Below are 55,368 nucleotides of genomic sequence, written 5' to 3'. Positions count from 1 at the left end.
GCGACGGCGTCTGTGCCTTCTCGGCAACGGGCGGCGAGTGTGCGCCGCGGTTGGGATGGGCGGTGCGGCTGAGTGTGCGGGAATGCTCGGTCAAAGGGGGCCAGGCGTGACCGGGGTGGTCTCGGCGTGCTGATCCGCCGTGTGGCAGGTGCCCGTCCGTACTTGGAGAGCACCGGGGCGGCAGGACGCTGGTCGCGTCGCTGACAACCCAAGGTTTACCGGCCTGAGCAGTTCGACTCAGTCAGGGCATCGTGAGTGCGTCGGGCGGACCGTCGGGTCAGCTGCTGAGACCGGTGCTACCCGGATCGGGCACGCTGTCGCGAGCTGTGTTGTCGATACGCGCAGTCCTGACAGCCGCTGCGAGCGGGCGGCAGCATGCCCGTGCACCGGAGTGGGCAGCTCGATCCATGTCACGTCCCCCCCATCGCACCGGGTTGCAGAAGTACCGGGAAAAGCAATTCCCGCAGAATGAGTGCTCGGTCGCTCAATAGAGCACCCTGGCTCGGCAATGGAGTTTACCGTAAGACTAACGGTGCATTGGGATCTTTTTACCTACATACCAGTAGTAACCGGCGTACGGGTCGCGGTGATTCGGCGCTTCGACGTCCGCCCAGCGCTGAACGTGTGGGGCTGACTGAGGGTGACGACGGTCGGGGGCGGCAGCCGTAGGGACCGCGCCACGCAGGCCGGCCCAGGAGATGAACGCCTGCTTACCCTACGAGATCCCGCGGATGGGCAACAGGCAGGCACCGACCGAAACGGGACGAGCAGGCGGCAGCCGGAGAACGCGTGCTCCTCGTCGGTCACCCCGATGAGCAGCATCACGACCGCGCCGTCCAGGACGGCGGCGCCCCGGTGCACCCACTCCGTCGCGATCAGCACGTACACGGCAGCGAACACCGCCACCGTCAGCCACGCCGTCACACTCACGGAGCCGCCTCCCTTTCGCCGCACCCGCCTGGGCCCGGGCACGGTGACGTTCTTGACGCCTGGGGCACTGATTTGACCCTGATGCACCGTCAGGACTACGGCCTGTCCAGCGGATCAAGTGACTACTAGGCTGCGACGATGGACCGAGTCACGGATGTGCCCGAGGGTCTCGCCCAGTCTGCAGATCCGGCCCGGGTGAATGACTATGACAGTTTCGCCGAGGCGTACTCGGCGGAGAACGAGAACAACCTTGTGAACGCGTACTACGAGCGGCCCGCGATGTTGGCCCTGGCCGGAAACGTGAGCGGCCGTCGGATCCTGGACGCGGGTTGCGGCTCCGGGCCCCTGTCCGCTGCACTGCGCGACCGCGGCGCGGTCGTCACCGGCATCGACGCCAGCGCCGGAATGCTGGCGCTGGCGAGGCGGCGGCTCGGTGACGATGTAGCCCTGCACGTAGCCGACCTGAGTGGCCCTCTCCCGTTCGGCGACGGCACGTTCGACGACGTGGTCGCGTCGCTGGTGCTGCACTACCTGGAGGACTGGGGGCCGACGCTGACCGAGTTGCGGCGCGTGCTCAGGCCCGGCGGCCGGCTGATCGCGTCGGTGGACCACCCTTTCGTGGCCTACGCGATCCAGGATCCTCGGCCCGACTACTTTGCGACCACCAGCTATACCTTCGACTGGACGTTCAACGGGCAGTCCGCCCCAATGAGGTTCTGGCGCAAGCCACTGCACGCGATGATTGAAGCCTTCACCACCGCCGGCTTCCGTCTCTCCGTCATCAGCGAGCCCCAGCCCGACCCTGCCGCCCGTGAGCTGTTCCCCGACGGCTTCCATGACCTCTCCACCAAGACCTGCTTCCTGTTCTTCGTCGTTGAGGTACCGCCGTCGGCTACCGGTTCGGACGACTAGCCAGTCGCGGACCAAGAGCGGAGCCAGAGTCGGATCGAGGCGACGATTACGGTGCCGTGGAACAAGTAGGCGCGTTTGTCGAACCTCGTGGCCACAGCCCGGAAGTTCTGCAGGGCGTTGATTGTCCGCTCCACTTCGTTCCTGCACTTGTAGATCCTCTTGTCGAAGCCGACGGGTCGGCCGCCCTTGCTGGCACGGGCTTGTTGCGCTGGGACGAGTACGCGTTATCGCCGCCGAGGTGGTCGGGCTGTGTGCGCGGTGCCCGCCGCCTGGCTTGTCCCGAAAGAACTGCGCGACCGCCTGCTGTAGGCGCTCGGTCGCGGGGGCATGGGCGAGGTGTGGGCCGCGCGCGATCGCACACTACGCCGCGACGTCACCCTGATGCTCCTGAGAATCAGCCACGCCGCGCACCCGGGACGGGACCAACACGCCAGCAGACGTCGGCTGTTACCTAGCCTGGACGTGCGCACCGCGCGCAGCGGTCTCAAAGCCCGGTGCACGAGCGCCTTCCGTTTCTCTGACAACGCGGCATGCGGCAAGCGGACGTTCGCCGAGCACCTGAGGATGCCGAACTCCGACCCGTGCTACTTCGTTTACTCGCGTCCGGTACAGGCTCGTGGCTGCGGCGGTACGGTCGCAGCACCGGAGGTCTACTTGAGGGGCCGGGATGCTGGAAGCGGCTTTGGCGGCACTGGCTGCGGCGGGCGGCACCGCAGTGGTTCAGTCGGCCGGGACCGACGCGTGGCGGGCGTTCCGGTCGCGGGCGGCGCGGCTGCTCAGCCGGGGCGATCAGACGCGCGAAACCGCGGAGCTGCAACGGTTGGACCGGTCCGCGGCGGCCCTCGAAGTAGCGTCCACTGACGACCCGCAGGCCGCGGAACACACCAGGATCGCCCAAGAAGCGTCGTGGCAGACCCGGTTCGAGGCTCTCCTGGAAAGCGCGAGCGATCCGCAGGAGCGCACTCGACTCGTTGAAAGCCTGCGGGAGTTGATCGCCGACCACTCCGCACCGTCGAGCGACCGCTCGTTTTCGGGCAACACCTTCCACGGGCCGACCGCGATCCAGGTGGGCGACAACAACCAGCAGGACAACCGCTTCGGACCACTGGAGTGACCACTCCCAGCGACCCGGACGACCAACAGCCGGGAGGCACCAAGAACACCTTCCACGGGCCGGCGGCCGTCCAAAGCGGCGACCACAACGTCCAGCACAACTACTTCGGGCCGGACGAGGGACCCCTGCGGACGCGGTGGCTGGAGAGGTACCTTGCGGCGGCCCGGCTCTCCGTCCCAAATCGTGGGTACCCCGGGCTGGACCCCGGGACGGCCAGGCTGCACGGGCGTACGTATGTGCGCCAACGGGCCACGCGGATCCCACAAGGCGTCGTCCTGGGCGAGGGGGGCGCCCCCGAATCGGCCCAGGCATCGCAACTCGAAGCGGGGACAGGCTTCGTCCGGGGAGATCCGATCTCGCCGGGCATGATGGAGGCCGTGGCCGCGGTCGCAGGCAATACGGTCTACCCCGGCGAGAAGCCCGATGCACAACGCCGCCCGGCCGTCGCGGGCTCGCGGGAGGTCCGTGAGACGGTCCCCGCCGAGGACGCCCTGGCCGGGGAGCCACTCTGCATCCTCTTCGCCGGCCCGGGAGGCGGGAAGTCCAGCCTGCTGCAAGCCTGTCTCGCCGACGGGGTGGAGCGGTGGCTCGCCGACCGGACCCGCGACACGGTCCCGGTGCTGGTGCCCGCCGGGGCACTGACAACGGCGCCACTGGCGGACGCCCTCGCCGACTTCCTCAACAAGGACCTGACCGGGCTGACGCAGGCTCTTCCCCCTGAACTGTTCAGCGCGCCGCCATGCCCCGGAGCCCGATGGCTCGTGCTGGTCGACGCGTTGGACGAGGTCTCCGACCCGAATGCCCGGCACGTCGTCCTGGACCGCCTACGATCGATCACGCAAGCGAACGGTGACGTCTACCGGTTCGTCATTGCCACGCGCCCCCTTGCGCACGGCGAACTCGGCGCAATGGGCACCGAGACATCGTGCTTCAGACTGGAGCCGTTCACCGCCGAAGACCTGCACCAAGTGGCCCGGGGGTGGTTTGCGGACCTGCCGGACCCGGACGCCGTAGCGGACCGGTTCGTGCGAGCCGCCGACCGCACCCGGCTGGCCGAGTTGACCCGAATCCCGCTGATGGCCTCGCTGTTGTGCCAGCTCCATCGCGAGGCCCCGGACGACTACCTGCCCACCAGCCGCGGTGAAATCTACGCGTCGTTCGTCGCCCTGCTCCACAAGCGCCAGCACTCTCCGCACAGTGCGGACGACCCCGGCCGGCTGCACGCGGGCCTCGACACCTTCGGCCCCGACGCCGGCCGGCGCGCCGACGAGTTCCTGGACCGGTTGCAGGATGCGATCGCCTGGATCGCGTCAGAGCGCCGTCGAGGTGACGGACGCCCGGCCCTCGACATGCTGGAGTCGCTGCCGTACGGCCGGCGGCCGGCACGCGTGCCGCAGAGCGAGTGGCGCACCTTCCTGGACGGCTGCCTCCAACAGAGCGGACTGATGACCGTGCGGGCAGGTGACCACGTCTTCCTCCACCACACCTTCCTGGAGCATCTGGCCGCCCGGCACGCCGTCCGCGCCGCGCCCGCGGACGCCCTCGACAGCGTGTTCGCCGCGACACGTTCGCTCAGATTCTGGCGTTGGGGACACACACCGCAGGACGCGTCCTACGCGGGCTTCGTCCTGGACGCGCTCGACCTCGATGCCCCTGAGACGGTGAAGGTCCTGCGCCGTGCCGTCCGGCGGGGAAAAAGCAGCGGCTGCTTGTTCCTCGCCCGGCTGGCCTGGCTGGGAACACGGCTCCCCAAGGAGATCACGGATTCCGCTGCTGATCGGCTGCGCCGGGAGACGGCCAGGATCATGATCAGCCCTGACCGCAGTCTGATCACCCCGGCCAACGCAGTCGCCTGGCTGACCGCGGCCAGGCCCACCGACCTGCTGTACTCCCGGGCGATGGACCCCGGCCTTGACCCCGGCTTCCGGACGTCGGCAGCCCTTGAACTGATCGAGGCGGGCGACGAACGCGGCGCCGGCGTACTCGCCGATATCGCCGGCGACACCCGGTTCTTTCCGGACGACCGCGCCGCTGCGGCCAAGGAACTCCTCTGGCGCGACGACGCGAGGGGTTGGAACCTGCTCGCCGACATCGAATGCACACGCCAGGACTGGTGGCGCCGCCGCGAGACAAGCCAGACCGCAATCCTGGTGCGCATGTGGCGGTGGGTGAAACCGTCCCGGGGCCGCGCACGGCGAGCGGCCCCCGAAGACCCTTTGCCGCTCCGGGCTTCGGACTACCCCCACGTCCTGGTCTACCGCAGCGCGGTCGCCGCGCATCTGGGGGAGGCCGGAGACCCGGACGGTGCCGCGCGGGCCCTCGTACTCCTGCTGCCAGACCTGACGGACGCTCTGGGCCCGGACCACACCGAAACCTTGGCCGCACGCAACAACCGCGCCATCTTCCTCAGCAGGGCCGGCGATCTGCATGCCGCGGTCGCCGCTTTGGCCGACCTCGTGGCAGACGAAGTCCGCGTGTACGGCCAAGACAGCGCCCGCACCTTCGTCGCCCGCTGCAACCTCCCGAACGTCCGTGGACGGTCGGGAGACCCGGAAACCGCGGCCACCGAACTCGCCCGGCTCCTCGACGACCAAATCAGAGTGCTCGGTGAACACCACCCGGACACGGCCGACATCCGACACGACCTCGCACACTGGAGGAACGAGTCCCGACAGCCACCCCCCTTACCGGAAGGCCCGGCACCGCCCCAGACCTAGAGAAGGGCTGGTCGCGTCGACTTGCCGCCTCAACGCCGCACGTTTGATTCGGCGCAGACCGTATTCGGCTGCCCGAGTGGGAGGGATGGCATAGGGGCAGGCGCTACGAGAACCGAAGGCCCCGCGGGTCGGCCTTCTTGGTGTGCTTGCACTGCAGCACGAATGGCCCATGCGGAATGTCCAGGCCTATCGCCGGGCTTGGTCGGCGGCTGCCGGGTGCCGTAGAACGCGCCGTCCCGTGGACGTCTGGGCGGCGCCTGGGCAGGCCACGTTCGCCGCGCGCCTCTCCCGCAGAGAGGTGGTGATGCTCTCCCAGTGCAGCAGCACGACCTCCGGCGGAAACTGTGCCTGCCGTACCTCCGAGACGAACCCCAGGACTGCACCTGTCACGAGCAGGGGAATTGGTGGGGCGATCCCGAGGCGTTGTCCTGCAGCCGAGGCAGCTCAGTGGTGGGTCACACTGTGAGGGTGGACAAGGAAGTCAGGGACTACATCGACGCCATTCCCGCCGAGCACCGCCCGCTGTTCGACCGGCTGCACCGGCTGATCTTGGAGGCCCAGCCTGAAGCGGTCGTGATCATCTCCTACAAGATGCCGACCTATCAGGTCGGCAAACGCAGGCTCCACGTCGGCGCGTGGAAACACGGTGTGTCGCTCTACGGGCAACACGGTCGCGACGCCGGCTTCGCTGCACGCCACCCCGCGCTCATCTCGGGCAAGTCGACCATCCGGCTACGGCCAGAGGACGCCGCTTCCATCCCGGATGATGAGTTCCGCGACCTGGCGCGAGCCGCCTTTGAACCCTGAATCAGCGCCCGCTCAGCAACTCGTACCGACACACCCGCCCTCTCGCTGTGCCGTGAAGGTCCTGTTCAGACCCCGCGCCAGGCTTTCCCTTCCCTCATCGGCGTGTGAGGCGCCATCGGGCTCCACGGCATTCTGGGCACGCCTGGCGCGCTGCCTCGCATCTTCTTGGTCCTCCTTGCCGCCCCAGGAGGGGGACGGTGTGACGGTGCCGGACTCGAGGAGGCCATGTCGTCCCAGGCGCCGTTGGCAGCCTGCGCAGTTTGGACTCGCCGCCCAGGCCCCGGGTGCCGACGTCCTGATAGGTGGTCAGTTCACCATCCGACCAGTTCACGAACAGGTCGTAGTGGGGCTCGCTGGTGGAGCCGTCGAAGTCGCCCCGGTGATGAGGTCGGCGTGCTCGGCCCACAGCTTGTTCAGCGTTGATGGGCGGGCATAGCCTGAAGTCATGGCGACGGTGCAGGTGGGCGAGCTGGGGGTCGCTTACGATCGCGTGGGTGAGGGGCCGCCCGTGGTGCTCCTGCACGGTGCGGCGGACGACGCCCGCCTCTGGCGGCCGCAACTCGACGCGCTGGCGGACGAGTTCACGGTCGTGACCTGGGACGAGCCAGGAGTGGGCCGCTCCTCCGACGTACCCGAGGCCTTCGAGCTCGCGGACTACGCCCATTGTCTGGCCGCGGTCGTGGAGTCGCTGCGGCTCGGCCCGGCGCACATCGCGGGTCTGTCCTGGGGCGGCACTCTCGCCCTGGAGTTCTACCGCCACCACGCGCACCTCGTGAGGACGCTGATCCTCGTCGACACCTACGCGGGCTGGAAGGGCTCTCTGCCGGCGGAGGAAGTGCGGGCTCGGGTCGAGGGCGTGCGCCGGATGCTGGCTGCGCCGCGCGGTGGGTTCGACCCGGCCCTGCCCGGACTGTTCGCCGGCGAGCCGCCCGCTGAGTACGTACCCCTGTTGGACGCCATGGCGGCCTCCGTACGCCCGGAGACCATGCGGACGCAGCTGCCCCTCATGGCCGAGGCAGACCAGCGGGATCTCCTGCCCACCGTCTCGGTGCCGACCCTCCTGCTCTGGGGAGAGAAGGATGTGCGCTCGCCACTGGCCGTCGCACGGCAGTTCCAGGAAGCGATCCCGGATGCCGAGCTGGTCGTGATCCCGGGCGCGGGGCACGTCAGCAACCTGGAACGGCCCGAGGAGTTCAACCGGGCCGTGCGCGACTTCTGCCACGCCCACTCCTGAGCCGACGCCGAAGCCGACGCCGATTCCTCACTGCTTGGCCGACGGATGCACAGGCCGCCGTGGAACGCCGTCCGAGGTGCCCGACGGGCGGAGTGATCGTGGCGAAAGCTGGGGCACGCCGACTCGTTGGTCAAGTGGCCGAAAGAAGCTGTCAGCTACCTAGCAGTAACAAGCTCGGCATGAGATTGGTTTTCATTTTCATGAAGCTGCTAGTGTGCTGCCGTTGCCGCCACCAAGGAGGAACCATGTCCGCCGCCCACTGCCAACTCACCGGACGACAGCCCGGCTTCGGCCATCGCATCTCCCACTCCCACCGGCGCAGCAAGCGCCGCTTCGACCCGAACATCCAGAGCAAGCGCTACTGGCTGCCGAGCGAAGGCCGTCATGTCCGGCTCGCGCTCTCCGCCAAGGGCATCAAGACGGTCGACACGATCGGCATCGAGGCCGCCGTGGCCCGCATCCGCGCCCGGGGAGGGAAGGTCTGATGGCGAAGAAGAGCAAGATCGCGAAGAACGAACAGCGGCGCCTCGTCGTGGCCCTCTACGCCGCGCGCCGCGCCGCGCTGAAGGCGATCATCGCGTCCCCCCGAAGCGCCGCCGAGGACCGCGCCGACGCCCAGCGAGAACTGCGCCGACAGCCCCGTGACGCCAGCGCCACCCGCCTGCGCAACCGCGACTGCGTGGACGGCCGCCCCCGCGGCCATCTGCGCGCCTTCGGCCTGTCCCGCATCCGCGTACGCGAGATGGCCCACGCGGGCGAACTCCCGGGCGTGACCAAGAGCAGTTGGTGACCCGAGCCCGATCCGCCAATGGGATCCACCTCATATGGCGGCCGACTGACCGAGAAAGAGAAACATGGCTGTCCTCAAGCGGAAGACATCCCGCAGCAACACCCGGCACCGCCGCGCCCAGTGGAAGGCCACCACGCCCACGCTCGTGCCGGTCACGATCGATGGCATGCTGCGCGACGACTGTTGGCGGAGGTGGACCGGCTGGCCCGGGGGCGCCGTCCTCGGCGATTTCGCCCGTCTGCCTTGAGCGTACTCAGCAGGCCCCCGAGACCTGCGTGAAACGAGCCTCAGCGCGACGAACTGGTGCCGTATCAGCCAACGTTCCCGTTCAGGAAAGACGCTGGATCGTTGGGCGTATCCCGCCTTACGGTGGCGCCATGAGCGATCACTCTGAAGCGCCTGTCGCGCCTGTCGAGGCCTATGAACCCCCCTACTACGTGGCTGTCTTCACTACGGTGCGAACCCAGGACCAGAGCGGCTACAGCGAGACCAACGCACGCATGGAAGAGCTGGTGAAGGACGTCCCCGGGTTCCTGGGGATGGACCACGCGCAGACTCCTGGTGGGCTGGGCATCACCGTCGGGTACTTCCGCGACGCCGACGCCCTCACCCAGTGGCGGTGCAACGCCGAGCACCGCGCGGCGCAAAAGCGCGGGCAGGCCGAGTGGTACGAGAGCTACACGCTGCATGTGGCGAAAGTGGAGCGCAGCCAAGGGTTCATACGAGCGCAGGTCCCGCAGAGCCCGACAGCAGGCTGACCAAAGCGCCGTCACGCCAGGCTGTCCGGGTAGCAGAACGAGTACGCGTCCGCTCTCGCGTCCCTCTTGTGCGTTCGCCGGGTGGCATCGTGCCTCGTGCGGCGTGATGGTGGTCGGAAGGACGGCCGCAGCGAAACGTGTACCTCTGCGCAGGGTGCGGTACTGCCGGTTGCCGGGTGGCGAGACGGCGCGCTCCCGGCAAGGTGGCACTCCCCGCTCGCCAGTGATGCACAGACCCGAATGGACCAATGGCGGTGAGCGGCGGCGCGTCAGAGCTGAGTCTTCATGCCATGGATGGCACATCTGTGGAGGAGCCCGGACACGGAAGTAGTGGTACATGCCTTCGATTCCTGCCCCTGCCGAGGACGACCCCGTCGTTTCGGCACAAGGGAGAGAGTTCACCGACGTCATCACCCTGACCTCGAAGAGCACCGGCATCAGTCGGGTCGCCGTCGGAAGTGGCGACACGAGCGTCGGTGATCAGATCATCATCACTGCGGACCTCTTCCTTGATGGTCTTGCATACGGGACCGAGGCGGCGGTATGCACGCGCGTGGCGGATGACACCACCCACTGTGTGGGTACCTTCGCGCTTCCCCAAGGCCAGCTGACGTGGCAGCACATGCAGACCACCCCTGTCGGCACGCCGCCTGAGAACTTCTGCGTCGCCATCACCGGCGGTACCGGCCTGTACGCAGCAGCACGTGGCTTTGCCCGCATCGCCCACACCGCCCAGGCGGGCGGCGACCTGACCCTGTATCTCTCGTACTGACCGTCCGCTGTTCGGCATTGGCCAGACGCAGGCGAGCAGAGGGCGTGCCTCCGTATTCGTCCGTCCCTGCGCATTCGGAAGGCGAGTGTGGTCACTCGTTACCGCGGACCACGGCGACAGGGCAGTGTGAGTGATGGAGCAGGGCCTGGCTGACCGAGCCGAGCAGCAGGCCGGTGAAGCCACCGCGTCCGCGTGCGCCGGCCACGACCAGTTGGGCGTTGTGGCTTGCGTCGATCAGGGCCGTGCGGATCCGGGAGCGCAGCATGCGCCGCTCCACGGCGACCTGGGGATAGCGGCTCTGCCACGGTGACAGGGTCTCGTTCAGCAGGTGCTGTTCCTCGGCACGCAGCCGCTCGATGTCGACCACCATGTTCAACGGGTCGGCGGGCCCTTCGTAGGCCCGTTCGTTCCAGGTGTTCCACACGTGCACGGCCAGCAGGTCCGCATCGCGCACGGCTGCCTCGGCGAAGGCGAACCCGACGGCTTTCTCGCCCGCCGGCGAGCCGTCCACCGCCAGCAGCACCGGACCTGTCGGGTTCGGCCCGCCCCGTACCACGAGCACGGGACAGCGGCCGTGGGCGGCCAGGTGTACGGCGGTGGAGCCGAGCAGCAGGCTGCCGAATGCGCCCAGGCCGCGGCTGCCCACCACGACGAGCGAGGCGGTGCGCGACTCGATCTCCAGCACCATCAGCGGCTCGCCGACGGTGACCTCGCGGGTGATGTCCAGGTGTGGCGCGACCTCACGGGCCCGCTGTTCGGCCGTGGCCAGCGTGCCGTCCACCAGCTCACGCACCCCTGCCGTGGCAGGGGTCCAGGGCGGCACACCGGGCGGCGGATGGATCGAGGGCCACCCGAAGGCGTGCACCAGCCGCAGGCCGGTTCCGCGCAGTGCGGCCTCGCGTGCTGCCATCCCGACCGCGTCCAGGCTGGACGGCGAGCCGTCGACTCCGACCACGACCGGTTCAGTCATTGCCACGCCTCCTCCTTGTCGGACGGCCGCTGCTGCTGCCTGCCTGTGCTGTTTCCCTTCCAGCCTCTGCCAACATGCCACGCGGCGCATCGGGCCGCACGGCTCGTCGGCCAAGCGGTCGCGTTCCGGGCGTCGGCGCGCGGCCGGTCTCGTTGCCGGGCGCCCTCTTACGGCGCCGAAGGAACCGGCCGGGGCACCATCGGGCTGAACGAAGCGGACGCGATCACCACCGCCCTGGAAGGGCTGCGGCTGCTCGTCTCCGCCGCACGCGTAGTCCAGGGCTTCATCCCTTGCCCGCAGCCGGGTGCTGACGAAGCCGAGTCGATGAGTCTGGAGGAGTTGGTCGGCGCGGATGCGTGGCAGCGCTTCGCCGACACCCTCAAGCGGCGTTGACGCGCACCACTTCCAGCAGTTCCACCATCTCGATCTCGCCGGAGCCTGCTTGCTCGGTCCACTCAAGGGCACCGAGAGCGGGCGCCTAGCGGCTCGGGCCAGAGTGCATTTCGTGCCGCACAGAGGGTGGGGCACGGGAGGTGAACATGTCTTTGAGGACCGACCTCTACGCAGATATCACGGGATTCCTCCTGGCCAAGTGCGATGCCGACCCGGATGAACTCTCCTTGGAATCCGATCTGTACTACGACATAGGCATCGACTCACTCGACCTCGTCTTCATGGGGCAGACCCTTCAGGGTGCGTACGGCATCTCGATGGACGACGAGCGCATCGGCTCGCTCCGCACCGTCGGCGACGTCCTGGACTTCGTCGTCTCCAAGATCGAAACCAAAGCAGTCGCCTAGATCACGGGGGAGACTCTGCAATGCCTGCCTACATCACGGCCATGGGGCGTTTCCTGCCCGGCGAACCGGTGCCCAACGAGGAGATCGAGGACTACATCGGCAGCGTGGGCCGCGCGAGTTCCGGGCTGCGCGAGCAGACCCTCGCCAACTGCGGGATCAAGTCACGGCACTACGCCATCGACAAGCAGCACAAGACCCTGTTCTCCAACACCGACATGGCGGTCGCGGCGATCCGCCAGGCGGTGGACCGCTCGGACATCACTGTCGACGACATCGACCTCATCGCGGCGGCCAGCGCCGTCCCGGATCTCATCGCGCCCGGCATCGCCAGCGGCATCCACGGCGAACTGGGCAGCCCGCCCTGCGAGATCGTCTCCACCCACGGCATCTGCAGCTCCGGGATGATGGCGCTCAAGAACGCCTACCTCCAGGTGGCGGCGGGGGAGAAGAAGAACGCGGTCGTCTCCGCGTCCGAACTGATCTCGCGTTTCATGAGGAGCGAACGGTTCGCCGACGTCCGGCCGGTCTCGGACGACGGTGCCATCGCCATGGAGATGGCGTTCCTGCGCTACATGCTCTCGGACGGCGCCGGTGCCGCGGTGGTACAGGACCGCCCGGCGGCCGACGGGGTGAGCCTGCGGATCGACTGGATCTCGCTCACCTCCTACGCCAACACCGAGAAGACCTGCATGTACATGGGCTCGGCCGACAACTCGGCGGAGCAGACCTGGTGGGACTACCCCTCCGCGGCCGAGGCCGCCGCCGACGGCGCGCTGGCGCTGCGCCAGAACCTGGGCCTGCTGCCGCATCTCGTGCGGCTCGGGGTCAAGGAGTACCAGCGGCTGCTCGACGAGGGCCGCTTCGACCCGGACGAGCTCGCCTGGTTCCCCGCGCATTACTCCAGCGAGCGCATGAAGTCCATGGTGCTCAAGGAGATCGAGCAGAAGAAGGTCAGGGGCCCCTCCCTCGAGAAGTGGTACAGCAATCTGCCCCGGGTCGGAAACATGGGCTCCGCCAGCATCTTCGTGATCCTGGAGGAGATGCTCAGTGAGGGCCTGGTGTCCCCCGGCGACAAGCTCCTGGTGATGGTCCCCGAGTCCGGCCGGTTCGCCGTGTCCTTCGCGCATCTGACGGCCGTCTCCGCCGGGGAGGCCTGAGATCATGGGGGCACAGCCCCGAGTGACGGTCTACTGGTACTCACAGACCGGTCAGCTCCTGGAATCCGTCTCCGCCGTCACCGACCCGCTGGAAAAGGCGGGTTGGGACATACGCAAGGTCGAGATCAGGCCGCGGGAACCCTTTCCTTTCCCCTGGCCCGTACGCCGTTTCTTCGGTGTCTTCCCCGCCTCTGTCGACCCCGACGGTGCACCCGAGATCACCGCCCGGCCTCCGGTGGCCGAGGATGACGATGCGGACCTGGTCGTCTTTGCCTTCCCTGTCTGGTACTTGGCCCCGGCGCTGCCCATGCGGGCGCTCGTCGGCGCCGAGCCGAAGGCGTTCGACGGGCGTGCCGTCATCGGCCTGGTCGCCTGCCGGAACATGTGGTACTCGGCCGCCGTCGAGGTGCAGCGGCTGCTCCAGGCCGCGGGCGGCCGCTACTTGGGCACGATCGCCGCAGTGGACACCGCCTCCGCCGGGGTCACCTTCGTCACCACGCTGCGCTGGCTGCTCGCCGGAAAGCGGGACGCGTCCTGGGGGTTCCCGCGCGCCGGTGTCGGCATGGACGAGCTGGACCGGCTCGCGCTCCTCGGCGAGCGCATCGCCGAACTCGCCCCAGCGCAACCCGAACTCGCCCCGGCGCAACCCGAACTCGCCTCGGAACAGGCCCAACCCGCGTCCCGCACCGCTTCCGAGGAGGCCTTGGCCGACCGGGTCCGCGCCGTTCTCGCCGCCCATGACGCGGCCCCCGTGCACTATCCGCTGGCCGCGGCCGACCTCCTGGCCGGGAAGGTCTTCCGGGTCTGGGGCCCGGTCATCCGCGCCGCCGACCGGCGTGGCGAGGCCCAACGCACCGCGCTCACCGGGGTGTTCGTGCTCTGGCTGTTCGGCGCCATCCTGGCCGGGCTGCCCGCGGTCGTCGTCGCCCGCGTCCTGTTCAAGGCCGGCTTCGACGCCGCGGTGGCCCGGCGTCTGACGCCGGTCGTCGCCGGTCTTGCGGAGGTGCGCCGATGACTGCAGCCGTATCGCATCCGCCGGAGGCGGCCGCGCAGTTGGAGGCCGACGTCGTGGTGGTCGGTGCCGGGCCCACCGGACTCGCCGCGGCCCACTTCCTCGCCCGACACGGCGTCCGCACTGTCGTCCTGGAACAGCGCCCCGCACCGTCCGGCCATCCGCGCGCCACAGTGATCAACTCGCGCACCATGGAGCTGCTCAGGCACCTGGGAGTCGATGCCGAGGTGCGCCGTGCCGGCGTGCCCCTGGAGAACACGGCGCGCATCACCTGGTGCACCGAGCTCTCCGGCACCGAACTCGCCGGGCTCGACATCATCGCTTCGGCGGACGCCCTGATGCAGCGAGCCGTCAACAGCCCGGTCCTTCCCGTCATCTGCTCGCAGAACCGGGTGGAAGCGCTGCTCGTCGACCGGCTCCCCGAGGACGCGCGAGTGATCCGCGGCGTCAGGGCCGAGGAGCTGACCCGGACTCCGTCCGGTGTCAGGGTGACGGCCTCGGGCGAGCGCCCCACCGTCGTCGAGGCTCGCTACGCCATCCTGGCCGAGGGGCTGCACGGCCCGCTGCGCGAGACGGTGGGCCTGCGGCGGACCGCGGCCACGCCGCTCGGCAGGCTCCTCGACATCCACTTCAGCGCCGACCTCTCGCCCTGGACGACCGGCCGGGAGAGCGCCCTGTACTGGGTGCTCAACGCCACCGTGCGGGGCGTCCTCATCACCGTGGACCCCAAGCGCGGCGAATGGCTCCTGGAGATCCCCGCCCTCACCGCCGACGAGGAACACACCTACTTCGAGCAGGAAGTCGATCACCACAAGCTGATCGAGGCAGCCATCGGCCAGTCGGGCGACGCGATCGAGGGGCTGCGCATCCACTCCGTACGGAACTGGGTGATGGGCTCCACCGGGCTCGCCTCCTGGCGCAGCGCCGACGGCCGGGTGCTCGCCGCGGGGGACGCCGCCCACACCTTCCCGCCCACCGGGGGCTTCGGCATGAACACCGGCATCCAGGACGCCCACAACCTCGCCTGGAAGCTGGCCGCGGTGCTGCGCGGCGGTGCCCCCGACACGCTGCTCGACTCGTACGAGCGTGAGCGGCGCCCGGTCGCGGAGTTCAACGCCCGGCACAGCGAGAGCAACGCTCTCCAGAAGCGGGCGCTGCTCCAATCCGACGCCGACCCGGCGGAGTTCGCCCGAACCATCGAACAGCATCGGCCACACTTCGACTTCGAGGGGCAGGCGCTGGGTTTCACCTACGCACCAGGCCCCGGCGAGCCGGTGGTCCAGGACATAGTGACCTATCTGCCGACCGCCCAGGCAGGCCACCGGGCTCCGCACGCCTGGCTCGACCGGGCCGGCGAGCGGATCTCCACTACCGACCTGGCCCGCAGCGGCTTCGCCCTGCTCACCGGTGCGGAGGGAGCCGTCTGGCAGCAAGTGGCGCAGGAGACCCCGACCGTCCTGGGCCTGCCCCTCACAGCAGCCGTGATCACCGCGGACGGGCCCCAACTGCGCGATGTCGGCGGGGCCTTCGCCGACAGCTACGCCCTGCATGGGCCGGAAGCGGTTCTCGTACGGCCCGACGGCCATGTCCTCGCCCGGCTGCCCGGCGTCGCACCACGGCAGGAACTCCGGCAGGCCGTCGACCGAACAGTCAACAGCGGGCCGGTGCCCGCACGAGCGGAAGGGCCCTCATGACGGCCGGACCCACCTTCTCCCCGGAGCGACTCGCGGGACTGCGCTCCGGCACACTCTCCGAAGTCCGCGCCGCCCTCGCCGGGCTGCCGCGCGAGGACCTGGCGGCCTGGCTGGCCACACCCGACGGCGAGGACGTGCTGCGCTCGGCCTTCGAGCGGATGCCCGAGCGCTACACCGGAGGCCTCACGGACGGTCCGCAGACCGCCCGTTGGGAGGTCGCAAGGCCGCCGGCCGACACCGTCGCGTACGACCTCGTACTGACCGAGGACACCTGCGACGTGCGCGAGACGGGGAACTCGGGCGCCCCCGCGGTCACCCTCACCCTCGACGCGGTCAGCTTCGTGGAGATGGCATCCGCCGCGGCCCAGGGCATGGATCTGCTGCTGGGGGGCCGGCTGCACATCCAGGGTGATGTGCGCCTCGCGATGCGGATGGAGTCCCTCTTCGGGCTCGCCGAGCCGGGTGAACCCGGATGAGCACCGCCCCCGGGCGCCACCGGGTGGTGGTGACGGGCATCGGCATGGTCAACCCGCTCGGCATCGGCACCGAGACGGTCTGGACGCGGCTGCTCGCCGGAGCCTCCGGCGTGGGACCGATCCAGAGCTTCGACGCCGACCGGCTGCCGGTCCGTATCGCCGCAGAGGTGACGGACTTCGACCCGACCGACTGGCTGACCGCCAAGGAGGCCAGACGCCTCGACCGGTTCTGCCACTTCGCGATCGCCGCGGCCGAACTCGCCGTGGAGCGCGCGGGCCTCGACGGCATCGACCGGGACGGCGCCGCCACCGTGATCGGCAGCGCCATCGGCGGCGCCGACACCATGCGGGCGGGGGTGCTGAAGGACGCGACGGCACCCCGCATGGTCTCCCCGTTCTTCGTGCCCAGCTCCATCATCAACATGGGCGCGGGCACGGTCGCCCAGCGCTTCGGCTTCCGCGGCCCCGGCGCCGCACCGGTCACCGCCTGCGCCTCCTCGGCCGACGCGATCGGGCAGGCCTACCGCATGGTCCGCGACGGCTATGCCGGGGCCGCACTGGCGGGCGGCTCCGAGGCATGCATCGCCTCACCGCTGATCGCGGGCTTCGCCAACCTGCACGCGCTGTCCCGCCGCAACGACGAACCCCGCCGAGCCTCTCGCCCGTTCACCGCGGACCGGGACGGGTTCGTCATGGGGGAGGGCGCCACCATGCTGCTCCTGGAGACCGCGGAGTCGGCCGAGGCGCGGGGCGCGTACGTCTACGCCGAGATCTGCGGCTACGGCCAGACCAGTGACGCCTACCACGTCACCGCCCCCGATCCCACCGGGCAGGGTGCCGCCCGCGCCATGCTCGCCGCGCTGCGCGAGGCCGACCTCAAGCCCGGCGGGATCGACCACGTCAACGCCCATGGCACCTCGACCCCGTTCTCCGACGCCGCCGAGACGAAGGCGATCAAGTCGGCCTTCGGCAGGCACAGCGGGAACCTGGCCGTCAGCTCCACCAAGTCGATGACCGGCCATCTGCTGGGCGCGTCCGGCGCGACCGAGACGGCGTTCTGCGCGCTGTCCATCGACCGCGGGGTCATCCCGCCCACCATCAACCAGGACGCGGCCGATCCCGAGTGCGACCTCGACTACGTGCCGAACACCGCCCGTCCGTACGAGGTCCAGGCGGCCCTCTCCAATTCCTTCGCCTTCGGTGGGCAGAACGTCTCGCTCGCCCTCCAACGCTTCGTCAGGGAGTGACCCCAGCCGTGTCCATGGCGCTCACGCCGGAAGCCACCGGCGAGGCTCGGTGCGCATCGAGATCGGCGTGCCGGCCGAGCCCGCGGCGCCACTCGTGACCGCACCTCAGGAAGGCACCTCGATGACGCAGGTCTCCACCGCCCCCCTGGCCACCGCGGCCCCCGGTCCCACCGGCCGGCTGCGCGCCCTGCTCGCGATGTCCGGCAATCCGCTGAACTACCTCACCGGGCTGCGCGACCGGTACGGCCCCGTCGTGCGCATCCCGCTCGCTTCGAGCGAGTTGTACATGATCAGCGACCCGGAGGCGGTCCACGAGGTCCTGGTCACGTCGCACCGCAACTTCGGGAAAGACGTCATGAGCGCCGGACGCGGCAAGTGGGCCGCGCCGCTGGAAGTGATTCTCGGCAACGGACTGGTCACCAGCGACGGCCAGTTCCACCGCAAGCAGCGCAGGCTGATACAGCCGATGTTCCATCACGAACGCATCGCCGGCTACGGCCGTGCCTTCGCCGAGCTCTCGGACGACATCCAGTCCGGCTGGAAGGACGGGGACCGGCTCGATCTGCAGGTTGAGATGACCGAGCTGACCCTCGCCATCGTGGCCCGCACGCTCTTCGACGTCTCGCTCGACAGCGACGTGGCCCGCACCATCGCCGCCATCCCGCGCCACGAGGGTCCGCTGCGCTGGGATGCCCTGCCCTTCGCACGCCATCTGGCGAAGCTGCCGCTGCCCGGCAACAAGCGCTTCTACGAGGCCCGGGACAACCTCGATGCCATCGTCTACCGGCTCATGGCCGAGCGCAGGCAGGGCGACGGCCAGGGCGCCGACCTGCTGTCCCTGCTGCTCGCGGCGCGTGACGCCGACACCGGGGAGCCGATGGAGGACCGCCAGGTACGGGACGAGGCGATCACTCTCCTCATGGCCGGCCACGAGACCACGGCCAGCGCTCTCACCTGGGCCTACCACCTGCTCGGCAGCCACCCCGAGGCACGGGAGCGCATGCACGAGGAGATCGACGAGGTGCTTGGCGACCGGCTGCCCACGGTCGAGGACCTGCCCCGCCTCGTCTGGACCGACGCGGTCCTCTCCGAGGCGATACGCCTCTACCCGCCGATCATGGGTCTCGCCCGCCGTCCCCTGGACGACTTCGAGGTCTGCGGCCACCGCGTCCCCAAGGACAGCTTCGTCGGAATCATCCCGTGGGTCGTCCACCGCGATCCCCAGTGGTGGCCGCAGCCGGAACGCTTCGCCCCGCAGCGCTGGCTCGAAACCCCGCGGTCCGCCGACGCGGCGGACGAGCTCACCGGCCACGCGGTACGGCCCGGACGCCCGCGCCTCGCCTACCTTCCCTTCGGTGGCGGTCCGCGGCAGTGCATCGGCAACACCTTCTCGCGGATGGAGGGCGTCATGGCGCTGGCCACCCTGGGGCGGCACTGGGAGTTCGAGCCCGTTCCCGGGTTCGCGGTCGACCCGCTGGCAAGGATCACAATCCGGCCGCGGTACGGCCTGCCGGTGACCGCCAGGCGCCGCGGAGGGTGCTGAGTCCATTAACGGACGCAGCCGCTGGATCCGTGGCAAGCCGCAAGTCCCCCGGTGGTTTCTCTCCCGGCTGCTGGGCTGTGCATACCGACCTGTTGCGGCGCATCCTGGTGCCATGGATGGGCGCCCTCCGGTGGTCGTGCTCCCGCCTGCGCAGGACGGCGGACGGCGGGTGACGATCCGGGGCGAGCGCATGGGCACCGCCCACAACCTTTTCGATGTGCTCGAATTCCTCCACCAAGCGGGCCTGCCTACCTCCGATACGGCCATCGACGACCCCGAGCTGATCGAGTGGCGCGGTGGCGGACCGTACCACTGGCCTGACGCCGTGTAGCCCTCGTGGAGCACGGCCCACGGCGGGCTCACGACGAGGTGCGGGCATGCCGCTTCCACGCGGCCGTCGCCGTTGCTGCCACAGCGGCCGCGAGCGCCGAGGCTGCGGCGGGGTGGCGGGCCAGTGCGGCCTCGAAGGACCGGCTGTGGGACGTCGTGTCGAAGACGCCGTGGGCGCCGTGGTCCGCGCCTTTCGGCCGGTCGACCGGTTCGAACAGGTTGCTCTCGCCGCTCGGCGGCCGCTGGTCGGTCTGCTGGGCATCGAAGCCGGTGCGGACAAGGTAGCGGTCCAGCAGGGCGGGGGCCAGGCGGTTGGCCCAGATCGTCGCCACCGTGGTGGCGCCGACGTAGTACTGCTTGCGGCGCGGATGATCCGCCGCGTGCACCGCGCCCCGCGCGGCCACCTCCGGCTGGTAGATGGGCGGGACGGGCTGCGGGTGCCGGGGCAGGCGGGAGCGCACCCAGGAGAACTGCGGGGTGTTGACGGCGGGCATCTGGACGACCGTGACGTGCACGTTGCTGCCGCGGTGCAGCAGTTCGGTACGCAGCGAGGAGGTGAATCCGTTGATGGCGTGCTTGGCACCGCAGTACGCCGACTGCAGCGGGATTGCCCGCTCCCCGAGTGCGGAGCCGACCTGCACCACGGTGCCGTGGTCTCGTGGCAGCATCCGCCTGAGCGCGGTCCGGGTGCCGTTGACGAAGCCGAGGTAGGTCACCTGGGTGACCCGGTCGTACTCCTCGGCGGTGATGTCGTCGAAGGCGGCGAACACGCTGGTGAACGCGGAGTTGATCCACACGTCGATGGGGCCGAAGAACCGCTCGGCGGCCTCGGCGGCCATCTCGACCTGCTGGGCGTCGGCGGTGTCGGCGACCTGGACGAGCGGACGGCCCCCGAGGGATTCCACCTCCTTCGCGGCGGCATCGAGGCCGGCCCGGCCGCGCGCGATCAGCACCACGTTGGCACCGCGTGCGCCGTAGAGGCGGGCGGTGGCGCGGCCGATGCCGGCGCTGGCTCCGGTGACGACGACGGTCTCGGGCATGGTCAGCTCCCTGGGTCGTGGGCGAGACGGGCGGCGCTGTCCAGCAGCAGGGCGTGCACGAAGCCCTGCGGGAGGTTGCCGCGCAGTTGCCGCTGGGCGATGTCGAACTCCTCCGCGTACAGGCCGGACGCCCCGCAGGCGCCGCGGCCGCGCTCGAACCATCGGTAGGCATCGACCAAGCGACCCTGCTGGTGTTCGGCCATGGCCATCACGAACCCGCACATCAGGAACGCTCCCTCGGCTTCTTCCAGGGGCCGGGCGTCGTGGCGGAAGCGGTAGAGGAAATGATCCTGGGCCAGCTGGTCGCGGCAGGCGGTGAGGGTGGCGCGGGTGCGCGGGTCGTCGGCGCTGAGGGCGCCGCGGACGGCGGGCAGGAGCAGTGCCGCGTCGGCGGACGGGTCGTCGGGGGCGCGCTGCCAGTGCCCGCCGGGGTGCAGGCACATGGCGGTCGTGTGGGCGAGAAGTGTGTCAGCGAGGTGGGTGCAGGTGTCGGTGAGGGCTCGGTGGGCAGCGGTGTCGGCCAGGGCGCGGAGTCCGGCGACGCAGGTGAGGCGGCTGTGGGTCCATGGCCGGGCCTTGAGCTCCCAGATTCCGGCGTCCGGTTCGCGCCATCGTTCGGCGATGGCCCGTACCGCGAGGTCGGCCGCCTTGCGGGCGTCGGCGCTCAGTCGGTCCGCGCGCTGGGCGGCGGCGAACAGCAGGAGGGCCTCTCCGAAGCAGTCCAGTTGGAACTGCTCGGACACGTGGTTGCCGACGCGGCTGAAGCCACCGGGATAGCCGGGCAGGTCCAGCTCCCGCTGCTGCGGCACCGTGTCGCCGTGCACGGTGTAGGCGGGGGCGAGGCGCGGGCCGTCGGCGAGGAGCCGCTCGCTCACGAAGCGGACGGCCGCATCGAGCAGGTCGTGGGCGCCTGCGGCGGCCGCTGCCTGCCCGGCGTAGCTCTGGTCACGGATCCACACATACCGGTAGTCGTAGTTGCGGCCGGTCTCCGCGCGTTCTGGCAGGCTGGTGGTGGCCGCGGCGACCATGCCGCCGCCGTGGCTGGTGAGACCGCGCAGCACGGCGTAGGCGCGTCGGCTGTCGAGGGTGGCGATGGTGTTCTTCAGTGGGGGTACCACCTCATGCCACGCCTGCTCGGTCGTGGCCCACACCTGCTCGGCCCGGGGAAGCGGACGGTGGAGCGGGGAGGTGGAGCATTCCAGGACGAGGTCGTGCTTTTCTCCGGGCCTGAGCAGCAGGTCGACGGTCAGGCCCTCAGCTCGGGCGGCGGCTTTCGGGGCGCCCTGCCAGCGCAGGCGGTGGTGGCCGGAGGCGAGGCGCCACACGCCGTCCTCGTCGCGGCTGGGGGTGGCCCGGGCACGGCCGTACTCGGCGTGCGGGCCGAGGACGACGCGGACGCGGGCAGGTCCGTCGACGGCGATCAGCTGTCGCAGCAGGACCAGCCGGTTCGGCTCGCCGGGGAAGGCGAGTGCCTCGCGGCACTCGATCACCCCATCGGTTGTGACCCAGCGACTGCGCCAGATCAGCGTGCCCTCCTCGTAGTGGCCGCCGGCAACGTAGCGGCCGTACGGGGTGACGGCATACACACCACGGCCGCCGATCAGGGTGGCGAAGACGGCGTCGTCGTGCCAGCTGGGAGCGCACAGCCAGGCGATGGCTCCGTCGGGTCCGATCAAGGCGCCGCGCTCGCCGTCGGCCAGCAGCGCGTAGTCGTGCAGGGCGTGTGGCGGGAAGTCCGGTGGCTGCATGGGCGGATGCCTCCTGCTGTCAGGCCACCCGGTAGGGCCGTGCCCGCTCCGGGTTGAGCACGAGGCCGAGGCCGGGCGCGCCGTCGGCGCCGGGCGTGAGGGTGCCCCCTCGGGGGGAGAGGACGCCCTCGAAAAAGGTGCGTTCGATGCGGACGTGGTCGTGGAACCACTCGAGGTGGCGCAGGTTGGGCACGGTGGCGGCGGCGTGCGCATGGGCGTGCGGGGCGCAGTGTCCGGAGATGTCGATGCCGTGGGCCTCGGCGAGAGCGGCGGCGCGCAGCCAGACGGTGATGCCTCCGCAGCGGGTGACGTCGGCCTGGAGACAGTCCACCGCTCCGGCGGCGAGCAGGTGCGCGAAGTACGGCAGGGTGTAGCCGTACTCGCCGGCCGCCACCTCCTGGGGCACTTGGCCGCGGATCGCGGCGAGGGTGGACAGATGGTCGGAGGAGACCGGCTCCTCGAACCAGGTCACCCTCTCGTCGGCGAGCGCCCGGCCCACCCGCACAGCCTGCTTGGCGCCGTAGCCGCCGTTGGCGTCGACGTACAGCTCGGCAGAGTCGCCGATGACGGCTCGGGCCCGGGCGACGCGCCGCCGGTCGCGTTCCTCCCGGCGTCCCCACGACTCAGCGATCTTGATCTTGACGCGGGGGATGCCCTCGTCCTCGGTCCAGCCGCGCAGTTGCCCTTCCAGCCGGTCGTCGTCGTACGTGGTGAAGCCGCCGCTGCCGTAGACGGGCACCTCGTCGCGGGCCGCGCCCAGCAGGCGCACGAGAGGCAGGTCGAGCAGGCGGGACTTGCAGTCCCACAGTGCGATGTCCACGGCCGAGATCGCCTGGGCGGCCACGCCGGGCAGCCCGGCATTGCGCACCGCTCGGCGCATGGCCTCGTTCACACGTGGCACGTCGAGGGCGGGAGAGCCGGTGACCACGCCGGCGAGCAGGTCGTCGACAACACGTGCCGTCGCGACGGGCGCGTAGGTGTAGCCGAGGCCCGTGACACTCCCGCAGTCGACGGTCGCCACGACCAGGGTCGTGCTGTCCCAGGCGAGGGTGCCGTCGGCCTCGGGGCCCTCGGTGGGCACGGTGAAGACGGCCGTGCCCACCCGCTCCACGACCGGGCTGTCGCTCATGTGCCGTCCTTCTCGTCCTTCGCCCCGGGCCGGTCCGCGCGGTGGCGGTGACCGGGCAGGAACTCCTGGACCTTGGCCTTGAAGCCCTGGCGGACCATGGCCGTCCGGTCGCTGTCGCCCTTGAGGACCGAGGACGCCGCTGCCTCGATCTGGTCGAGGGTCGCGTGCGGCGGGATCGGCGGGACAGCGGGGTCGGTCACGAAGTCCAGGACGCAGGGCCGGTCGGCGGCCAGTGCGGCCTCCCAGGCATCCACGACGTCGCCCGGCTTCTCGACCCGTATGCCCTTGAGGCCCACCAGGCGGGCGAAGTCGGCGTAGGCGACGTCGGGGATCGACTGGGAGGGCAGGAACTGCGGGGCGCCCTCCATGGCCCGCATCTCCCAGGTGACCTGGTTGAGGTCCTGGTTGTTCAGCACCGCCACGATCAGCCGGGGATCCTCCCATTCGCGGTAGTACTTCGCGACGGTGATCAGCTCGGCCATCCCGTTCATCTGCATCGCCCCGTCACCGACGAGCGCGATCGCCGGCCGGTCGCCGTGCGCGAACTTGGCGCCGATCGCGTACGGCACCCCGGGCCCCATCGTGGCGAGCGTGCCGGACAGCGAACCGCGCATGGCACCGCGCAGCCGCAGATGGCGGGCGTACCAGTTGGCGGCCGAGCCGGAGTCGGAGGACAGGATCACGTTCTCCGGCAGCAGGCCGTCCAGCGCGTGGACGACGTACTCGGGGTTGACCGGGTCGGCGTCGACCGCGGCGCGCCGCTGCATGACCTCCCACCAGCGGGCGGTGTTCTTCTCGATCTGCTCGCGCCAGCTGTCGTGCCTGTTCGTGTCGAGCAGCGGCAGCAGCCGGGCCAGTGTCTGACGGGCGTCGCCGACGAGGTTGACCTCGAACGGATAGCGCATCCCGACCATGTGCGGGTCGATGTCGATCTGCACGGCCCGCGCCTGCCCGAACTCGGGCAGGAACTGCGTATAGGGGAAGGAGGAGCCGATGACGAGGAGGGTGTCGCAGCGCATCATCAGCTCGTAAGAGGGCCGGGTGCCCAGCAGTCCGATGGAGCCGGTGACATACGGCAGGTCGTCGTCCAGGGCGTCCTTGCCCAGTAGCGCCTTGGCCACGCCGGCGCCGAGCCGGTCGGCGACCGCCATGACCTCCTGCCGGGCCCCGCGGGCGCCCTGCCCGACCAGGAGCGCGACCTTCTCGCCCGCGTTGAGCACCTCCGCGGCACGGGCGAGGTCCTCGTCGGCCGGCACCGGAGCGTACTGCGGCGCACCCAGGCTGGACGGCACCATCTTGAAGGCGTGTCCGGGCGGCGAGTAGTCCAGTTCCTGGACGTCGGCCGGGATGATCACGGCGGTGACGGAGCGGCGCGCCATGGCGGTGCGGACCGCCCGGTCCAGGACGTTGGGCAGCTGCTCGGGGACGGTGACCATCTCGCAGAAGTCGGAGGCGACGTCCTTGTACAGGCTGACCAGGTCGACCTCCTGCTGGTAGGAGCCGCCCATGGCACTGCGGTTGGTCTGTCCGACGATCGCGACGACGGGCACGTGGTCGAGCTTGGCGTCGTACAGCCCGTTGAGCAGATGGATGGCGCCGGGCCCGGACGTGGCGGCGCACACCCCGACCCTGCCGGAGAACTTGGCGTAGCCGACGGCTTCGAAGGCCGACATCTCCTCGTGCCGGGACTGGATGAAACGGGGGTTGTCGTCGGCACGGCCCCAGGCCGCGAGCAGACCGTTGATGCCGTCGCCGGGATAGGCGAAGACATGCTCCACCCCCCATTCGCGCAGGCGCTCAAGGAGATGGTCGGAAACCTTCTGCGACATGTTCGACAACCTTTCCGGTAGTGCCTGTGTGAAGAGGGATCAGAGGTGGCGCAGCGAGCGCACCGCCGCTCGGCCGGCGCCCGTTGCGGCGGCAGCCGTCAGGGTGGCCGCGCCCGCGGTGGCCGCCCAACGGGAAGCGCGGGAGGGCGGGGCGGGGCGTACGGCCAGGCGTTCGGGGTGCTCGGTCGGGAGCGTGCCCTCCAGACCGAGGGCCAGGACCTCCGCCAGGTGCAGGGCACGCCGTCCGGTGCCGCCCTGTTCGATCTGGGTTCGGCAGCTGAAGCCGTCGGCGAGGACGAGGCTGTCCGGGGCGGTGGCACGGACCGCGGGCAGGACACCCTGTTCGGCGACGGCCATGGAGACCTCGTGGTGGCCGCGTTCGAAGCCGAAGTTGCCGGCCAGGCCGCAGCAGCCCTCGTCGAGGACGTCGGCGTCGAGGTGAGCGCGGCGCATCAGTTCGCGGTCCGCGTCGAACTTCATGATGGCGTGCTGGTGGCAGTGGGTCTGCACGGTCGCCCGCCTGCTGAGCTGCGGGGGCCGCCAGTCGTCGGGCGCATGGTGGACGAGGTGTTCGGCGAAGGTGCGGACCTGTCCGGCCAGCCGCTTGACGTCCTGGTCGGCGGGCATCAGCTCGGGGGCGTCGGAGCGGAAGACAGCGGTGCAGGACGGTTCGAGCCCGATGACCGGGGTGCCCGCCTCCAGGTAGGGGCGCAGCACGCCGAGGGTGCGGCGCAGCACCTTCTGCGCGAGTGGCAGCTGCCCGGTGGAGATCCAGGTCAGCCCGCAGCACACCGGCCGGGTAGGCACGGCGACGCGGAAGCCCGCGTCCTCCAGGACGCGTACGGCCGAGACGGCGATCGAGGGCTGGAAGTAGGTACTGAAGGTGTCCGGCCACAGGGCGACGGTGCGCGGGTCGGCCGGGTCGGGTTCCTCGATGCCGCGGGCCTGCCACCACTGCTGGAAGGACCGTTCGGCGAACACGGGTGCCGCGCGGGCCTCGTCCACGCCGGCCAGGCGCTTGCCCGCCCGTGCCAGACCGGGCGCGTGCAGGACACCGTTGACCAGTCCGGGCGCGATACGGGAGAGCCGGGCCCACACGGGGAGCCAGCCCATGGAGTAGTGGGCGGCGGGGCGCAGTCGCCCCTCGTAGTGGTGGGAGAGGAACTCCGCCTTGAGGGTGGCCATGTCGACGCCGGTCGGGCAGTCCGACTTGCAGCCCTTGCAGGCCAGGCACAGGTCCAGTGCGTCGTGCACCTCGGTGGAGTGCCAGCCGTCGGTGACGGCCGAGTCGGGGTGGCCGTCGAGCATCTCGAACAGCAGCCTGGCCCGGCCGCGGGTGGAGTGTTCCTCCTCCATCGTGGCCCGGTACGAGGGGCACATGACGCCGCCCGAGTGGCCGCGGCAGTTGCCGATGCCGACACAGCGCATCACCGCGCGGTTGAAGGAATGGTCGTCCTCGGGGAAGCCGAAGTGCGTCGCCGGGGTCCTCGGGCGCCAGGCGGAACCGAGACGCAACTGGCCGTCGACGGGGTTCGGATGGACGATCTTGCCGGGGTTCATCCTGTTGCCCGGGTCGAACAGCGCCTTCAGCTCGCCGAACGCGCCCACGAGCCGCTCACCGAACATACGGGTGAGCAGCTCTCCCCGGGACTGGCCGTCGCCGTGCTCGCCGGAGAGGGAACCGCCGTAGGAGACGACGAGGTCGGCGGCCCGCTCCACGAACCGGCGGAAGTCGGCCACGCCTTCGGCGGTCCTGAGCCCGAACGGGATACGGGTGTGGACGCAGCCCTGCCCGAAGTGCCCGTACAGGGACGGGTGGTCGTAGCCGAACTCCCCGAACAGCTCCTTCAGGTCCCGCAGATAGTCCCCGAGCCGCTCGGGCGGTACGGCCGAGTCCTCCCAGCCCTCCCACGTCTCCCGGTCGTCGGGCGGGCGGGCCGTGACGCCCAGCCCGGCCTCGCGCGCCCTGAGCATCCGCTGCTCGCGCTCGGGATCGTCGGAGAACGCGATATCAGCGTCCTTCTCGGTGCGCCCGACGGCGCGCAGCAGGGCGTGCGCCTGCTCATCGACCTCCTCCTGGCTGTCGCCGCCGAACTGCAGCATCAGCCAGCTGTCACCCTGCGGCAGGGTGTTCAAAGACGCCAGATAGGCGCCCTCCTCGCGCATCAGCTGGGCCAACCGACCGTCCAGCGCCTCCAACTGGCCGGGCGAACAGTGCTCCAGCAGCCGGGGCACGTCGTCGGCGGCCGCGCAGATGTCGTCGTAGCCGAGGACCAGCAGCGACTGGTACGCGGGCACCGGCACCAGGTCGAGCTCGGCGTGCAGCACGGTCACCAGGGTTCCCTCGCTGCCGACCAGCGCCCGCGCCACGTCGAAGCCGCTCTCCGGCAGCAGCGAGTCGAGGTTGTAGCCGGAGACCCGGCGCGGGATCTTCGGATAACCGCGTCGAATCTCGGCCAGGTGCTCCTTGACGATTCGGTCCAGGCCGGCGTAGAGCTCGGCGCGGCGGCCGCCCTCCGCGGCGATCCGCGCCCGCTCGGCCTTGGACGTCGCCCCGACCCACATCCGGAGGCCGTCGTAGGTGAGCACCTCCAGGCGGCGCACGTTGTCGACGGTCTTGCCGTATGCCTGCGCGGACGCGCCGCACGAGTTGTTGCCGATCATGCCGCCCAGGGCGCAGTGGCTGTGCGTCGACGGCTTCGGGCCGAACTGCAGCCGATGGCCGGCCAGCCGCCGGTTGAGCACGTCCAGCACGATCCCGGGCTCGACCACGCAGGTCCGGGCGTCGGGATCGACGGCGACGAGCCGGTGGCAGTACTTGCTCCAGTCGATCACCACGGCCGTGTTCGTGGACTGTCCGGCGAGGCTGGTGCCGCCGCCCCGCGACAGGACCGGGGCACTGAACCGGGCGCACACCCCCACCGCCGCCATCCCGGCTTCCACCGTACGAGGCACCACGACGCCGATCGGCACCTGCCGGTAGTTGGAGCTGTCCGTGGCATAGGCGCCCCTGCTCCCCGCGTCGAACCGGACCTCGGCGTCCACCTCCTCGACCAGGGCCGCCGTCAGCCCGGCCATGTCCACGCCCGCGGAAGTACCGAAGGGGGTGCGAGTCATCAGGGATAACCGCCTTCCTGAGTCGTGGACCGTGCGGGAGGCGTCCCGCCATTCCCGGGGCTCTCGGCGATGCCGCAGCTCCCGGGTACCCACCCCTGAAAGGCGCAATGGCACCATCTTTGGGGTCCATCACCAGGATTCGGTGCGGCCGGAACCGGCCCCTGGCGGGGAATCGGCCGTGGCATACGGATCCGCGTGCTTGCTCCTGTGACGCGCACACGCTTCGGACCGTGGTGTGCGGAAACTCGCAAGGCAGGGCATTCGGTACCCGCAGGTGAGCCCAGGAGGTGACCTGATGTCCGATGCGACGACAACCGACCTGTACGAAGTGACGATGGCCATGTCGTATCTGCGAGAGGGGATGACCGGCCCGGCGACGTTCAGCCTCTTCGTCCGGGACCTGCCTCCCGACCGCGGCTTCCTTGTCGCTGCCGGGCTGGAGTCGGCCCTGGACTACCTGGCGGACCTCCTCCTGAGCCCAGAGGACGTCGACGCCTTCGCTTCCGCGCTGCACCGCCCGCGACGGGATCTTCAGTCCCTCCTGGGCCTGGAGTTCACGGGTGATGTGCGGGCCGTACCGGAGGGACGGATCGTGCTCGCGGGAGAGCCTCTACTGGAGGTGACCGCGCCGCTTCCGCAGGCGCAACTGGCCGAGACCTATGTGCTCAACCAGCTGAGTCACCAGACCGCCATTGCCTCGAAGGCGGCGCGGTGTGTCCTCGCGGCGGCCGGGCGTCCGGTCGTGGACTTTTCTCTTCGGCGTACCCACGGCCCGCAGGCCGGGTTCCAGGCTGCCCGTCTCGGTGCGCTGGCCGGCTTCGCCGGGACCAGCAACGTGGCCGCGGCCACGACCCTGGGCATACCCGCCGTCGGCACGATGGCCCACTCCTACGTGGAGGCGTTCCCCACCGAGGAGCAGGCGTTCCGCGCCTTCGCACGGTCCCATCCCGGCCCGGTGACCCTCCTGGTGGACACCTACGACACCGAGGAGGGCGTCCGCGTCGCCGCCCGCGTCCTGCGGGACCTGGACCGCGGGCCCGGCTCGGCCGTACGACTGGACAGCGGCGACCTCGGGACCCTGGCGGCACGGACCCGCGCCCTCCTCGACGCCGCGGGCCTGCCGGACGTACGGATCACCGCCAGCGGCAGTCTCGACGAGTACGCCGTCGACGACCTGGTCCGCTCCGGAGCGCCGATCGACACCTACGCCGTCGGCACCCGGGTCGGAGTCTCGGCCGACGCGCCCTATCTCGACTCCGCCTACAAATTGGTGGAGTACGACGGCCGCCCGGTGATGAAGCTCTCCTCGGCGAAAGTGACGGCACCCGGCCCGAAGCAGGTCTTCCGCCGTCCTGGCTGCACCGACGTGATCGCTCTCGCCGACGAGCCGCCACCCGAGGACGGCAGGCCGCTGCTGGAGACGGTGATGCGGAACGGGCGGCGTACCACCGCGAGGCCGACGCTCGACGAGTGTCGGGAGACACTCGCCGTGGACCTGGCGGAGTTGCCGTCGGCGGCCCGCCGGATCCGAGCCCCTGCAGCGCCCCGTGCGGCGTTCTCCGAGCCGTTGAGCGCACTTGCCTCCCGAGTCCGGCGCCGCATCGAGGAGGAGACGTCGGCCCCCGCCGCGCTGCACCCGGGCCCAGGACGGACCGCATCCGGATCACATCGCTTCGTGCCGAAGTGAGGGGGCGGCACGCCCGGCACGCCCCTCACTGATGGCGTTCACGCAGCCTCGTTTTCGACGAGGGTGTCGAGCCGCCGTCTGGCGCGGGCCAGGGAGCGCCGGCAGTGGCTGAGCCCCTGCCATGCGTTGCCCCGGTCGGAGAGACGATCCTGCAGCGTGCGCAGTGTCCATCGTTGTGGACCGAGTTCCGGGTCCTCGAGTTCGTCCCAGCTGATGGGAGTCGCGATCGGGGCGTGGGGGCGGGCGCGCACGGCGTAGGGGGCGACCGAGGTCTGGGCGTAGGCGTTGCGTTGGATGTCGAGGTAGAGCCGGCCGAGGCGTTTGTCCTTGCGTGGCGCGGTGGTCAGCTTGTCGGGGTGGCGAGCGGCCAGCAGCTCCGCGGCGCTGCGGGCGAACGCGCGTGCGGTGTCGAAGTCGGTGCGACGGTCGAGCAGGACCAGCAGGTGCAGTCCGCGGGAGCCGGTGGTCATCACCGCGGGCGCCAGCCCGAGGTCGGTGAGGAAGTCGCCGAGTTGCCGGGCGGTCCATCGGACGATCTCGAAGTCGTCGGTCGGCGGGTCGAGGTCGAACACCAGCCGGTCGGGGCGGTCGAGGCGGTCGGCGCGGCTGAGCCAGGGGTGCGGGGTGATGCACGCCTGGTTGGCGAGGTAGGCGAGGGTGGCGGCGTCGTCACAGACCACCATCGTCACTGTGCCGCCCTCCTTGGGGACTTCGCGGCGGTGGATCCAGTCGGGGAAGTAGTCGGGCACGTCCTTGTGGATGAAGGATTTTCCGCGGTAGCCGTCCGGGTGGCGTTCCATGACCAGAGGCCGGCCCCTCAGGTGGGGGAGTATGACGCGGCTGACGGCGCGGTAGTAGTCGACGAACTCGGCCTTGGTGATTCCGTCGTCGGGAAAGAGTTCCTTGTCCGGGTTGGACAGCGGCACACTGCGCCCGCCGATACGGATCTCCTCTCTCGCTGTCCGGCTCATCCCTTCCCTCCTCTCGGCCATTCCCTGACCACCTGGTCGGCCGGCTTGTCGGTCCGCAGGCCGAGATACCGCGGGTGGCGCAGCTTGCCGTCGCCGGTCCACTCGGTGAAGCCGATCTCGGCGACGAGTTCCGGACGGATCCAGTGGGCGCCGCGCTCGCGTACGTCGTCTCCCGCGAACGGCTGGTCGTCGCGTTCCAAGGAGTCCAGCCGCTTGCGCAGGCGCGTCAGGGTGTTTCTGTCGTAGCCGGTGCCGACCTTTCCCGCGTACACCAGGCGTCGGCCTTCGTAGTGGCCGACCAGCAGGGCGCCGAATCCGACGCGCTGCCCCCGCGGCTCGGTGAAGCCGCCGATCACCAGCTCCTGCCGATGGCCGCATTTGAACTTCAGCCAGTCGGTGGACCGCCGGGACATGTACGTGCTGTCGGCTCGTTTGGCGATCAGTCCCTCCCAGCCGCGCTCGCACGCCTGGTGCAGATACGTCTCACCCGTACTGTTGCGGTGGGGGGTGAAGCGGAGCGGAGAGGCATAGGTCAGGGCGCGGCGCAGCAGGGCCTTGCGGGTGCGCAGCGGCAGGCCGGTGAGATCCTTTCCGTCCAGGCGCAGCAGGTCGAAGACGTAGTAGGTGATCGCGATCCGGCTGGCCCGGGCCTGGTTCTCATCTGTTACGCCCAGGCGCTGCTGGAGCCGGGTGAAGCTGGTCCGGGTGCCTTCGAAGGCGACGACCTCGCCGTCCACCAGGAAGTCGTGGCAGGGCTGGTGGGCAAGGGCGTCCGCGGCTTCGGGGTAGGTCGCGGTGAGTGTCTGGCCGCTTCGGGAGAGCAGCCGGGCTTCGGCCCCGTCTCGTAGGCCCAGACACCGTTCGCCGTCGAGTTTCCGCTCGTACATCCAGGCGGGGTCGGAGAACGGGGTGTCGGTCAGCGTGGCCAGCATGGGCTTCGGGCTGCGTGCGGTCGCCGGACGCAGCAGCCTGCGTTCCTCCTCGGACAAGTCGTCCAGGAGGCTGTGAGCAGGCACCTTGAAGCCCCCTTTCGGCCCCTGCCGCGTGCCGCTCCTTCCGTGTCCCCCGTCGGGACAGCAGCAAACGCCGCATCGGCAGTGCGCCGCGAGCACCCGGGTCAGCCATGGGTGGGCGCGCCCGCGGCCCGTCCGCCGCTACCGGCGCGGCGCGGCGCGGAACCGGAAGCGATCTGCCTCGGCGTGGGCCCGCTGCGCGTGGCACGGCCCCGACGTGTGGCCGGCTGCTTGTCGTGCGGGTCGCTGGAGGGTCCGTTGGAGACCGCCCAGGACTTGAGCACCCAGTTCACCTCGACCGGGAAGTCGAAGGCCGCAGCGGCGCCTTCCGGTGGACCCTGGTGATCGTGCCCTGATCGTCAGTCCGGATTCCGGGTAGGGATCGACCATGGAACGGATCACGGTGGCGGTGAGCGGCCGGCCGATGGTGGTCTGGCCGCCCGAGACGAGATCGTCTGGCGTCCGGTGTGAGTGAACCAGGAGGGAACGGCGGGTGCCAGCTGTCTTCTCCGGGCTTCGGTTTCTTTCATGCCGGCGATGTCACGGCAGTTCGGCGCCTTGGATGTTCAGCAAGTCCACGAGCCCGGGCCGGTACAGCGCGGCGATGTCTTCGAGGAGATCGGGGTGGCGCAGTAGCGCGGCGGCCTCGGCGTCCCGGTCGCTGGGGCCGGTCAGCCGCTGCAGACAGCCCGCATCGGCGTGGTGCTCGGTTGCGGTGAGGGCCTGGTGGGCGCGTGCGGCCAGGTCGGGGTCGGCCAGGAGGCAGGCGGCCCAGCTGACGACGGTTTCATCGACCCAGGTCCGCCACTCGGCATCGTCAGGATACGGGTCGGATCCGGTCAGCCAGTCCAGCCGGTGGGATCCGCTGGGCGCGAGGAGATGCAGCAGCTGCACGTCCATCGTGGTCGGGTAGCACAGGGCGGCGGCGAGGGTGGCGGCCTGCCGGGCCTGGGCCTCGGCCAGCGCCCGGCTGAGCGCGCCTGCCGGCGGTGGATAGGCGGCCAGCAGCCAGCGGGCGGATGCGGCTATGACGGGGGTGAGGTCGGTGGGCACGGTGATCGGTCCCTCGGGGCGGCTCGCCCGTGTCCGGCTGACCGGCTTTTTGCGAGCTGTCTGCGCGGAGCCGCGCTGCCCCGCTCGTGGCCGGCCAGTGTAGGCGGCCGCCACACCCGGTGCCATGACCGGTGTCACTGCGCTGTCCGGACGGGCACCCGGGGCCGGCGGCCGTTGCAGGCCGGCCCCGGATACCGGGCGTCAGGATTTGCCCCGGCCGGTGACGAAGTCGCGGGCCCGGTCGACCAGGCCGGCGCCCGGCGCGAGGAGCTTGTTCGCGGGCGGGGTGTCGGGGGCGGCGGGGTGCGGGCGGGTCGGGGCCATGGCCTTGGCACGGCGGATCTTGTCCCCGAGTTCGTCGAGTGTCTCGATGGTGCAGGCCTGGCGCAGCCTCGGGAAGAGGTTGTTCTCCTCGTCCCGGACGTGGGTGGACACCTCTTCCATGAGCTGGTGCAGCAGCGGGCTCATCTGTGGGTCGTCGGTGTCCGTCCTCTCCAGTTGCTTGAGGATCTTCTCGACCCGGCCGTGATCGGCGAGCTCCGTGTCGGCGAGATGGTCGCCGCCGTCGACGTACTTGCGCACCGCCGGGTACAGGTACTGCTCCTCGGCGACCGAGTGACGTACCAGCTCGATGGTGACCTCGTCGATGAGATCGCGCAGCTGCTTAGCCCCATCGGGCATCGCTTCGATCCGGCCGAAGATCTCCTCGACCTCCCGGTGGTCGGTCTTCAGCTCCTCGATGACATTTCCGCCATGTCCCATTGCGCATTCCGCCTCTCGTTGGTCGTTGTCGAGGCCGGGTCCCCCCGGCCTCGACAGACAGTCATCCCCCAGTGGGGCCGGCGAAGTGAGCCTGACGCGTGTGCCTCACCCAGTCGGTGGTCAGCGTTCGTGCCAGGCAGGACCCCGGCAACTGAAACAAAGCCTCCGGTGTGCTCTCGTGTGCGGGCTGCGGGTGTCACGGCGGCAGCTCGCAGCCGCCGACCTCTTCGTCGGGGAGGGGCTGTTGTGGTTGCGGGGGTGCGGGTGGCGTTCTCGTGGCGTGGAGGGCGGCGACGGCTGCGGCTACCTGCTGCTGGTCGGCTTCGGCGAGGGGCTGGCCCTGAATGCTGGTGATGAGCTTCTCGGCGACTTCGGCGAGTTTGGTGTTCGTGTTCTGGGAGAGGGCGACCAGCACGTCCCAGGCGTCCTCGGCGGTGAGGCTGAATGTGGCCATCAGGATCCCCGTGGCCTGGTCGATAAGCGGGCGCGTCTGCATCGCCCTGCGCAGTTGGACGACCTCAGCGCGCAGGTTCTCGTCCTCGTCCAGGGCATCCTCCTGACGTTCTGCCGTCGCTTCGGGGCCGCAGCCCGGGGCTGACGAACAGCGCTGGAGCGTGAACAGGGGCCACGTGCCCGTCACGCTCAGCAGACGCTGCACCAGGGGGCTGGCGGCCTGGATGGTCACGGTCTTGCCGGCTGCCATGGCGCGGCGCCGGGCGGTGAGGAAACAGTTCAGGCCGCAGCAGTCACAGAACCCTGTGCCGCTGAGGTCGAGATCGATCCCGTGCCTGCTCCGCCCAACGGCCTTCCGCAGCACGGTCTGCACTGCTGTCTCCGCGCTGATGTCGAGATCGCCGCGGATGGTCACGAGCAGGCGGCCGCCACGAGCGGAGACCCCGATCAGGAGAGGCGGCGGTGCTGCTTGCGCCGCGGGGTGGCTGACCGGTGATCTGCTCATGATCGCGTCCTCCCTGGCCTGCTGCCCGGGGAAGCTTCCGCTCGCATGGCCGCCTCTTCCGTCGGCGTCCGCGTCCTTCCGCATCCAGGCTCTGCCCGCCCTCCGTACCCTGTCAAGAAATACGGGAAATCTATTTCAGTCTTTTGGATACGTGAACCGTTCGGTCCTATCCTGGCGGTATGGGAGAAGTACCCGAGCCGCACACGGGGTGGACGTTCCTCACCAACCACGCCCGGGTGCTCGCCGCGATCGCGAGCAACCAGCGCAGGCGCGTCCGCGACATCGCCGCACACTGCCGGCTCACCGAACGCGCCGTCCAGAAGATCATCTCCGACCTGGAGGCGGACGGATACCTCACCCACCGGCGTGAAGGGCGGTCCAACACTTACCGCATCCGGCCGGGAAGCCCCCTGCGTCACCCGGCCGAGGCGGCCCTGACCGTGGCAGATCTGCTCGCCCTCCTGGTCCAGCACGATGCCGAGCACACCGACGACGCCAAAAGATCCGGATGACGGCCTGATCCGGCGTGGCGAAGCCGTCGGATGTGCCGGGCAGGCGGCCGGCGGCGGTAGTGCGTCCACGCGTCACGCCCTGCCCGAGCATCGATCTGACAGTGACGATGCGACACCGCCGCTTCCTGGAGCGATGACGTCGTGACGTTTCTCAGGTCCCGTGCCGAGACATCCTGGGGGCGGGGTCGGTCGGCGACGGCGGGCCTTCCCCGGGGCCGGGCGCTTCGGTGATGTCCAGGAACACGTGCTGGGCCTGTGGCCACTTGTCGGCGATGCGCCGTTTGAGGCGGAGACACACCAGCTCGACCTCCTCGCTGTCGATCCCCGGCGTCAGGTCGATGCGGGCGGCGACCAGTACCGAGTCCAGTCCCAGACGCATCGTCAGCAGCGCGGCGACCTTGTCGATCTCGTCCTGGGCGGAGAGGAAGTCACCGATCCGGTCGCGCAGTTCCGTGTCGACCGCCTCACCGATCAGCCGGTCCCGCGCCTCCCGGGCCAGTCGGCAGGCCACGCAGACCAGCAGGAGCCCGATCGCCATGGAGGCGGCCGCCTCCCAGGCCACCTGCCCGGTCGCCAGGTGCAGCGCGATGCCCGCCGCCGCGAGGAGCACACCGATCACCGCCGTCGCGTCCTCTGCGATCACCGTGCGCAGAGCCGGGTCGGTCGCGCCTTCCCCGTGTCGGCGCGCCTGGTACCAGGCGCGGACCAGGGACGCGCCGTCGGCCAGCAGCGCCACCCCGAGCACCGCCAGCCCCGCGAGGTAGCCCCTCAGTGACTCCTGCTGGTCCGTCCGCAGGGCCTGCACGCCCTGGTACACCGAGAAACACCCGCCCATGACGAAGATGCCCACCGCTGCCAGAAGCGCCCAGAAGTAGCGCTCCTGGCCGTACCCGAACGGATGACGTTCGTCGGCGGGACGCTTGCTGCGGCGCACCGCGATGAGCAGAAAGACCTCGTTCAGGCTGTCCGCGACCGAGTGTGCCGCCTCCGAGAGCAGTGCGGGTGACCCGGCGTAGAGCCCGGCGAACGTCTTGGCAGTGGCGATCACGAGGTTGGCTCCGAGGGCGACGAAGACCGTGACCCGAGTGCGTACGTCCCGGGCCCCGTGGCCCCGATCGTGCTGCCCGTGCGTGCCTGTCACCTGCGCAGCCCTCCGACCTTCCCTGCCGTCGTCGGCTTCCGCGTCGGTCACCGGTTACCCCTGTGAGCGCTGTTCATACGGGGCGGCTGAGCACCTCCGGGTTCATGACGGACGAGTAGCATCCCAAGGAGTACGAGCGCCTGTTCCGGACGCCCGCCCGACGGCGGAACGGAGATCGCCGTGACGTTTTCTGCAGAGCCGGCCGGGGCCTCCGTCAACTGGGCCGACTCCGGATTCGCCGGCTTGGCGGCCGAGATCGAGCGGCTCCGAGGGGAGTACGCGCGCCGCCACCTCACCGATCTGGCCACGGGCGTACTCGCCGCCCAACTCGACGTCTCCGTCGGCGATGCCGCCGCGCATCTCGAAGCCCTTGCCCGGGCGACCGGGCTCTCGCTCGCGGATCTTGCCGCGGACGTCGTGAACTCGGTCGCGGCGCCGGGCACCCCCCTTGCCGCCCCCGGCACGGCCCCGCCGTTGCAGGCCCGCCACCAGCGCCGTACCACGGCGGCCGCCGAAGCGACGGACAACGTCGGAGACGCGGCGCGCGCGCTTCTGGAGGGAGCCCTCGGCCCGCTGGGGGCGGACAGCCTGTGGTTGTGGCGGTCGGAAACGGCCGGCAGCCTGAGCCTCGCCGGGCACGCCGGGGTCGGGGCCTCGGAAGCCGCGGCCTGGCGCTGGCTCCCGCCGACCTGTCCCGAACCGTTTCGCACCGCCCTCGCCGACGGCGTTCCCCTGTGGTTGGAGAGCGGACCGGCCGACGGCTGCCAGATGCCCGGACCACGGCCGGACGCGGCCAGGGCCCTGCTGCCCCTGAAGCGTCGGGGTGAGACGGTCGGCCTCGCGTTGGTGGGCTGGCCGGGCCCCACACCCTTCGATGCCACGGCTCGACGCGCTGTCACCGACCTGATGGGCATGGCGGTCACGGTCCTGGACCGTCCGGGCAGCACACTGCCGGCCTTGCCGTTGCTGGTCGACATCCTTGACGCTCTCACCCATCCGGCGGCACTGCTGCGGATGAGCGGCACGACCGGGGCCCTGATCGTCGAGCACCTCAACGAGAGGGCCGTCGCCGCCCTCGGGAGAACCCTCTCGGCCGAGGAGAGGCATCTGTCGCACGTCTTTCCGCTGACTCACGAGGCACTTGCACGGCTCGCCCGGCGGGCGAGCCGCAGCAGCCGTCCGCAGCAGGCCGCGCGGCTGCCGGCGACGGCCCGCACCCCGCCGGGCGCGGTGCCCGCGCCGCTGCTGGACGTCCGGGTCCTGCCGGCCGGGAACGAGCGGTCCGTGCTGCTGTGGAACACCGTGGGCGACTCCTCCCTCGCCACGGGCCGCGCCGTTTCCCGGCTGCACAGCGTCGCCACCTTCCAGGACAGCCTGACCGGCGGCCGGACCGTGTGGTCCGAGCAGGCCTACGGGATGTTCGGGATGGAACGGGACGAGCCCCCGGTGCCCCTGCTGGCGCTGCGGGAACGCATTCACCGAGGCGACGACGGCGCCCTGACGAGACTGCTGCGTACGCTCATGGAGCGCCGGACGGGAGCACAGTGCGTGCTGCGGATCGTGCGCCCGGACGGGACCGTACGCCATGTGCGGGTGGCGGCGGAACCGCTGCTCGACGGGGACACGGTCACCGGCTTCGTCGGCGTGTACCAGGACGAGTCGGCGATGCACCGCACGGAACTCGCGCTCAGCGCGACCTTCGACCGTCTGACCGTGGTCCGTGACCAGGCGGAGATGCGGCACCGGCTGGCCCTCCAGCTTCAGCACGCCATCGTTCCCGAGGTCCCCGACCTCCAGGAGCTGCCCGGTGGTCTGGTCGTCGCCGCTCGATACCGCCCGGCGGCGGAGGAGTACCAGGTCGGCGGCGACTGGTACGACGTGCTGCCGCTGTCGGACGGCAAGGTGCTGTTGGCCGTCGGTGACATCGCCGGGCACGGAATCGACGCCGTCACCGGCATGGTCGCGCTGCGCAACGCCCAGCGGGCGCTCGCCTTCACCGGCCGGCCGCCCGGGCCTGTGATGGGCTGGCTCAACGAGGTCACGCTGCGCACTGGTGACGGCATCACGGCGACCGCGGTGTGCGCCATCTATGACCCGGTCGCCGGGGACCTCGTCTGGTCCAGCGCCGGACACCTTCCTCTCCTGCTGCTCCGGGACGGCCGGGCGCGGCTGTTGGAGACCCCCCACGACATCCTGCTGGGCGCGGTGTGGTCACCTGCCTATGAGGAGCGCCGCATCGCCCTGCGGCCGGGTGACACGCTGCTTCTGTACACGGACGGCTTGATCGAACGGCGGCACGACGGGCTCGGCGTCGGGCTCGCCCGCCTCGTCGCCACGGTCGAGGAACTCGCGGACGGCCGGCATCTGGGGCTGCTGGTCGACGGACTGCTCGGATCCGTCATGGGCGACACCGACGACGACACGTGCATCGTCGCGATCGGGGTGCTCTGACCCGGGGACCGAAGCCGCCCCACGGGCCGAAGCAGGCCCGACGGCCGAAGCGACGCCGGCCCCGGGGACCGGAGAACGACCGCTGCCGAGCGCGGCCCGACCGCTTTGCCGGCGGTCCACCGCCCGCCCCCTCAGCCGTCACATGCCTGCGGGGCCGTCACTTCGCCAGGCGGCGATGAATCATGGTGAGGAGTTCCTTGTCGTCGACCGGCTTGGCGAGGTAGTCGTCGGCGCCGGCCTCCAGCGCCTCGGCACGATCCCCTGGCATCGCCTTCGCGGTGACCACGATGACCGGGAGGTTCGCGCGGCCCGGGAGCCTGCGGATCTTCTTGATCGCCTCGTACCCGTCCATCCCGGCCATCATGACGTCCATCAGGACGAGTTCGATCTCGTCGTGCTCGGTGAGTACCTCGATGGCCCGTCGGCCGCTGTCGGCGGTCAGGACGTTCAGCCCGCCGGTCTTCAACACCTCGGTGAGAGCGAAGAGGTTGCGGTGGTCGTCGTCCACGACGAGGACGGTGGCTCCGGACCGGGCGGCGAGGGCAGCGGGGCCGGACGGCTCCCGGAGCGTGCGCCCCTGGAGTTCAGGGGCCTCATGCGTGGTCGTCGCGGTCGGCGTCGTCTTCGTGTGCTCGGGAAGGTAGAGCGTGAAGCGGCTGCCGCGACCCGGTGCGCTCTTCACTCCGAGGGCGCCGCCGATGAGCATGGCGACCTCGCGGCTGATGGAGAGGCCAAGTCCGGTGCCGCCGTAATGGCGTGCGGTGGTGCCGTCGCCCTGCTGGAATGCCTCGAAGATGTGTCGGAGGCGGTCCGCGGGGATGCCGATCCCGGTGTCGGTGACGTGGAAGGCGAGCACCGGCCCGGCACCGCGGATGTCGGCGGGAGTCTCGAGGACGTCGGCGGGCTCGACCCGCAGCGTGACACTGCCTTCGTCGGTGAACTTCAGCGCGTTGGAGAGGAGGTTGGCCAGCACCTGACGCATGCGTGTCTCGTCGGTGGTGAGCGACTCCGGCACTTCCGGGGCCACGGAGATCGTGAAGTCGAGCCCCCGTTCGTCGGCGACCGGATTGAAGGTCGCCTTCAGGCTCTCCAACAGCCGGGACAGGGCGAACGGCTCTCGCCGGACCTCCATCTTGCCGGCTTCCACCTTGGACAGGTCCAGGATGTCATTGATCAGCTGGAGCAGATCGGAGCCGGCCGAGTGGATGACCTGGGCGTAGTCGACCTGCTTCTGCGTCAGGTTGCCCTCGGCGTTCTGGGAGAGGAGACGTGCCAGGGTCAGCAGGCTGTTCAGCGGCGTCCGCAGTTCGTGACTCATGTTGGCCAGGAACTCGGACTTGTAAGTGGACGTACGCGCCAACTGCTGGGCACGGGCCTCCAGTTCCTGTCGGGCCTGTTCGATGACCCGGTTCTTCGACTCGATGTCCTTGTTGCGTTCGGCGAGGAGGGCGGCCTGCTCCTGCAGTTCCGCGTTGGACCGTTGCAGCTCCTGCTGCCGGGTCTGCAACTCCTCGGTCTTGGATCGGAGTTCATCGGCGAGGCTCCTCGACTGGGCGAGCAGTTCGTCGGTGCGCCGATTGGCCGCGAGGGAGCTGAGCATGGCGCCTGCGCTGACCACGAACCGATCGAGGAAGTCGCGGTGCAGGGCCGTGAAGTCATGCAGGGAGGCGAGTTCGACGACGCCGAGCACCAGGTCCTCGGCCACGATCGGGAGCACGACGAGTGCTGTCGGCTCCGCCGAGCCGACGGCGGAGGAGACGGTCGCGTACCCCGCGGGCACCGGAGCGACAATCAGGGCTCGCCCGTCTTCGGCGGCCTGGCCCACGAGGCCCTGGCCGAAGCGGAACCGGCGCCCCGTGCCGGACCCGGGCGGCTCCGGAAGCCCGTACCCGGCGGCCATGACCAGCTCGCGTCCCTGCTCGCCCTCTTCGACGACGTAGAAGGCGCCGTACTGGGCCGAGACCAGCGGCGGCATCTCCGTCATGATCAGCTCGGCCATCTCGGGCACGCTGCGGGTGTCGTGCAGCAGTCCGGTGATCCTGGCCAGATTCGTCTGCAGCCAGTCCTGCTCCTGGTTGGCGCGGGTCGTCGCGCGCAGCGACTCGACCATCGCGTTGATGTTGTCGCGCAGTTCGCCCACCTCGCCGGGGGCGTCGGCGGTGATGGAGCGGGTGAGATCTCCTTCGGCGACCGCACTCGTCACCTCGGCGATGGCCCTGACCTGCCGGGTGAGGTTGCCGGCCAGTTCGTTGACGTTGTCGGTGAGGTCCTTCCACGTCCCGGACACCCCACGGACCGTGGCCTGGCCACCCAGTTTCCCCTCGGTGCCCACCTCGCGCGCCACACGTGTCACCTCGGCGGCGAACGACGACAGCTGGTCCACCATGGTGTTGATCGTGGTCTTGAGTTCAAGGATCTCGCCGCGTGCGGCGACATCGATGCGGCTGGTCAGGTCGCCCTGTGCGACGGACGTGGTGACCTGCGCGATGTTGCGCACCTGGTTGGTCAGGTTGTCGGCCATGAAGTTGACGTTGTCGGTGAGATCCTTCCACGTCCCGGACACCCCGCGGACCGTGGCCTGCCCGCCCAGCCTGCCGTCCGTACCGACCTCGCGTGCCACGCGGGTGACCTCCTCCGCGAAGGAGGAGAGCCGGTCGACCATGGTGTTGATCGTTTCCTTGAGATCCAGGATCTCGCCCCGCGCGTCCACCCGGATCTTCTGGGTGAGATCGCCGCGGGCGACGGCGGTCGCCACGTGTGCGATGGAGCGCACCTGCAGGGTCAGGTTGTCGGCCATCGCGTTGACGCCGCTGGTGAGCTCCTGCCAGACCCCGGTCGCCCGTGGCTCCCGTACGCGGCTGCCGAGCCGGCCCTCGTCCCCCACCTCGCCGGCGACACGGGTGACCTCGGCGGTGAGGAGGGCGAGCCGGTCGACCATGTCGTTGTAGACGACGGCGATGTCGCCGAGCGTTCCGGCGGAGTCCTCGGGGAGCCGGACGGAGAGATCTCCGTCCCGTACTGCCGTGAGTCCGGCGAGCAGTCGGCACATGCCCTCCTCGGAGCGGTCTCCGTGTTCGGGGGCCGCGCCGAGGTGTGCTTCTCTGCGCTGTGCCATGAGGTGCCACCTCGTACGAGCAGGCGGTGCGTGGGCCGACGGGCCGGACGTCCGGGAGGGCCCGCGCCGCGTCTCCACTCTAGGACTGGTCCGAGGCTGCGGCTCCCGGGACCGCGGCACTCTGCGGCGGCTTCTCAGCCTGGCCCAGTCCCGGGTCATACCGTGTCGTACGAACCCGAGGGGGAACTCTGACTACAGGACGCTCAGCCGACGGACCCCCATCGCGTCACGCGGTGCAGGCCCACCGCCACCGTCGAAGGAGCATCATGCCCACACCCCGGACGTCCCTCGTCTCCGGCCACGACGTGGGTGCCGCCATGCGCTGCGAGGCGCTGGCCGGACTGCCCGAGATCACGCGGCCCACCGAGGTCTCGACGACGGATGCCCGGGCCCTGTCGGCGGCTCTCTTCGTGCGCCTGCGTGAACTCGAGGAGGGCACGCCCGAGTCCTCCTACGTGCGCAACACCTTGGTCGAGCTGAATCTCAGTCTCGTCAGGTTCGCCGCCCGGCGATTCAGGGGCCATTCCGAGCCGGCGGAGGACATCGTCCAGGTCGGCACCATCGGCCTGATCAAGGCCATCAACCGTTTCGACGTCGACCGCGGCATCGAGTTCTCGGCGTTCGCACTGCCGACGATCGTCGGCGAGATGAAGCGGTTCTTCCGGGATGCCGTCTGGGCCGTCAGGGTTCCCCGTCGGCTCCAGGAGCTGCGGATCGACATGGCGAAGTGCGCAGACCGCCTGGAGCAGCGCATCGGACACCGGCCCACCCGTGGCGAACTCGCCGCCCAGATGCATGTTCCCGAGGAGTGTGTGGCCGAGGGCGAACGTGCCGCGAACGGCTACTCCGCCAGTTCCCTCGACGCGTCGGCCGACGAAGACGACTCCGACACTCCGGGTCCGATGGCGCGCCGTCTGGCTACATCGGAACCGTCGTACGAGCTCGTCGAGGACTACGCGTCGCTGAAGCCTCTGATAGCGGGCCTGGGTGACCGGGATCGCCTCATCCTGTCGCTGCGCTTCGGTGAGGAGCTCACTCAGGCCCAGATCGGTGAGCGTCTCGGACTGTCGCAGATGCACATCTCTCGTCTGCTCAAGCGGATCCTGAGCGACCTCAGAGCGGGTCTGGTCGACGACGGTCCGACCGCGCCCGAGAAGGCGCCCCTGATGGACGGCTGACCTCCACCCATACGACCTTTCCGCGGGTGGGATCCGCCTTGGCCTCGGACCCCCACGCGGTCGCCAGTCGCTCCAGGACCATGAGGCCGTGTCCGCCGGGGAGTGCGGGCGAGCGGTATTCCTGGGCACGCGGGTGCTCGGGGCAGCCGTCGGACACCTCGATACGCAGTCGTCCGCCGTCCTGCCGGAGCACCAGCTCCTCCGGGCCGCCGGCGTGCAGACAGGCGTTGGTGACCACCTCCGACACCAGTAGCAGGACGTCCTCGACCCGTTCGCGCGCCTCGATCGTGTGGACATTCAGCCAACCCCAGTCGGCCAGCGTCTCCGCGGTGAAATCACGGCAGCGCGTCACCACTGCGCTCCTGTCGCGCAGGATGAGTCGTCTGACCTGCTCGTGGTCGGCGGCTCTCGTCGTCATGGGGCCTCCGCCCGGCTCCGACCGCCTCATGTCACGCGTCTGGCTGACCGTCCCCGAGTGCTGCCTCGACGTCGGGATACACCCGGAAGAGGCTGTGGGCGCCCGTGATGGCGAACATGCGCTCCACCGGTGGGCGCAGCCCGGCGAGATCCAGTCTGCCTCCGTGGCGCAGTGCCCGCTGCCGGGCCTTGAGCAGGACGTTCAGTCCGGTCGAGTCACAGAAGCGCAGTTCCGAGCAGTCGGCGATGATCCGGACGGCTCCGGTCTCCTCCTGCAAGGCCTCGGTCAGGGGCCCGATGGTGTCGTGGTCCACCTCTCCGGTCATGATCAGCACGACGGTGTCGCTCCGGGGCACGGCCCGCTCCACGAAGAGCCGATCTTCTTGACCTGCGTCCATGGAACCTTGGTCGGTCGCCCGCTCCTCTGCGTCCACGGGAACGCGCGCCTCCTCCCTGTACCTGGGGCCAGGCAGGATCCTTCTCAGCGAATCCGACCAGTCGGGCATCCGGGTCGGACGTCCTGGCTGTGCTCGCTCCTGATCTCCCGTCCGGCGTTTGCCCCAGGGCCCGGGAAACATTCGCGATGCCTGCGCACCTGCGTAAACGTGACCGCGCTGGCCCCCTCGTGCGCGTGCACGCCATCGGACGGCCTCGGATTCGGATGCCGCACGTCTGTCCGGGCCTCGTCCGGGTAATCGCGGTGCAGGAACCCCGAACCCGTACGTTGCGGAGGTTCTGATGCGGTGCGACGTCGGCGGCGGCGGGATCGGTTCGGGCCGGAATACGACCGGGTGGTGAGTTCCGAGGACGGCCGTATGTCCGGCGAACGTGAATTGCGCTCGCGCGAGAAGCGGGCCAGCAGGGTCGAGCACTCGGACGTCGAGCCGGCCTCGGCTCGCACGGTGGCTCTGACACAGACCTGCACGGCAGTGCTGGACCCACCGCATGACAGACCGACAGGAAACGAGGAACAGCAGGAGACACCGACGACGGGGAAAGGAGAGTCGAGACCATGCGTATCGCGTTTCTGACTGCGCCCGAAGGCGTCGAACAGGTGGAGCTCACCGAGCCCTGGCAGACGGTCCTGTCGGCCGGGCACGATCCGGTGCTGGTGTCGACCGAGCCCGGTGAGGTCCTGGCCTTCCACCACCTCGACAAGGCGGACACGTTCACGGTGGACGAGGTCGTCTCCGACGTGTCCGCGGAGTCCTTCGGCGGCCTGGTGCTGCCGGGCGGGGTCGCCAATCCGGATGTCCTGCGGATGAATGACAAGGCCGTCGCCTTCGTGAAGGACTTCTTCGCGTCGGGGCGCCCGGTCGCCGCGATCTGCCACGCTCCCTGGATGCTCGTCGAGGCGGACGTGGTGCGAGGGCGTGAACTGACCTCGTGGCCGAGCCTGCGGACCGACATCCGCAACGCGGGCGGTACATGGGTCGACGAGCAGGTGAAGGTCTGCGACCACGGGACCAACAAGCTGGTCACCAGCCGCAAGCCGGACGACCTCAACGCGTTCTGCGAAACCTATCTGGACGTGTTCGAGGAGGCGGCGGCGGGACGATGAGCGCGACGCCACCGAGTGTCGGCGCGACCCGTGGGCCATCTTCGCGGCCGGTGCCACTCGGGGATGCCACGGGTACTCGGGGAGCGGGATGTCGGACCGACGCCCTTCGGTTCCCGACCTGGAGGGAGGAATCATGACCCAGAAGGTTCGCGAGATCATGACGACGGACCTGGTCACGGTGGACCCGCTGACCTCGGTGATCAACGTCGCCCAGTTGATGCGCCGTGACGATGTCGGCGACGTACTGGTCGTCGACGAGGGCCGGCTCGTCGGAGTGGTGACCGACCGAGATCTGGTCGTCCGTGTCATGGCGGAAGGCGGCAACGTCGGTAATCACACAGTGGCGAGCGCGTGCAGCAAGGACATGGTCACCGTCGCCCCCGACGACGACGTCGACCAGGTCATCGGGCTGATGCGCGAGTGGGCGGTGCGCCGCGTTCCGGTGGTCGAGGGCGACCGCCCCGTCGGCATCGTCTCCCTGGGAGACCTGGCCATCGAACGCGATCCCCGCTCCGCGCTCGGGGACATCAGCGCGGCTCGGCCCAACGAGTGAGATCGAGGACTCGACCCGAGCGGGCCTCCCCTTGCGGGTGGCCCGCAACGCGTGGGCGGGCGCGTCGTACGTCGCCCGGGTCGCGCACTGTCCGACGCTCCGCCCTCGCGGGCGAGGAACGGTTGTCCTGGCTGCCCTTGGTGTTCGTCCTCGTCTCGGCCGCCACCGGCGGAGCCGTACTCCGCGCGTCCGCCCGGACCTTCGCCGGCGCCGGGCCCCGGCCGCGAGAACGGTACGCGGGCCCGGAGGCCAGCGGCACCGGCGAGGAGCCCGAGCTCCGCGATCCGCAGCGCCGTATCCCGGTCCCCATGCTGGTCGTGCCGGCCGTCCTGCTATGTACCTCGCTCGCCGTCGGACTGGTGCCCGGGGTAGGTCACGCACTCGCCCTGGCTGCCCGGCAGTTCACCGACCGCGACTACCTCGCCTGGCTCACCGTCGGCGTGGCGGTGTTCCTCGTCGTCATGGCGGTGTAGGGGGCCAAGCCGCCCCGGGGGCGACGTCGGCCAGATCGTCCGGCGGATCCTGTGTAATTCGCCGTATCGCAGGTACCCGAACAGACAGAAGGACTTGTTGGGGAGATGAATCAGATGCTGATCCTCGGACTGCTCCTCCTCGCGGGCTCGGGCGCCTTCACGGCCCTGGCGATCGCTGACAACCTCTCCGGTGGTCCGGAGTACGGCGTGTCGGTCCTCGGACACCACATTGCCACGCTCGGCCCGCTCGCCCTCTTCTGCTCCGGCCTCGCACTGGCCCTCATCTTCTGCCTCGGCCTGGCCATGATGACGGGGGGAGCGGCACACCACCGCAGGAGTTTTCGTCCGCGCAGGACACACGGCCGTACCACGGTCGGCCCGATGACAGGGCCCGGCACCCGGGCCTGACGTCTCGACGCCACCACGGCACGAGGGCTCGCTGACGCCCGTCGTCGATGGCTGCGGCAGCGCGCGGGCGTCATCGGACCGCGCGGCGCTCGCGACGCAGACGTCGGACCACGGCCAGCAGGTCCAGGGCCGCCACCAGGGCGAGCGCCGCGCAGACTCCGGAGAGGGTAGCCAGCACACCGGAACCAGGGCTGTCGCCGGGACCGGAGCGTGCGGACCACACGCCGAAGAATACGGCCGCGGCGACGAAGAGCGGCAGGAAGATCCCGCCGAGCATCAGCCGCAGGCGCACGGCGCTCTGCGCGGTGACGGGCTCGGTGCCGGTGCGTGGCGAGCGGCGGCCGATCACGCCGGAGCGCGCCCGCGGCACCGGCTGCCGCCGCGCCCGCTCGGAAGGTTCATGTCGCATGGTTCCGCGACCTCACTGGTTGAGGGCGGCGGCGGTTCTGATGTCCGCCACCACGGTGTGGGGGTTCTCCTCGCGCATTGCGCGGGCCGCCACTTCCAGCGATGGTCAGGCTCCGCGGTGAACGCGTCGGGTGACATCACATCGCGTATCTGCCTGGTCATGGAGTGCGCACCTCCCGGATGGCCCCGAGTTCCCCCGCTGGTCGCGTAGCCCGCACAACAGCCGCCAAACCGCCGCGTCACTGGAGCGGGCATCGGGGTCATGTCCCCGGGATCACGGGTACCCGATGTGTCGGGAAGGATTTCATCGGGGCTCGTTCTGCACGGTAGACGGAGGCGACCATGACGCACTACGTCCGGGAGATCATGACGCGGGATCCGGTGACGGTGTCCGAGAAGACGCCCCTGACCGACGCGGCACGGCTCATGCGGGAGAACGGTATCGGCGATGTCATCGTCGCGGAGGGCGACCATCTGCTCGGTCTGGTCACGGACCGTGATCTGGTGGTTCGTGCCCTCGCGGACCAGCGCGACCCCAGGCTGACGGTGGTCGGACAGGTGTGCAGCAGAGACATGGTCACCTGCTCGTCCCAGGATCCGGTCGACGAGGCGATCCGTCTGATGCGGGAACACACCTTGCGGCGGCTGCCCGTCGTCGACGACGACCGGTTGGTCGGTGCGCTCAGCCTTGGGGACCTGGCCGTCGAACGGGACCGCGACTCGGCACTCGCGGACATCAGCGCCGCGCGGCCGAACCGGTAGACCGGCTCGTCGGCAGCCGACCGCCACCACGCCCTGGCTGGGACTCCGGCTTCGGTCGCGGATCGCCGTGCCTCGGCGCAGAGTACCGAGTTCCCTATGACAGCGACCGACGCATGCGGCAGCGCGTGGTTGGCGTCGGATGCCGTACGAGCCCTTGTCGCAGGACGGGCGTGGCTCGTCAGGCGGGCGCATCCTGGAGTTGGACAAGCCGCCGCACGTGAACCCGAACGTGTCTTGGTAACGCGGCATCCCGGGCGTGGTGGCACGTGGCGCCGACAGCCCACTCGGGAGCGACCATGAGACTTTCCTTCCTTGAACCTCTGTACAAGCAGCCCGGTCCCTTCGCGTCCGTCTATCTGGACACGTCCCGCGACGCCGCCATCGACGACCCCGATGCCGCCATAGAGCTGCGCTGGCGGCATCTCCGGGACGCCCTGATGTCCGAGGGAGCGGACCGGGACTCCATCACCGCGGTGGCGGGCACCGTGGGCAGCGACGGGGACGTCCCCGGCACGCACGGTCAGGCCGTGTTCACCGCGCACGGACGACTGGCTCTGCTGGACGAGCTCCCTGCCCCGCCCTCCCAGGACACGGCGCACTTCGGAACCCTCCCGGACACCATGCCACTGATCATCCAGCACGCGCCCGGGATCCCGTACCTCGCGGTGCACGTGCATTACGGCGGCCGTCACTCCACGGACGCCGGCGGTACCGTGCGCATCGAGGCCGAGGCGGGCACGTGGCCGCTGACCAAGGTCACGCCGGGACACCGTCTGGGCGAGGAGATCCCAGTGGGAGACTGGACACGCGCCGCCGGAGAGATCGGCCGGGAGCTGGAAGGCCACGCACGGCGTATCGATGTTGAGACGGTGGTCGTCGCGGGGGACGTCTGGGCCCGCGGCATCCTCGTCCGTCGGCTTCCCGCTTCCCTGCGCGGGCAGGTCACCACCGTCAAAGGCGCCGGCGAGTCCGAGCCGGGGCGGGCGCTGCTGGAGCAGCGGCTCGACGGCCTCTTCAGAGGCCGCATGGCCGCGCACGACCGGGCACTTCTCGATGCCTTCCTCGCTGAGCGAGCCCGCGGTGGAGCATCCGCGGAAGGTCTTGCCGCCGCCGTGTCGGCGCTGCAACGCGGCCGAGTCAAGGCCCTTTTCCTCAATGACCACCCAGAGTCGCCGTTCCGCCTGTGGGTCGGTCCGGAACCTGGCCAAATAGCCCTCGCTGAACAGGAACTGCGCTCCTACGGAACAAGGGAGGTCCGAGAGGAACGAGCCGACGCGGCTCTGGCCCGTGCCCTTGTGGGCACCAGGGCCGAACTCGTCGTGGTGCCCGAGCGGGAGCTGTGGTTGTGTGAGGGCGTGGGCGTGCTGATGCGCTATGCCGACCCCACGTCCCGCGAGTGAACAGGCTTCCGGGAAGGGAGCAGCACGTAGACGCCAGGTTCAACGCGGTTCCGGAGGTTCTAGCCTTTGAGGACGCCCAGCGGCACCAGGCGGGCGACCAGGTGGCCCAGGTTGTTCTGTTCGCTTGCCCGGACGACGGCGTCGACGTCCTTGTACGCCTCGGGTGCCTCCTCGGTCACGCTGTGCCAGGAGATGGGGCGCACCGCGACCCCCGCAACGGCCAACTCCTGGCGCAACTGCGAGGTGGGCATTTCGCGGTGGGCGCGGTGCCGGCTCCAGACCCGGCCCGCGCCGTGGCAGCAGGAGTCGAAGGCCTGGTTGGCGGTGCTGCCGGTCATGACGTACGAGGCGGTTCCCATCGTGCCGGGTACGAACACCGGCTGGCCGAACGGGCGCAGGGTGTCCGGCAGGTCGGGGTGGCCCGGCGGCAGGGCCCGGGTGGCGCCTTTGCGGTGGACGCACAGCAGCGGCCGGGCTGCTCCGTTGCCAGTATGACGTTCCAGTTTGGCGAGGTTGTGCGAGACGTCGTAGAGCAGGTCCAGCCCCGCGCCGGTGGCCTCGAGGAAGACTCCCCGGGCGGCGTCGGCCAGCAGCTGACGGTTGGCGCGGGCGTAGTTCGCGGCCGCGGCCATCGCACCCAGGTAGGCGCGGCCGGCGGGTGAGTCGACGGGTGCGCATGCGAGTTGCGGGTCGGGTACGTCGATGCCGTACCGGCGCATGACGGTGTCCATCGCCCGCACGTGGTCGGCGCAGATCTGGTGACCCAGGCCGCGTGAGCCGCAGTGGATCATGACGCACACCAGGTCGGGGAGCAGGCCGAACGCCCGCGCGCACGTCTCGTCGTAGATCGCGTCGACCGCCTGGACCTCCAGGAAGTGATTGGCGGACCCCAGGCTGCCGACCTGCCCGGCGCCGCGGTCCAGTGCACGGTCTCCGACCTGGGTGACATCGGCGTCGCCGACGGCTCCGCCGTCCTCGCACCGCTCCAGGTCACGACGTACCCCGTGGCCTTGTTCGACCGCGTACCGGGCGCCGCCGCGCAGGATCTCGTGCAACTGTGCCCGGCCCGCCAGGTGCCACAGGCTGCCGCGCCCGAGCCCGCGCGGGATCAGCCCGTCCAGCCGGTCCATCAGCACGGGCAGCTTCTGCCGCAGGGTAGCGCGGTCCACGTGCGCGGTGAGCAGGCGTACCCCGCAGGAGATGTCGAAGCCCACCCCTCCGGGCGAGATGACTCCGCTGTGCTCGACGTCGGTCGCGGCCACTCCGCCGATCGGGAAGCCATAGCCCCAGTGGATGTCGGGCATGGCGTACGAGGCGCGGACGATGCCCGGCAGGGTGGCCACGTTGGCCACCTGCTGAAGGGCCTGGTCTCCGGGCTCGTCGGGCAGTAGCTCGCGTGGGGCGAGGACGACGCCGGGCACGCGCATCGCGCCGGTCCGTTCGATGCGGAACCGCCAGGGTCCGTCCGCCACCAGATTGATGTCCATCTCGGTGTCGCCTCCTCGACGAGGCATCCCAGCGCCGGATGCCTGGAAGGTACGTCACACATCCAGCGTCACCCGGCAGATCCACCCGTGGGAGTCCTGGGCCAGGTTCAGTCCGTGCAGCGCGACGGCCTTGGGCACGGCTCCGGCCTGCGTTGCCGTCGAGCCATCGGCCATGGTGAATCCCACGCGCACCCCGCCCGGCTCCGGCGTCACCGCGACGTTCGTGGGCAGCTCGCCCGCAGCGTCCATGCGGTAGAGGACTTCCTCGAGCACGGCGACCAGGAGCCGGCCGTCGTCCTTGGCGGACACCACGCACTCTCGGTCGACGCCGGGGACGCCTGCCGGCAGGTCGGCAAAGCTTTCGACCATGCCCCGCACCGCTTCGACGATGCACTCCTCACGTGTCGGCGCCCATGCTTCGACCCGCAGATCACCGGTGTGCGGAAGGCAGCGGTGACCGCGCGACGACCGCCCGGGGCCGGTATCGGTCATCGTGCCTGGACAAGTTGTTGCGAGAGTCGGCGAGACGGCTGAGCATGCACCCTGCCACCGCCGATCATGACAAGCGCGGCTTCGTCGCGCGCCGCAACGGTGTACCGCAGGTGTCTTACCACGTCCTCGTGCCGCCCTTCGGCCGGCCACCCGCACCTGTCGAGCGTGCCCGTGTAGGAGCGATGGTTCAGCCCTCGATCTTGATGTGATGGGGCTTGGCTGCGTGAGCCTTGGGGACGGTGACGGTGAGGATGCCGTCGGCGAGGGCGGCGTGGACATCCTCGGCCTTCACATCGGCGGGCAGCAGCACCCGGTACTCGAATCGCCCGGTGCGGCGCGTGGTGCGGCGCAGGACGCCTTCGCGTTCGCGTTCCTTCAGCTCCCCGGTGATGTGCAGTTCCCGTCCGCTGACCTCCACGTCGATGTCCTCGCGCTTGATGCCAGGCACTTCGCATTCGACCTTGTACCCCAGGTGTAGGCCCGTTCCACCAGGCCGCCGTGCCTGTGTCGTACGGGCAGAGTCATGCGGCTCACCTCCGCGGATGTGAACTCAAGCCATCTGACTCCCTCCCTCTCCATCATGGGCGACGTCCGCCCGGTCGGCACCTCGCACTGGCACGGTACGGAAGTACGGAGGTGTACCCGAGCAGTCGAAGATCAGTACGGCAGGCCATCCGGATGCTGGGAGGCGGCCGGCCGCTGTCGAGCGATGCACGTCCTTCGTCGCAGAGTCGCGCCAGATGGCCCGCCTCGACGGTGCCGTCGACCAGCGTGCGTACCGCCTCGACATCGGGGTCGGCCATGGCGCTGTCCCTTGCGCTCATCGATGGACTGTTCCAGGACCAGGCCCTTTCCGTCTTTCATCTGCAGCACGTGCTTGCTCCGCTGCTCGACCGCCTCTCAACTGCAGGAACGCCGGCTGAGCCGACGCATGGCCGGCAGCGCCCGAGCGGTCTTCGCCCGGGCCGGTTACGACCGCTCCGGTCCAGGCACCTCGGCCGACCTTCAGGCAGGGCTGCCGAAAAGGCTCCGCATCCTCGCGAGCCGACGAGGTAAGTCGCACTGTGCGCTCCGTCCCGGGTGGGTCCAAGCTGGAGACAGATCTCCATACGGGCACTGACTCCGCTCAAGGCGTGTGATCACGATGTGCGAAGGCAAGGGAGAGCAATCATGCGGGTGGGAGTGCTGACCGGGGGCGGCGACTGCCCCGGTCTCAATGCGGTGATCCGCAGTGTCGTACGCAAAGGCGTACAGGAGTACGCCTGGAAGTTCGTCGGGATTGTCGACGGGTGGGGTGGTGCGGTCAAGGACGTGACCATGCCCCTGGACGTCCAGGCCGTGCGCGGCATCCTTCCACTTGGTGGCACGATTCTCGGCTCCTCCCGCACCAACCCTCTGCGGCTTGAAGACGGCATCGACCGCATCAAGAACACTCTCGGCGCGCACAGGATCGATGCTCTCGTGGTCATCGGGGGCGAGGACACGCTCAGCGTCGCAACCGCACTGTCCGAGACCGGGGTCAACCTGGTCGGCGTGCCCAAGACCATCGACAACGACGTGAGCGGCACTGATTACACCTTCGGCTTCGACACTGCCGTCGGCATCGCGACCGAGGCCATCGACCGCCTGCACACCACCGCGGAGTCCCACAAGCGCACACTCGTTGTCGAAGTGATGGGACGTCATTCCGGGTGGATCGCTCTGCACGCAGGCGTCGCCGGGGGCGCGAACGCCATCCTCATCCCGGAAGTGGAGTTCGATCTCGATCAGGTGTGCGCCTGGGTCGAGAAACGCTTTGAGATCAACTACGCGCCCATCGTCGTCGTGGCGGAGGGAGCCGTCCCCAAGGCCGGGCAGATGGTGGTCAAGGACGAGTCGCGCGATGAGTTCGGGCACGTGCGCCTGTCCGGGATCGGCGACTGGCTGGCCCGGCAGGTCGAGCACCGCACAGAGAAGGAGGCCCGCACGACGGTTCTTGGTCACGTCCAGCGTGGTGGCACGCCGAGCGCGTACGACCGGTGGCTCGCCACACGCTTCGGTCTGCACGCCGTGGACGCGGTCAAGGACGGCGACTTCGGCACGATGATGGCTCTGCGCGGCACGCGCATCACACGTATCCCACTCGCTGACGCGACGAAGGCGACCAAGAGGGTTCCCCAAGAGCTGTACACGGAGTTCGACGTCTTCTTCGGCACCTGACGCTGCCACGCGGTGGCCTCACACATGCGGAACGACGACCACCGGGCAGCGAGAGTGATGCAGGACGGCGTGGGCCACGGGGCCCAGCCGCCGCTCAGCCGCCCGCGGGCTCGAACGTCGGCCCAGGACGAGCAGGTCGGCCCGTTGGGAGGCGTGCACCAGGGCGTAGGCCGGATGGAGGAGAACGACATCGGGCAGCACCGGGACTCCCGCGTACTTGTCCTGCCAGCCTTGGAGCACGTCGGACAGGCGTTGGACTTCCTCGTCCTCCCATGCCGCCCGGTCTTCTTCCGGCACTCCGTGCGCACTCCAAGGAGCGGGGCCGGAGAGGGACCACGCGTACAGGGCATGCAACCGAGCGCCACCGAGCTGAGCGGTGCTGAACGCGAAGTCCAGTGGTGGCCCCGCCGCGTGCCTCACGTCGGTGCCCACGCACACCTCGGCATCGTGTGCTGCCGCGGCCGGGTTCCCGGGCACGATCACGACGGCGCAGGAGGCGGTGCTCGCCGTCGCCAGCGCCGTCGAGCCCACGGCGAGGCCGTCGAACCCGCCTTCCCCCCGAGCCCCGACGACAAGGAGTTCGGCCGTCTCGGAAACCGAGAGCAACGCGGTCGCGGCCGCGTCGGCAATCTGTACGCCGCTCATCGCCACGCGGGGATACCGACTGGCAAGGTCGGTCTTCGCGCGCTGGAGCAGCTCCTCGCCGGTCTGCTGCCACGTCAAGGCAACGGGCTCATCGGTGGAGTCACGGGCGGGGGCGGGCGCTGCGTGCACGAGACGCAACTGGAGGCCTCGAAGAGCTGCCTCCCCGGCGGCCCACTCGGCCGCGACGAGGCTTTCTCGGGATCCGTCGACCCCGACTACGACTGAGCGGGTCATGCTGTACTCCTTCCCGGCGCTGCCTCGTGACCATTGTGAATGTGGAACTGCGGTAATACCCCCCGAGACGGCCGTGTTGCCTAGACGCAGGGTTGAGGGGCACGCACTTCGGTCCGACGACGGCAGTCGGCCCCAGCCGTCACCCGAAGGGCCACCGAACCGACCGCGAGGCAGTCGAAGCCGCCCGAGCCCCGACCAGGAGCAGCCCGGCATCGCGCGCCGTGGACAGGAGCGCCTCGGCCCGGTCCTCGGGCGCTCTGTCGCCCACTCGGCCGCGGCGAGGCTGTGGTCGGATCCGTCGACGCCCGCCAATGTGGGGTGACTCATCGTGTCCTCCTTCGCCCGCCGGGGCTCGTTCCCGCTGTTCCAGGGAGAGGCCCGCGAAAGTCTCGGATCACCCACTCGTGGGCCCTTCGGCCTCGACGAAGGACCCGACCGGCTCTGCGGGGTGGCCGCCCCACGCGGATGATGGACAGGGAACCCGCGACGCGGCCGCACGGACCGTGGCACGTCCTGCTGCCCGCATGTGTGCGGCCGCCTCCATCGGCATTCCGCAGGACAGGAGAGGCGGAGACCATGACCGACATCCAAGCGCTGCTGGGCGACGAGGCCAGGGACCTGCTGACGCACTCCGCCCAAGGGATCCCGGGGGAGGACCTGGTACTGCCCGGCCCCGACTTCGTCGACCGGGTCGTGGCCGACACCGACCGCTCGCCCCGGGTGCTGCGCAACCTGCAGTCACTCTTCGACCACGGTCGGCTGGCCGGCACCGGATACGCGTCGATCCTGCCGGTCGACCAGGGAATCGAGCACTCCGCGGCATCGGCGTTCGCCCCGAACCCCCGCTACCTCGACCCCGCGAACATCGTCGAACTCGCCGTCGATGGCGGCTGCAACGCGGTGGCCAGCACACTCGGCGTGCTCGGCGCCGTGTCGCGGCGCTACGCGCACCGAATCCCTTTCATCGTCAAGCTCAACCACAACGAGCTGCTGACCTACCCGAACCACTACGACCAGATCCTGTTCGGCGATGTCCAGCAGTGCTTCGACCTCGGCGCGGTAGGCGTCGGCGCCACGGTCTACTTCGGCTCGGAACAGTCGGACCGCCAGCTGCGTGAGGCCAGCGAGGTCTTCGCCCGGGCCCATGAACTGGGCATGTTCACAGTGCTGTGGTGCTATCTGCGGAACTCGGCGTTCAAGAAGGACGGCGTGGACTACGCGGTGTCCGCCGACCTCACCGGCCAGGCCAATCATCTCGGCGTGACGATCGAGGCCGACATCGTCAAACAGAAACAGGCGGAGAACAACGGTGGCTACCGCGCGCTGGGCTTCGGCAAGACCCATCCGCTGCTGTACGACACG

General features: G+C 69.9%; 51 protein-coding genes and 1 pseudogene (1 of these 52 cut by a window edge). 31 read left to right on the top strand and 21 right to left on the bottom strand.

All coding sequences use genetic code 11. The annotated features are described in order from the left end of the window. Positions 1-1,068 precede the first annotated feature (1,068 nt). On the top strand, positions 1,069-1,842 hold the full coding sequence (locus tag AB0I54_RS21075; RefSeq protein WP_363297583.1) for a class I SAM-dependent methyltransferase: 774 nt from the start codon (positions 1,069-1,071) through the stop codon (positions 1,840-1,842). Here the strand turns inward: AB0I54_RS21075 and AB0I54_RS21070 are convergent. Then, positions 1,839-2,101: pseudogene (locus AB0I54_RS21070) on the bottom strand (IS5/IS1182 family transposase); the annotation flags it as partial. The gene AB0I54_RS21075 and the pseudogene AB0I54_RS21070 sit on opposite strands and share 4 nt — an antisense overlap. Positions 2,102-2,509: 408 nt before the next feature. Here AB0I54_RS21070 and AB0I54_RS21065 point away from each other — a divergent pair. The 9 genes from AB0I54_RS21065 (at position 2,510) to AB0I54_RS21025 (ending at position 10,034) form a co-directional block, all read left to right on the top strand. After that, positions 2,510-2,956 carry a hypothetical protein gene (locus AB0I54_RS21065; RefSeq protein WP_363297582.1) on the top strand — a complete coding sequence of 149 codons (447 nt, stop codon included), beginning with the start codon at positions 2,510-2,512 and terminating at the stop codon, positions 2,954-2,956. Further along, on the top strand, positions 2,953-5,673 hold the full coding sequence (locus AB0I54_RS21060) for an NACHT domain-containing protein (RefSeq protein ID WP_363297581.1): 2,721 nt from the start codon (positions 2,953-2,955) through the stop codon (positions 5,671-5,673). Before AB0I54_RS21065 ends, AB0I54_RS21060 begins: the two co-directional genes overlap by 4 nt. 468 nt (positions 5,674-6,141) lie before the next feature. Then, the gene (locus AB0I54_RS21055; protein WP_363297580.1) at positions 6,142-6,480 is read left to right on the top strand and encodes a DUF1801 domain-containing protein; all 339 of its coding nucleotides are present in this window, start codon (positions 6,142-6,144) and stop codon (positions 6,478-6,480) included. A 445-nt stretch (positions 6,481-6,925) separates the two neighbouring features. Beyond that, positions 6,926-7,714 carry an alpha/beta hydrolase gene (locus AB0I54_RS21050; protein WP_363297579.1) on the top strand — a complete coding sequence of 263 codons (789 nt, stop codon included), beginning with the start codon at positions 6,926-6,928 and terminating at the stop codon, positions 7,712-7,714. 245 nt (positions 7,715-7,959) lie between these two features. Further along, positions 7,960-8,199: a 50S ribosomal protein L28 gene (rpmB, locus tag AB0I54_RS21045; RefSeq protein WP_363297578.1), complete on the top strand. Its 240-nt coding sequence runs from the start codon at positions 7,960-7,962 to the stop codon at positions 8,197-8,199. After that, positions 8,199-8,504: a 30S ribosomal protein S14 gene (gene rpsN, locus AB0I54_RS21040; RefSeq protein WP_363297577.1), complete on the top strand. Its 306-nt coding sequence runs from the start codon at positions 8,199-8,201 to the stop codon at positions 8,502-8,504. Before rpmB ends, rpsN begins: the two co-directional genes overlap by 1 nt. 64 nt (positions 8,505-8,568) lie before the next feature. Continuing rightward, positions 8,569-8,751 (top strand): 50S ribosomal protein L32, encoded by a 183-nt coding sequence (rpmF, locus tag AB0I54_RS21035; RefSeq protein WP_363297576.1) that lies wholly within the window; start codon positions 8,569-8,571, stop codon positions 8,749-8,751. Between the two features lie 130 nt (positions 8,752-8,881). Next, positions 8,882-9,262 carry an antibiotic biosynthesis monooxygenase gene (locus tag AB0I54_RS21030; RefSeq protein ID WP_363297575.1) on the top strand — a complete coding sequence of 127 codons (381 nt, stop codon included), beginning with the start codon at positions 8,882-8,884 and terminating at the stop codon, positions 9,260-9,262. A 337-nt stretch (positions 9,263-9,599) separates the two neighbouring features. Further along, the gene (locus AB0I54_RS21025) at positions 9,600-10,034 is read left to right on the top strand and encodes a hypothetical protein (RefSeq protein WP_363297574.1); all 435 of its coding nucleotides are present in this window, start codon (positions 9,600-9,602) and stop codon (positions 10,032-10,034) included. A gap of 91 nt (positions 10,035-10,125) precedes the next feature. On the opposite strand, the gene AB0I54_RS21020 is transcribed toward AB0I54_RS21025, so the two are convergent. Then, positions 10,126-11,004, bottom strand: a complete 879-nt coding sequence (locus AB0I54_RS21020) for a universal stress protein (RefSeq protein ID WP_363297573.1) — start codon at positions 11,002-11,004, stop codon at positions 10,126-10,128. Positions 11,005-11,019: 15 nt separating this feature from the next. Here AB0I54_RS21020 and AB0I54_RS21015 point away from each other — a divergent pair, with 15 nt between their 5' ends. The 9 genes from AB0I54_RS21015 (at position 11,020) to AB0I54_RS20975 (ending at position 19,264) form a co-directional block, all read left to right on the top strand. Continuing rightward, positions 11,020-11,397 carry a hypothetical protein gene (locus AB0I54_RS21015; protein ID WP_363297572.1) on the top strand — a complete coding sequence of 126 codons (378 nt, stop codon included), beginning with the start codon at positions 11,020-11,022 and terminating at the stop codon, positions 11,395-11,397. Between the two features lie 146 nt (positions 11,398-11,543). Continuing rightward, positions 11,544-11,804, top strand: coding sequence for a phosphopantetheine-binding protein (locus AB0I54_RS21010; RefSeq protein ID WP_363297571.1), 261 nt, complete (start codon positions 11,544-11,546; stop codon positions 11,802-11,804). A 20-nt stretch (positions 11,805-11,824) separates the two neighbouring features. Further along, positions 11,825-12,961: a 3-oxoacyl-[acyl-carrier-protein] synthase III C-terminal domain-containing protein gene (locus AB0I54_RS21005; protein WP_363297569.1), complete on the top strand. Its 1,137-nt coding sequence runs from the start codon at positions 11,825-11,827 to the stop codon at positions 12,959-12,961. Positions 12,962-12,965: 4 nt separating this feature from the next. Further along, positions 12,966-13,976: a hypothetical protein gene (locus AB0I54_RS21000; protein ID WP_363297567.1), complete on the top strand. Its 1,011-nt coding sequence runs from the start codon at positions 12,966-12,968 to the stop codon at positions 13,974-13,976. After that, positions 13,973-15,667 carry an FAD-dependent oxidoreductase gene (locus AB0I54_RS20995; protein WP_363297566.1) on the top strand — a complete coding sequence of 565 codons (1,695 nt, stop codon included), beginning with the start codon at positions 13,973-13,975 and terminating at the stop codon, positions 15,665-15,667. The genes AB0I54_RS21000 and AB0I54_RS20995 overlap by 4 nt, the downstream gene beginning before the upstream one ends. Continuing rightward, on the top strand, positions 15,664-16,143 hold the full coding sequence (locus tag AB0I54_RS20990; RefSeq protein WP_363297565.1) for an SCP2 sterol-binding domain-containing protein: 480 nt from the start codon (positions 15,664-15,666) through the stop codon (positions 16,141-16,143). The genes AB0I54_RS20995 and AB0I54_RS20990 overlap by 4 nt, the downstream gene beginning before the upstream one ends. Continuing rightward, positions 16,140-17,390, top strand: coding sequence for a beta-ketoacyl-ACP synthase II (fabF, locus tag AB0I54_RS20985; RefSeq protein WP_363297564.1), 1,251 nt, complete (start codon positions 16,140-16,142; stop codon positions 17,388-17,390). The genes AB0I54_RS20990 and fabF overlap by 4 nt, the downstream gene beginning before the upstream one ends. Before the next feature lie 121 nt (positions 17,391-17,511). Next, on the top strand, positions 17,512-18,933 hold the full coding sequence (locus tag AB0I54_RS20980; RefSeq protein WP_363297563.1) for a cytochrome P450: 1,422 nt from the start codon (positions 17,512-17,514) through the stop codon (positions 18,931-18,933). 112 nt (positions 18,934-19,045) lie between these two features. After that, complete coding sequence (locus tag AB0I54_RS20975; protein WP_363297562.1) at positions 19,046-19,264, top strand: hypothetical protein; 219 nt, start codon at positions 19,046-19,048, stop codon at positions 19,262-19,264. A 28-nt stretch (positions 19,265-19,292) separates the two neighbouring features. Here the strand turns inward: AB0I54_RS20975 and AB0I54_RS20970 are convergent, their stop codons facing one another. Genes AB0I54_RS20970 through AB0I54_RS20950 form a run of 5 tightly spaced genes read right to left on the bottom strand, consistent with a single transcriptional unit; the run spans position 19,293 to position 28,126 of the window. Further along, positions 19,293-20,303: an SDR family oxidoreductase gene (locus tag AB0I54_RS20970; RefSeq protein WP_363297561.1), complete on the bottom strand. Its 1,011-nt coding sequence runs from the start codon at positions 20,301-20,303 to the stop codon at positions 19,293-19,295. A 2-nt stretch (positions 20,304-20,305) separates the two neighbouring features. After that, positions 20,306-22,051, bottom strand: a complete 1,746-nt coding sequence (locus AB0I54_RS20965) for a glycoside hydrolase family 15 protein (RefSeq protein WP_363297560.1) — start codon at positions 22,049-22,051, stop codon at positions 20,306-20,308. Positions 22,052-22,070: 19 nt separating this feature from the next. Then, entirely contained in the window at positions 22,071-23,180 is a 1,110-nt protein-coding gene (locus tag AB0I54_RS20960; RefSeq protein ID WP_363297559.1) for an enolase C-terminal domain-like protein, read from the bottom strand. Continuing rightward, positions 23,177-25,009: a thiamine pyrophosphate-requiring protein gene (locus AB0I54_RS20955; RefSeq protein ID WP_363297558.1), complete on the bottom strand. Its 1,833-nt coding sequence runs from the start codon at positions 25,007-25,009 to the stop codon at positions 23,177-23,179. Before AB0I54_RS20955 ends, AB0I54_RS20960 begins: the two co-directional genes overlap by 4 nt. 39 nt (positions 25,010-25,048) lie before the next feature. Beyond that, the gene (locus AB0I54_RS20950; RefSeq protein WP_363297557.1) at positions 25,049-28,126 is read right to left on the bottom strand and encodes an FAD-linked oxidase C-terminal domain-containing protein; all 3,078 of its coding nucleotides are present in this window, start codon (positions 28,124-28,126) and stop codon (positions 25,049-25,051) included. Between the two features lie 295 nt (positions 28,127-28,421). Between AB0I54_RS20950 and AB0I54_RS20945 the strand changes: the two genes are divergently transcribed. Further along, the gene (locus AB0I54_RS20945; RefSeq protein ID WP_363297556.1) at positions 28,422-29,813 is read left to right on the top strand and encodes a nicotinate phosphoribosyltransferase; all 1,392 of its coding nucleotides are present in this window, start codon (positions 28,422-28,424) and stop codon (positions 29,811-29,813) included. Positions 29,814-29,851: 38 nt separating this feature from the next. Here AB0I54_RS20945 and ligD (AB0I54_RS20940) read toward each other — a convergent pair whose 3' ends face one another. From ligD (AB0I54_RS20940) to AB0I54_RS20920, 5 genes are all read right to left on the bottom strand, one after another. Then, on the bottom strand, positions 29,852-30,784 hold the full coding sequence (gene ligD / locus AB0I54_RS20940) for a non-homologous end-joining DNA ligase (RefSeq protein WP_363297554.1): 933 nt from the start codon (positions 30,782-30,784) through the stop codon (positions 29,852-29,854). Beyond that, positions 30,781-31,800, bottom strand: a complete 1,020-nt coding sequence (ligD, locus tag AB0I54_RS20935; protein ID WP_363297552.1) for a non-homologous end-joining DNA ligase — start codon at positions 31,798-31,800, stop codon at positions 30,781-30,783. Before ligD (AB0I54_RS20935) ends, ligD (AB0I54_RS20940) begins: the two co-directional genes overlap by 4 nt. A 537-nt stretch (positions 31,801-32,337) precedes the next feature. Beyond that, a complete protein-coding gene (locus AB0I54_RS20930) occupies positions 32,338-32,850 on the bottom strand; it encodes a hypothetical protein (RefSeq protein WP_363297551.1) in 513 nt (170 codons plus the stop codon). Between the two features lie 201 nt (positions 32,851-33,051). Beyond that, positions 33,052-33,612 (bottom strand): hemerythrin domain-containing protein, encoded by a 561-nt coding sequence (locus tag AB0I54_RS20925; protein WP_363297550.1) that lies wholly within the window; start codon positions 33,610-33,612, stop codon positions 33,052-33,054. A 196-nt stretch (positions 33,613-33,808) separates the two neighbouring features. After that, on the bottom strand, positions 33,809-34,570 hold the full coding sequence (locus AB0I54_RS20920; RefSeq protein WP_363297549.1) for an ANTAR domain-containing protein: 762 nt from the start codon (positions 34,568-34,570) through the stop codon (positions 33,809-33,811). A 179-nt stretch (positions 34,571-34,749) separates the two neighbouring features. Here AB0I54_RS20920 and AB0I54_RS20915 point away from each other — a divergent pair, with 179 nt between their 5' ends. After that, a complete protein-coding gene (locus AB0I54_RS20915; RefSeq protein ID WP_363297548.1) occupies positions 34,750-35,082 on the top strand; it encodes a helix-turn-helix domain-containing protein in 333 nt (110 codons plus the stop codon). A gap of 151 nt (positions 35,083-35,233) precedes the next feature. Here the strand turns inward: AB0I54_RS20915 and AB0I54_RS20910 are convergent, their stop codons facing one another. Further along, positions 35,234-36,223, bottom strand: a complete 990-nt coding sequence (locus tag AB0I54_RS20910; protein ID WP_363297547.1) for a cation diffusion facilitator family transporter — start codon at positions 36,221-36,223, stop codon at positions 35,234-35,236. A gap of 180 nt (positions 36,224-36,403) precedes the next feature. Here AB0I54_RS20910 and AB0I54_RS20905 point away from each other — a divergent pair, with 180 nt between their 5' ends. Next, positions 36,404-38,674 carry a SpoIIE family protein phosphatase gene (locus AB0I54_RS20905; RefSeq protein ID WP_363297546.1) on the top strand — a complete coding sequence of 757 codons (2,271 nt, stop codon included), beginning with the start codon at positions 36,404-36,406 and terminating at the stop codon, positions 38,672-38,674. Positions 38,675-38,831: 157 nt separating this feature from the next. Here the strand turns inward: AB0I54_RS20905 and AB0I54_RS20900 are convergent, their stop codons facing one another. Continuing rightward, complete coding sequence (locus AB0I54_RS20900) at positions 38,832-41,789, bottom strand: HAMP domain-containing protein (RefSeq protein WP_363297544.1); 2,958 nt, start codon at positions 41,787-41,789, stop codon at positions 38,832-38,834. Between the two features lie 317 nt (positions 41,790-42,106). Between AB0I54_RS20900 and AB0I54_RS20895 the strand changes: the two genes are divergently transcribed. Next, positions 42,107-42,967, top strand: coding sequence for a SigB/SigF/SigG family RNA polymerase sigma factor (locus AB0I54_RS20895; protein ID WP_363297740.1), 861 nt, complete (start codon positions 42,107-42,109; stop codon positions 42,965-42,967). Here the strand turns inward: AB0I54_RS20895 and AB0I54_RS20890 are convergent. Both AB0I54_RS20890 and AB0I54_RS20885 read right to left on the bottom strand, forming a co-directional pair. Then, complete coding sequence (locus tag AB0I54_RS20890; protein ID WP_363297543.1) at positions 42,903-43,385, bottom strand: ATP-binding protein; 483 nt, start codon at positions 43,383-43,385, stop codon at positions 42,903-42,905. The two genes, AB0I54_RS20895 and AB0I54_RS20890, sit on opposite strands and share 65 nt — an antisense overlap. Positions 43,386-43,416: 31 nt before the next feature. Beyond that, positions 43,417-43,782, bottom strand: a complete 366-nt coding sequence (locus tag AB0I54_RS20885) for an STAS domain-containing protein (protein WP_363297542.1) — start codon at positions 43,780-43,782, stop codon at positions 43,417-43,419. A gap of 614 nt (positions 43,783-44,396) precedes the next feature. Between AB0I54_RS20885 and AB0I54_RS20880 the strand changes: the two genes are divergently transcribed. The 4 genes from AB0I54_RS20880 (at position 44,397) to AB0I54_RS20865 (ending at position 46,379) form a co-directional block, all read left to right on the top strand. Continuing rightward, complete coding sequence (locus AB0I54_RS20880; protein ID WP_363297541.1) at positions 44,397-44,945, top strand: type 1 glutamine amidotransferase domain-containing protein; 549 nt, start codon at positions 44,397-44,399, stop codon at positions 44,943-44,945. 133 nt (positions 44,946-45,078) lie between these two features. Continuing rightward, a complete protein-coding gene (locus AB0I54_RS20875) occupies positions 45,079-45,498 on the top strand; it encodes a CBS domain-containing protein (protein WP_363297540.1) in 420 nt (139 codons plus the stop codon). 122 nt (positions 45,499-45,620) lie between these two features. Next, on the top strand, positions 45,621-45,971 hold the full coding sequence (locus AB0I54_RS20870) for a hypothetical protein (protein WP_363297539.1): 351 nt from the start codon (positions 45,621-45,623) through the stop codon (positions 45,969-45,971). A gap of 114 nt (positions 45,972-46,085) precedes the next feature. Beyond that, a complete protein-coding gene (locus AB0I54_RS20865; RefSeq protein ID WP_363297739.1) occupies positions 46,086-46,379 on the top strand; it encodes a hypothetical protein in 294 nt (97 codons plus the stop codon). Positions 46,380-46,449: 70 nt separating this feature from the next. Here the strand turns inward: AB0I54_RS20865 and AB0I54_RS20860 are convergent, their stop codons facing one another. After that, positions 46,450-46,788: a DUF6343 family protein gene (locus AB0I54_RS20860; RefSeq protein WP_363297538.1), complete on the bottom strand. Its 339-nt coding sequence runs from the start codon at positions 46,786-46,788 to the stop codon at positions 46,450-46,452. Between the two features lie 341 nt (positions 46,789-47,129). Here AB0I54_RS20860 and AB0I54_RS20855 point away from each other — a divergent pair, with 341 nt between their 5' ends. Next, positions 47,130-47,549, top strand: a complete 420-nt coding sequence (locus tag AB0I54_RS20855; RefSeq protein WP_363297537.1) for a CBS domain-containing protein — start codon at positions 47,130-47,132, stop codon at positions 47,547-47,549. A 296-nt stretch (positions 47,550-47,845) separates the two neighbouring features. After that, positions 47,846-48,949 carry a hypothetical protein gene (locus AB0I54_RS20850; RefSeq protein ID WP_363297536.1) on the top strand — a complete coding sequence of 368 codons (1,104 nt, stop codon included), beginning with the start codon at positions 47,846-47,848 and terminating at the stop codon, positions 48,947-48,949. Between the two features lie 59 nt (positions 48,950-49,008). Here AB0I54_RS20850 and AB0I54_RS20845 read toward each other — a convergent pair whose 3' ends face one another. From AB0I54_RS20845 to AB0I54_RS20835, 3 genes are all read right to left on the bottom strand, one after another. Beyond that, positions 49,009-50,436 carry an RtcB family protein gene (locus AB0I54_RS20845; protein ID WP_363297535.1) on the bottom strand — a complete coding sequence of 476 codons (1,428 nt, stop codon included), beginning with the start codon at positions 50,434-50,436 and terminating at the stop codon, positions 49,009-49,011. Between the two features lie 54 nt (positions 50,437-50,490). Next, positions 50,491-50,928, bottom strand: a complete 438-nt coding sequence (locus AB0I54_RS20840; RefSeq protein WP_363297534.1) for an archease — start codon at positions 50,926-50,928, stop codon at positions 50,491-50,493. A 187-nt stretch (positions 50,929-51,115) separates the two neighbouring features. Continuing rightward, positions 51,116-51,400 (bottom strand): Hsp20/alpha crystallin family protein, encoded by a 285-nt coding sequence (locus AB0I54_RS20835; protein WP_363297738.1) that lies wholly within the window; start codon positions 51,398-51,400, stop codon positions 51,116-51,118. Positions 51,401-52,098: 698 nt separating this feature from the next. On the opposite strand from AB0I54_RS20835, the gene AB0I54_RS20830 reads away from it, so the two are divergent. Next, positions 52,099-53,127, top strand: coding sequence for a 6-phosphofructokinase (locus AB0I54_RS20830; RefSeq protein WP_363297533.1), 1,029 nt, complete (start codon positions 52,099-52,101; stop codon positions 53,125-53,127). 18 nt (positions 53,128-53,145) lie between these two features. On the opposite strand, the gene AB0I54_RS20825 is transcribed toward AB0I54_RS20830, so the two are convergent. Next, positions 53,146-54,006 carry a universal stress protein gene (locus AB0I54_RS20825; RefSeq protein ID WP_363297532.1) on the bottom strand — a complete coding sequence of 287 codons (861 nt, stop codon included), beginning with the start codon at positions 54,004-54,006 and terminating at the stop codon, positions 53,146-53,148. Positions 54,007-54,582: 576 nt separating this feature from the next. Here AB0I54_RS20825 and AB0I54_RS20820 point away from each other — a divergent pair. After that, on the top strand, positions 54,583-55,368 hold the 5' portion of the coding sequence (locus tag AB0I54_RS20820) for a class I fructose-bisphosphate aldolase (RefSeq protein ID WP_363297531.1). The gene runs 267 nt beyond the window's last position; the window shows 786 of its 1,053 coding nt (coding positions 1-786); it begins with the start codon at positions 54,583-54,585; the stop codon falls past the right edge of the window.

The organism is Streptomyces sp. NPDC050625, from assembly GCF_040654755.1.
In the GTDB taxonomy this organism is placed as follows: domain Bacteria; phylum Actinomycetota; class Actinomycetes; order Streptomycetales; family Streptomycetaceae; genus Streptomyces.
Note: the sequence above shows the minus strand (reverse complement) of the source record. Positions and strands in the feature narration are given on the sequence as shown.

What these genes read in the sequence shown, in the direction of transcription:
- AB0I54_RS21075 (WP_363297583.1), top strand. Translation starts at nt 1,069, where the DNA reads ATGGACCGAGTCACGGATGTGCCCGAGGGTCTCGCCCAGTCTGCAGAT.
- AB0I54_RS21065 (WP_363297582.1), top strand. Translation starts at nt 2,510, where the DNA reads ATGCTGGAAGCGGCTTTGGCGGCACTGGCTGCGGCGGGCGGCACCGCA.
- AB0I54_RS21050 (WP_363297579.1), top strand. Translation starts at nt 6,926, where the DNA reads ATGGCGACGGTGCAGGTGGGCGAGCTGGGGGTCGCTTACGATCGCGTG.
- rpmB (WP_363297578.1), top strand. Translation starts at nt 7,960, where the DNA reads ATGTCCGCCGCCCACTGCCAACTCACCGGACGACAGCCCGGCTTCGGC.
- rpsN (WP_363297577.1), top strand. Translation starts at nt 8,199, where the DNA reads ATGGCGAAGAAGAGCAAGATCGCGAAGAACGAACAGCGGCGCCTCGTC.
- rpmF (WP_363297576.1), top strand. Translation starts at nt 8,569, where the DNA reads ATGGCTGTCCTCAAGCGGAAGACATCCCGCAGCAACACCCGGCACCGC.
- AB0I54_RS21030 (WP_363297575.1), top strand. Translation starts at nt 8,882, where the DNA reads ATGAGCGATCACTCTGAAGCGCCTGTCGCGCCTGTCGAGGCCTATGAA.
- AB0I54_RS21025 (WP_363297574.1), top strand. Translation starts at nt 9,600, where the DNA reads ATGCCTTCGATTCCTGCCCCTGCCGAGGACGACCCCGTCGTTTCGGCA.
- AB0I54_RS21020 (WP_363297573.1), bottom strand. Translation starts at nt 11,004, where the DNA reads ATGACTGAACCGGTCGTGGTCGGAGTCGACGGCTCGCCGTCCAGCCTG.
- AB0I54_RS21010 (WP_363297571.1), top strand. Translation starts at nt 11,544, where the DNA reads ATGTCTTTGAGGACCGACCTCTACGCAGATATCACGGGATTCCTCCTG.
- AB0I54_RS21005 (WP_363297569.1), top strand. Translation starts at nt 11,825, where the DNA reads ATGCCTGCCTACATCACGGCCATGGGGCGTTTCCTGCCCGGCGAACCG.
- AB0I54_RS21000 (WP_363297567.1), top strand. Translation starts at nt 12,966, where the DNA reads ATGGGGGCACAGCCCCGAGTGACGGTCTACTGGTACTCACAGACCGGT.
- AB0I54_RS20995 (WP_363297566.1), top strand. Translation starts at nt 13,973, where the DNA reads ATGACTGCAGCCGTATCGCATCCGCCGGAGGCGGCCGCGCAGTTGGAG.
- AB0I54_RS20990 (WP_363297565.1), top strand. Translation starts at nt 15,664, where the DNA reads ATGACGGCCGGACCCACCTTCTCCCCGGAGCGACTCGCGGGACTGCGC.
- fabF (WP_363297564.1), top strand. Translation starts at nt 16,140, where the DNA reads ATGAGCACCGCCCCCGGGCGCCACCGGGTGGTGGTGACGGGCATCGGC.
- AB0I54_RS20980 (WP_363297563.1), top strand. Translation starts at nt 17,512, where the DNA reads ATGACGCAGGTCTCCACCGCCCCCCTGGCCACCGCGGCCCCCGGTCCC.
- AB0I54_RS20975 (WP_363297562.1), top strand. Translation starts at nt 19,046, where the DNA reads ATGGATGGGCGCCCTCCGGTGGTCGTGCTCCCGCCTGCGCAGGACGGC.
- AB0I54_RS20970 (WP_363297561.1), bottom strand. Translation starts at nt 20,303, where the DNA reads ATGCCCGAGACCGTCGTCGTCACCGGAGCCAGCGCCGGCATCGGCCGC.
- AB0I54_RS20965 (WP_363297560.1), bottom strand. Translation starts at nt 22,051, where the DNA reads ATGCAGCCACCGGACTTCCCGCCACACGCCCTGCACGACTACGCGCTG.
- AB0I54_RS20960 (WP_363297559.1), bottom strand. Translation starts at nt 23,180, where the DNA reads ATGAGCGACAGCCCGGTCGTGGAGCGGGTGGGCACGGCCGTCTTCACC.
- AB0I54_RS20955 (WP_363297558.1), bottom strand. Translation starts at nt 25,009, where the DNA reads ATGTCGCAGAAGGTTTCCGACCATCTCCTTGAGCGCCTGCGCGAATGG.
- AB0I54_RS20950 (WP_363297557.1), bottom strand. Translation starts at nt 28,126, where the DNA reads ATGACTCGCACCCCCTTCGGTACTTCCGCGGGCGTGGACATGGCCGGG.
- AB0I54_RS20945 (WP_363297556.1), top strand. Translation starts at nt 28,422, where the DNA reads ATGTCCGATGCGACGACAACCGACCTGTACGAAGTGACGATGGCCATG.
- ligD (WP_363297554.1), bottom strand. Translation starts at nt 30,784, where the DNA reads ATGAGCCGGACAGCGAGAGAGGAGATCCGTATCGGCGGGCGCAGTGTG.
- AB0I54_RS20925 (WP_363297550.1), bottom strand. Translation starts at nt 33,612, where the DNA reads ATGGGACATGGCGGAAATGTCATCGAGGAGCTGAAGACCGACCACCGG.
- AB0I54_RS20920 (WP_363297549.1), bottom strand. Translation starts at nt 34,570, where the DNA reads ATGAGCAGATCACCGGTCAGCCACCCCGCGGCGCAAGCAGCACCGCCG.
- AB0I54_RS20915 (WP_363297548.1), top strand. Translation starts at nt 34,750, where the DNA reads ATGGGAGAAGTACCCGAGCCGCACACGGGGTGGACGTTCCTCACCAAC.
- AB0I54_RS20900 (WP_363297544.1), bottom strand. Translation starts at nt 41,789, where the DNA reads ATGGCACAGCGCAGAGAAGCACACCTCGGCGCGGCCCCCGAACACGGA.
- AB0I54_RS20895 (WP_363297740.1), top strand. Translation starts at nt 42,107, where the DNA reads ATGCGCTGCGAGGCGCTGGCCGGACTGCCCGAGATCACGCGGCCCACC.
- AB0I54_RS20890 (WP_363297543.1), bottom strand. Translation starts at nt 43,385, where the DNA reads ATGACGACGAGAGCCGCCGACCACGAGCAGGTCAGACGACTCATCCTG.
- AB0I54_RS20885 (WP_363297542.1), bottom strand. Translation starts at nt 43,782, where the DNA reads ATGGACGCAGGTCAAGAAGATCGGCTCTTCGTGGAGCGGGCCGTGCCC.
- AB0I54_RS20880 (WP_363297541.1), top strand. Translation starts at nt 44,397, where the DNA reads ATGCGTATCGCGTTTCTGACTGCGCCCGAAGGCGTCGAACAGGTGGAG.
- AB0I54_RS20875 (WP_363297540.1), top strand. Translation starts at nt 45,079, where the DNA reads ATGACCCAGAAGGTTCGCGAGATCATGACGACGGACCTGGTCACGGTG.
- AB0I54_RS20865 (WP_363297739.1), top strand. Translation starts at nt 46,086, where the DNA reads ATGCTGATCCTCGGACTGCTCCTCCTCGCGGGCTCGGGCGCCTTCACG.
- AB0I54_RS20860 (WP_363297538.1), bottom strand. Translation starts at nt 46,788, where the DNA reads ATGCGACATGAACCTTCCGAGCGGGCGCGGCGGCAGCCGGTGCCGCGG.
- AB0I54_RS20855 (WP_363297537.1), top strand. Translation starts at nt 47,130, where the DNA reads ATGACGCACTACGTCCGGGAGATCATGACGCGGGATCCGGTGACGGTG.
- AB0I54_RS20850 (WP_363297536.1), top strand. Translation starts at nt 47,846, where the DNA reads ATGAGACTTTCCTTCCTTGAACCTCTGTACAAGCAGCCCGGTCCCTTC.
- AB0I54_RS20845 (WP_363297535.1), bottom strand. Translation starts at nt 50,436, where the DNA reads ATGGACATCAATCTGGTGGCGGACGGACCCTGGCGGTTCCGCATCGAA.
- AB0I54_RS20840 (WP_363297534.1), bottom strand. Translation starts at nt 50,928, where the DNA reads ATGACCGATACCGGCCCCGGGCGGTCGTCGCGCGGTCACCGCTGCCTT.
- AB0I54_RS20830 (WP_363297533.1), top strand. Translation starts at nt 52,099, where the DNA reads ATGCGGGTGGGAGTGCTGACCGGGGGCGGCGACTGCCCCGGTCTCAAT.
- AB0I54_RS20825 (WP_363297532.1), bottom strand. Translation starts at nt 54,006, where the DNA reads ATGACCCGCTCAGTCGTAGTCGGGGTCGACGGATCCCGAGAAAGCCTC.